Origin of the sequence: Hahella sp. CCB-MM4, assembly GCF_002260525.1 — a bacterium.
Lineage (GTDB): Bacteria > Pseudomonadota > Gammaproteobacteria > Pseudomonadales > Oleiphilaceae > Hahella.
Genome location: NZ_MRYI01000009.1, coordinates 1 through 57,671, shown reverse-complemented (window position 1 = coordinate 57,671; position 57,671 = coordinate 1). Strand labels below are relative to the sequence as shown.

At 49.9% G+C, this 57,671-nt stretch carries 50 protein-coding genes, 1 pseudogene and 1 riboswitch (1 of these 52 running past the window's edge); of the genes and pseudogenes, 22 read left to right on the top strand and 29 right to left on the bottom strand.

The features are described from left to right. A protein-coding gene (locus BTA51_RS16110) for a DUF3857 domain-containing protein (RefSeq protein ID WP_094709032.1) crosses the window boundary here: on the top strand, window positions 1–675 show its final stretch. The gene continues 1,350 nt to the left of window position 1, outside the view; 675 of the gene's 2,025 nt are visible here — the last part of the coding sequence; its start codon lies off the left edge, out of view; its stop codon occupies window positions 673–675. Continuing rightward, on the top strand, window positions 672–1,877 hold the full coding sequence (locus BTA51_RS16105; RefSeq protein ID WP_094709030.1) for a hypothetical protein: 1,206 nt from the start codon (window positions 672–674) through the stop codon (window positions 1,875–1,877). The genes BTA51_RS16110 and BTA51_RS16105 overlap by 4 nt, the downstream gene beginning before the upstream one ends. Window position 1,878: 1 nt before the next feature. On the opposite strand, the gene BTA51_RS16100 is transcribed toward BTA51_RS16105, so the two are convergent. The 3 genes from BTA51_RS16100 to BTA51_RS16090 form a co-directional block, all read right to left on the bottom strand. Then, window positions 1,879–2,790 carry a hypothetical protein gene (locus BTA51_RS16100; protein ID WP_141215617.1) on the bottom strand — a complete coding sequence of 304 codons (912 nt, stop codon included), beginning with the start codon at window positions 2,788–2,790 and terminating at the stop codon, window positions 1,879–1,881. 539 nt (window positions 2,791–3,329) lie between these two features. After that, complete coding sequence (locus tag BTA51_RS16095) at window positions 3,330–4,178, bottom strand: hypothetical protein (protein ID WP_094709026.1); 849 nt, start codon at window positions 4,176–4,178, stop codon at window positions 3,330–3,332. A 429-nt stretch (window positions 4,179–4,607) separates the two neighbouring features. Further along, window positions 4,608–5,228 carry a LysE family translocator gene (locus BTA51_RS16090; protein WP_210404848.1) on the bottom strand — a complete coding sequence of 207 codons (621 nt, stop codon included), beginning with the start codon at window positions 5,226–5,228 and terminating at the stop codon, window positions 4,608–4,610. A gap of 337 nt (window positions 5,229–5,565) precedes the next feature. Here BTA51_RS16090 and BTA51_RS16085 point away from each other — a divergent pair, with 337 nt between their 5' ends. Together BTA51_RS16085 and BTA51_RS16080 are read left to right on the top strand one after the other, a co-directional pair. Further along, entirely contained in the window at window positions 5,566–7,320 is a 1,755-nt protein-coding gene (locus BTA51_RS16085; protein ID WP_094709022.1) for a methyl-accepting chemotaxis protein, read from the top strand. 184 nt (window positions 7,321–7,504) lie between these two features. Beyond that, window positions 7,505–9,043, top strand: coding sequence for a type VI secretion system contractile sheath domain-containing protein (locus BTA51_RS16080; protein ID WP_094709020.1), 1,539 nt, complete (start codon window positions 7,505–7,507; stop codon window positions 9,041–9,043). A gap of 105 nt (window positions 9,044–9,148) precedes the next feature. On the opposite strand, the gene BTA51_RS16075 is transcribed toward BTA51_RS16080, so the two are convergent. After that, on the bottom strand, window positions 9,149–10,246 hold the full coding sequence (locus BTA51_RS16075; protein WP_094709018.1) for a GlxA family transcriptional regulator: 1,098 nt from the start codon (window positions 10,244–10,246) through the stop codon (window positions 9,149–9,151). 176 nt (window positions 10,247–10,422) lie between these two features. Between BTA51_RS16075 and BTA51_RS16070 the strand changes: the two genes are divergently transcribed. Then, window positions 10,423–11,316 (top strand): alpha/beta fold hydrolase, encoded by an 894-nt coding sequence (locus tag BTA51_RS16070; protein ID WP_094709016.1) that lies wholly within the window; start codon window positions 10,423–10,425, stop codon window positions 11,314–11,316. Window positions 11,317–11,381: 65 nt separating this feature from the next. On the opposite strand, the gene BTA51_RS16065 is transcribed toward BTA51_RS16070, so the two are convergent. The 4 genes from BTA51_RS16065 to BTA51_RS16050 all read right to left on the bottom strand — a co-directional run bounded on the left by BTA51_RS16065 (window position 11,382) and on the right by BTA51_RS16050 (window position 16,587). After that, window positions 11,382–14,123 (bottom strand): ABC transporter substrate-binding protein, encoded by a 2,742-nt coding sequence (locus BTA51_RS16065; RefSeq protein ID WP_094709014.1) that lies wholly within the window; start codon window positions 14,121–14,123, stop codon window positions 11,382–11,384. Between the two features lie 353 nt (window positions 14,124–14,476). After that, window positions 14,477–14,842, bottom strand: a complete 366-nt coding sequence (locus BTA51_RS29950; protein WP_141215615.1) for a hypothetical protein — start codon at window positions 14,840–14,842, stop codon at window positions 14,477–14,479. A gap of 120 nt (window positions 14,843–14,962) precedes the next feature. Further along, complete coding sequence (locus BTA51_RS16055; protein ID WP_094709010.1) at window positions 14,963–15,688, bottom strand: glutathione S-transferase family protein; 726 nt, start codon at window positions 15,686–15,688, stop codon at window positions 14,963–14,965. Window positions 15,689–15,735: 47 nt separating this feature from the next. Beyond that, a complete protein-coding gene (locus BTA51_RS16050; RefSeq protein WP_094709008.1) occupies window positions 15,736–16,587 on the bottom strand; it encodes a phosphotransferase in 852 nt (283 codons plus the stop codon). A 52-nt stretch (window positions 16,588–16,639) separates the two neighbouring features. Then, window positions 16,640–16,731: riboswitch (TPP riboswitch) on the top strand. Window positions 16,732–16,817: 86 nt separating this feature from the next. On the opposite strand from BTA51_RS16050, the gene thiB reads away from it, so the two are divergent. From thiB to BTA51_RS16035, 3 genes are read left to right on the top strand one after another with little or no spacing between them, the layout of a single operon-like run. Then, a complete protein-coding gene (gene thiB / locus BTA51_RS16045; protein ID WP_094709006.1) occupies window positions 16,818–17,849 on the top strand; it encodes a thiamine ABC transporter substrate binding subunit in 1,032 nt (343 codons plus the stop codon). Next, window positions 17,825–19,444: an ABC transporter permease subunit gene (locus tag BTA51_RS16040; RefSeq protein WP_246841064.1), complete on the top strand. Its 1,620-nt coding sequence runs from the start codon at window positions 17,825–17,827 to the stop codon at window positions 19,442–19,444. Before thiB ends, BTA51_RS16040 begins: the two co-directional genes overlap by 25 nt. Then, window positions 19,437–20,033: an ATP-binding cassette domain-containing protein gene (locus BTA51_RS16035; protein WP_094709004.1), complete on the top strand. Its 597-nt coding sequence runs from the start codon at window positions 19,437–19,439 to the stop codon at window positions 20,031–20,033. The genes BTA51_RS16040 and BTA51_RS16035 overlap by 8 nt, the downstream gene beginning before the upstream one ends. Before the next feature lie 18 nt (window positions 20,034–20,051). On the opposite strand, the gene BTA51_RS16030 is transcribed toward BTA51_RS16035, so the two are convergent. The 3 genes from BTA51_RS16030 to BTA51_RS16015 all read right to left on the bottom strand — a co-directional run bounded on the left by BTA51_RS16030 (window position 20,052) and on the right by BTA51_RS16015 (window position 23,159). After that, window positions 20,052–20,876 (bottom strand): serine protease, encoded by an 825-nt coding sequence (locus BTA51_RS16030; RefSeq protein ID WP_094709002.1) that lies wholly within the window; start codon window positions 20,874–20,876, stop codon window positions 20,052–20,054. Between the two features lie 386 nt (window positions 20,877–21,262). Then, window positions 21,263–22,348, bottom strand: a complete 1,086-nt coding sequence (locus BTA51_RS16020) for a DUF3524 domain-containing protein (RefSeq protein ID WP_094708998.1) — start codon at window positions 22,346–22,348, stop codon at window positions 21,263–21,265. Between the two features lie 73 nt (window positions 22,349–22,421). Further along, window positions 22,422–23,159 carry an ABC transporter substrate-binding protein gene (locus BTA51_RS16015; RefSeq protein WP_094708996.1) on the bottom strand — a complete coding sequence of 246 codons (738 nt, stop codon included), beginning with the start codon at window positions 23,157–23,159 and terminating at the stop codon, window positions 22,422–22,424. Between the two features lie 388 nt (window positions 23,160–23,547). On the opposite strand from BTA51_RS16015, the gene BTA51_RS16010 reads away from it, so the two are divergent. The 3 genes from BTA51_RS16010 to BTA51_RS16000 all read left to right on the top strand — a co-directional run bounded on the left by BTA51_RS16010 (window position 23,548) and on the right by BTA51_RS16000 (window position 25,596). Then, entirely contained in the window at window positions 23,548–24,318 is a 771-nt protein-coding gene (locus BTA51_RS16010) for a hypothetical protein (RefSeq protein ID WP_094708994.1), read from the top strand. Window positions 24,319–24,416: 98 nt separating this feature from the next. Beyond that, window positions 24,417–25,064: a bacteriohemerythrin gene (locus BTA51_RS16005; RefSeq protein WP_094708992.1), complete on the top strand. Its 648-nt coding sequence runs from the start codon at window positions 24,417–24,419 to the stop codon at window positions 25,062–25,064. A gap of 34 nt (window positions 25,065–25,098) precedes the next feature. After that, window positions 25,099–25,596, top strand: coding sequence for a gamma-glutamylcyclotransferase family protein (locus BTA51_RS16000; protein ID WP_094708990.1), 498 nt, complete (start codon window positions 25,099–25,101; stop codon window positions 25,594–25,596). Between the two features lie 85 nt (window positions 25,597–25,681). On the opposite strand, the gene BTA51_RS15995 is transcribed toward BTA51_RS16000, so the two are convergent. Together BTA51_RS15995 and BTA51_RS15990 are read right to left on the bottom strand one after the other, a co-directional pair. Then, window positions 25,682–26,467 carry an ABC transporter substrate-binding protein gene (locus BTA51_RS15995; protein ID WP_094708988.1) on the bottom strand — a complete coding sequence of 262 codons (786 nt, stop codon included), beginning with the start codon at window positions 26,465–26,467 and terminating at the stop codon, window positions 25,682–25,684. Window positions 26,468–26,726: 259 nt separating this feature from the next. After that, window positions 26,727–27,527 (bottom strand): ABC transporter substrate-binding protein, encoded by an 801-nt coding sequence (locus BTA51_RS15990; protein ID WP_094708986.1) that lies wholly within the window; start codon window positions 27,525–27,527, stop codon window positions 26,727–26,729. Between the two features lie 183 nt (window positions 27,528–27,710). On the opposite strand from BTA51_RS15990, the gene BTA51_RS15985 reads away from it, so the two are divergent. Both BTA51_RS15985 and BTA51_RS15980 read left to right on the top strand, forming a co-directional pair. Continuing rightward, window positions 27,711–28,379, top strand: coding sequence for an alpha/beta hydrolase (locus tag BTA51_RS15985; RefSeq protein WP_094708984.1), 669 nt, complete (start codon window positions 27,711–27,713; stop codon window positions 28,377–28,379). After that, the gene (locus BTA51_RS15980) at window positions 28,369–29,253 is read left to right on the top strand and encodes a hypothetical protein (RefSeq protein ID WP_094708982.1); all 885 of its coding nucleotides are present in this window, start codon (window positions 28,369–28,371) and stop codon (window positions 29,251–29,253) included. The genes BTA51_RS15985 and BTA51_RS15980 overlap by 11 nt, the downstream gene beginning before the upstream one ends. Before the next feature lie 178 nt (window positions 29,254–29,431). Here BTA51_RS15980 and BTA51_RS15975 read toward each other — a convergent pair whose 3' ends face one another. The 4 genes from BTA51_RS15975 to BTA51_RS15960 all read right to left on the bottom strand — a co-directional run bounded on the left by BTA51_RS15975 (window position 29,432) and on the right by BTA51_RS15960 (window position 36,363). Continuing rightward, complete coding sequence (locus BTA51_RS15975) at window positions 29,432–30,202, bottom strand: hypothetical protein (RefSeq protein ID WP_094708980.1); 771 nt, start codon at window positions 30,200–30,202, stop codon at window positions 29,432–29,434. Window positions 30,203–30,358: 156 nt separating this feature from the next. Beyond that, on the bottom strand, window positions 30,359–32,176 hold the full coding sequence (recQ, locus tag BTA51_RS15970) for a DNA helicase RecQ (protein WP_246841063.1): 1,818 nt from the start codon (window positions 32,174–32,176) through the stop codon (window positions 30,359–30,361). Between the two features lie 327 nt (window positions 32,177–32,503). Beyond that, entirely contained in the window at window positions 32,504–34,126 is a 1,623-nt protein-coding gene (locus tag BTA51_RS15965) for an alpha-amylase family glycosyl hydrolase (protein WP_246841062.1), read from the bottom strand. 440 nt (window positions 34,127–34,566) lie between these two features. Then, window positions 34,567–36,363, bottom strand: coding sequence for an acyl-CoA dehydrogenase (locus tag BTA51_RS15960; RefSeq protein WP_094708978.1), 1,797 nt, complete (start codon window positions 36,361–36,363; stop codon window positions 34,567–34,569). Between the two features lie 688 nt (window positions 36,364–37,051). Between BTA51_RS15960 and BTA51_RS15955 the strand changes: the two genes are divergently transcribed. After that, on the top strand, window positions 37,052–38,896 hold the full coding sequence (locus BTA51_RS15955; protein ID WP_141215614.1) for an Ig-like domain-containing protein: 1,845 nt from the start codon (window positions 37,052–37,054) through the stop codon (window positions 38,894–38,896). A 49-nt stretch (window positions 38,897–38,945) separates the two neighbouring features. Continuing rightward, window positions 38,946–39,644: a PEP-CTERM sorting domain-containing protein gene (locus BTA51_RS15950; protein ID WP_094708976.1), complete on the top strand. Its 699-nt coding sequence runs from the start codon at window positions 38,946–38,948 to the stop codon at window positions 39,642–39,644. A 115-nt stretch (window positions 39,645–39,759) separates the two neighbouring features. On the opposite strand, the gene BTA51_RS15945 is transcribed toward BTA51_RS15950, so the two are convergent. Beyond that, complete coding sequence (locus BTA51_RS15945; protein ID WP_094708974.1) at window positions 39,760–40,395, bottom strand: hypothetical protein; 636 nt, start codon at window positions 40,393–40,395, stop codon at window positions 39,760–39,762. Between the two features lie 109 nt (window positions 40,396–40,504). Continuing rightward, complete coding sequence (locus BTA51_RS15940; RefSeq protein WP_094708972.1) at window positions 40,505–41,383, bottom strand: AraC family transcriptional regulator; 879 nt, start codon at window positions 41,381–41,383, stop codon at window positions 40,505–40,507. A gap of 228 nt (window positions 41,384–41,611) precedes the next feature. Here BTA51_RS15940 and BTA51_RS15935 point away from each other — a divergent pair, with 228 nt between their 5' ends. Further along, window positions 41,612–42,667, top strand: coding sequence for an NAD(P)-dependent alcohol dehydrogenase (locus BTA51_RS15935; RefSeq protein ID WP_094708970.1), 1,056 nt, complete (start codon window positions 41,612–41,614; stop codon window positions 42,665–42,667). A gap of 71 nt (window positions 42,668–42,738) precedes the next feature. Here the strand turns inward: BTA51_RS15935 and BTA51_RS15930 are convergent, their stop codons facing one another. Next, window positions 42,739–44,256: an aldehyde dehydrogenase family protein gene (locus BTA51_RS15930; protein ID WP_094708968.1), complete on the bottom strand. Its 1,518-nt coding sequence runs from the start codon at window positions 44,254–44,256 to the stop codon at window positions 42,739–42,741. Between the two features lie 262 nt (window positions 44,257–44,518). On the opposite strand from BTA51_RS15930, the gene BTA51_RS15925 reads away from it, so the two are divergent. After that, window positions 44,519–45,421: a helix-turn-helix domain-containing protein gene (locus BTA51_RS15925; RefSeq protein ID WP_094708966.1), complete on the top strand. Its 903-nt coding sequence runs from the start codon at window positions 44,519–44,521 to the stop codon at window positions 45,419–45,421. Between the two features lie 111 nt (window positions 45,422–45,532). Here BTA51_RS15925 and BTA51_RS15920 read toward each other — a convergent pair whose 3' ends face one another. The 6 genes from BTA51_RS15920 to BTA51_RS15895 all read right to left on the bottom strand — a co-directional run bounded on the left by BTA51_RS15920 (window position 45,533) and on the right by BTA51_RS15895 (window position 50,666). Next, window positions 45,533–46,564, bottom strand: a complete 1,032-nt coding sequence (locus BTA51_RS15920) for a putative solute-binding protein (protein ID WP_094708964.1) — start codon at window positions 46,562–46,564, stop codon at window positions 45,533–45,535. 292 nt (window positions 46,565–46,856) lie between these two features. Continuing rightward, the gene (locus BTA51_RS15915; protein WP_094708962.1) at window positions 46,857–47,630 is read right to left on the bottom strand and encodes a pseudouridine synthase; all 774 of its coding nucleotides are present in this window, start codon (window positions 47,628–47,630) and stop codon (window positions 46,857–46,859) included. 3 nt (window positions 47,631–47,633) lie between these two features. After that, window positions 47,634–48,158 carry a DUF4234 domain-containing protein gene (locus BTA51_RS15910; RefSeq protein ID WP_141215613.1) on the bottom strand — a complete coding sequence of 175 codons (525 nt, stop codon included), beginning with the start codon at window positions 48,156–48,158 and terminating at the stop codon, window positions 47,634–47,636. 229 nt (window positions 48,159–48,387) lie between these two features. After that, complete coding sequence (locus BTA51_RS30200; protein WP_168188198.1) at window positions 48,388–49,278, bottom strand: transcriptional regulator; 891 nt, start codon at window positions 49,276–49,278, stop codon at window positions 48,388–48,390. Between the two features lie 393 nt (window positions 49,279–49,671). Continuing rightward, window positions 49,672–50,112: a PaaI family thioesterase gene (locus tag BTA51_RS15900; protein WP_094708956.1), complete on the bottom strand. Its 441-nt coding sequence runs from the start codon at window positions 50,110–50,112 to the stop codon at window positions 49,672–49,674. Window positions 50,113–50,177: 65 nt separating this feature from the next. Next, a complete protein-coding gene (locus tag BTA51_RS15895; protein WP_094708954.1) occupies window positions 50,178–50,666 on the bottom strand; it encodes a hotdog fold domain-containing protein in 489 nt (162 codons plus the stop codon). Window positions 50,667–50,717: 51 nt separating this feature from the next. On the opposite strand from BTA51_RS15895, the gene BTA51_RS15890 reads away from it, so the two are divergent. The 3 genes from BTA51_RS15890 (at window position 50,718) to BTA51_RS15880 (ending at window position 53,900) form a co-directional block, all read left to right on the top strand. After that, window positions 50,718–51,359 carry a TetR/AcrR family transcriptional regulator gene (locus BTA51_RS15890; RefSeq protein WP_094708952.1) on the top strand — a complete coding sequence of 214 codons (642 nt, stop codon included), beginning with the start codon at window positions 50,718–50,720 and terminating at the stop codon, window positions 51,357–51,359. Window positions 51,360–51,522: 163 nt separating this feature from the next. Then, complete coding sequence (locus tag BTA51_RS15885) at window positions 51,523–52,758, top strand: hypothetical protein (protein ID WP_094708950.1); 1,236 nt, start codon at window positions 51,523–51,525, stop codon at window positions 52,756–52,758. 155 nt (window positions 52,759–52,913) lie between these two features. After that, window positions 52,914–53,900: an alpha/beta fold hydrolase gene (locus BTA51_RS15880; protein ID WP_094708948.1), complete on the top strand. Its 987-nt coding sequence runs from the start codon at window positions 52,914–52,916 to the stop codon at window positions 53,898–53,900. 8 nt (window positions 53,901–53,908) lie between these two features. Here the strand turns inward: BTA51_RS15880 and BTA51_RS15875 are convergent, their stop codons facing one another. Further along, window positions 53,909–54,409 (bottom strand): hypothetical protein, encoded by a 501-nt coding sequence (locus BTA51_RS15875; RefSeq protein ID WP_141215612.1) that lies wholly within the window; start codon window positions 54,407–54,409, stop codon window positions 53,909–53,911. A gap of 255 nt (window positions 54,410–54,664) precedes the next feature. On the opposite strand from BTA51_RS15875, the gene BTA51_RS15870 reads away from it, so the two are divergent. Beyond that, complete coding sequence (locus BTA51_RS15870; protein ID WP_094708944.1) at window positions 54,665–55,156, top strand: GNAT family N-acetyltransferase; 492 nt, start codon at window positions 54,665–54,667, stop codon at window positions 55,154–55,156. 24 nt (window positions 55,157–55,180) lie between these two features. On the opposite strand, the gene BTA51_RS15865 is transcribed toward BTA51_RS15870, so the two are convergent. Beyond that, window positions 55,181–56,317 carry an acyl-CoA dehydrogenase family protein gene (locus tag BTA51_RS15865; RefSeq protein ID WP_094708942.1) on the bottom strand — a complete coding sequence of 379 codons (1,137 nt, stop codon included), beginning with the start codon at window positions 56,315–56,317 and terminating at the stop codon, window positions 55,181–55,183. 181 nt (window positions 56,318–56,498) lie between these two features. Between BTA51_RS15865 and BTA51_RS30665 the strand changes: the two genes are divergently transcribed. Further along, window positions 56,499–57,005 (top strand): HugZ family protein, encoded by a 507-nt coding sequence (locus BTA51_RS30665; protein ID WP_094708940.1) that lies wholly within the window; start codon window positions 56,499–56,501, stop codon window positions 57,003–57,005. A gap of 99 nt (window positions 57,006–57,104) precedes the next feature. On the opposite strand, the pseudogene BTA51_RS30800 reads toward BTA51_RS30665, so the two are convergent. Then, window positions 57,105–57,242: pseudogene (locus BTA51_RS30800) on the bottom strand (phage integrase N-terminal SAM-like domain-containing protein); the annotation flags it as partial. Between the last annotated feature and the right edge of the window lie 429 nt (window positions 57,243–57,671).

Below are 57,671 nucleotides of genomic sequence, written 5' to 3'. Positions count from 1 at the left end.
CCGGTCGAGCACGAAATCATCACCGTGTATTACGGCAGCGAAGCAGATTCCTCCCGCCGCAGGTTTGCCAACTCTTCGCTGGAGTCGATCTCCAATGACTATTACAACTATATGGTGCAAATCTACCCGGGCCTGACCGATGCGGGTCAAATCCAGACCTTTGATGATAAAGAACATAACAAGTTCACCACCATCGAGAAGTACCGTATTGCCAATTTCTTTGAAAGCAAAGACAACACTTTGCACTATGAAACCTACGCCTATTCACTGAACGACTATCTCTATCTACCGCAAACCACCAAACGTAAGGGACCTATTTATATGAAGGGCCCCATCGATATCCTGCACAAGGTCAATATCACCTACCCTGAGCATATCGATATGGCGATAGACAACCCGCGCATCAGTGAGAAAATGGATGAGCTGGAATACCAGCAGCAGACAGATTACCTGGATAAAACCCTCAGCATCAGCCATGAGCTGAAGGTCAACCGGGACGCGATTGCAGCTTCTGACGTGGACCAATACGTCAAAGCCAGGGAACATATACGTGATGAATTATGGCAACCCTACCTGCTGGACGATGACCCCAAACTCCAGAATACCGGCAATGCCCTCACCCGTATCCTGGACTCACTCAGGGCTCTTGCTGCACCAGAAGGGGAAGCCCTGTGATCGCTCCATGGATTAAGGCCGCCCTCAAAACACTGCTCTCATTACTGACAATATCCCTGGTGCTGACCGGCTGCACTCATACACCCCAAAAACCGGGCGAGACTCCCTCCCAAGCCGGGGAACAAGCCGCCGCAGCATCCATGCCGTCAGATCACCTTGAGCAGTTTGCCTTTGATCTGTTGAAGGATCTCAGAAACAAAGACTTTGACCAGATGTTGCAGCGATATGATCATGAAGGCTTTATGCTGCAGGTTGCCAAAGTTCAGGGGCTGAAAGCGGCACACAAAGTCGCGATCAACAAGGCTCTGAGCAAAAATCCCAAATTTATTTTCAGCTTTCTGGAAGAAGCCACGTCTCTGTATGAAAAGGCTGAAGACGTTCAACTTGTTGACATCGACGCTCAACAGCAGACGATTCTGTACAGAATATATTCTGAATCTGGTTTGGATTACCTGGAGATACACTACCGTGAAACCAGTGAAGATCAATATCAGTTTGTGGATGTAGAGGAATTCCTGTTGGGCTATCGAATGTCGACATTGACGGCATTGACCCTGAAAGAAGTCATCCAACTCAGCTCTGAGGGAAATGAGTCGGGAGCCAGGGAAGTTCTTGCTTACCTGAAAAACTTCAAAGAGATTAAAAACGGTCAGATAGAGAACTTTGATAACCGCCTTCCTACTTATGTCCAGGACAATGAACTCTTTCTCTACCTTCAGGCACTAGTGGAAGTTAACGCATCAGAAGACCTGTCGGGGTCCTACTACAGGGAGTTTTACCAGCGCTTCCCCGACTCGGCAAATCATCAATTGTTATTTGCCTATACTGAGCTGGCTCTTGATCGCCATGAGTCTGCACTGAAACACTTTTCCCGACTCCCGCGCTCCCTTGCACAGGATGCGGCGATTCTCAATTTGCAATGTCAGCAACATGCTGCCCTTGGCCAGTTCCAACAGGCGGCAGACTTCTGCTTCAGAGCCATCAAGGCTGAACCGACTTTCGATTCCACTTTCTTCACGCTGACAGACCTGTTTCTGCAAATAAACCAGCCTGAGCTTGCCTTCGATGCCTTGAAGGTATTGCGAGACCGTTTCTATTATCAGATTGATGAGGAATACCTGCGCAACAACCCACGTCTTGAGACATTAAGGTCGCTGCCCGGATTCGCGGACTGGATTACGGAAGGAGTGCAGACTTCCTGAGTTACAAATTGATGGCAGGAATCAATTGGAGCATCCGGTCATCCAGAATGGCCACTTCCTGCACACTGTGATCGGCATCTTCATGGTATTTGCGGAAATTGGCGTAACCCCTGACGATGGCGATCACCCTGTCTTCCGGTGAATCCTGCAACAGACTGTTGTGGGCCTTCACCGCATCGCAGAAATATCCATTACAGATATCAGACCGCATTTCCCGCGGCAACGCGCAGCCCGTAGAGGTATGATTGATACAGGAGCCTTCAATGGATTGCTCGGGCACCCTTGCCAGATAGGCCTCCATCACCTCAACCGGAGAGAGTTCAGAATGACTCAACATGAAGCGGCGAATTCCCCTGACATCAAGCAAGGCATCATTCCCGCCCGCTGTGCAGCACCCGCCTTTGCACAATCCACAAAACTTACCTGACTTGGCTGCAATCTCAGGCTGATGGTCCAGCTTAGCATCTGTACGGGAGGCTTTTTCTTCATTCTCCACCAGAAAAAGATCGTCAGCATCGTTGGTCACAATAGCGCCGGTAATCATCTTCTGTAGATGGGCTCGGTATTCGCTTAATTGATCTTCCCTTAAAGGGCTGACTTGCCGGCTTCCGGACGGGAGTGAGATCAGATGAGTTTCCGCAGACACCCTGTCAGGCAGGATGTTTCCATATTCTTTCAGAATCCGCTCAAACAAGACATGATTCTCAGACTTAATCCTGTCATCAACGGCGGTCCTGTGTGCCTCCTCCTGCTGCTCCCGGAGAATTCTGTCCTTGATAACCTGACGCTGAAACTGGAGGTGGTGCTGAAACATGGCAGGCGGCATCGAATCTTTCTTTTGCCAGACCTGTCGGCATTGAATGGACGAGCAAACGGCTTCACCAGAATCAGAGATGCTGGGAGGTGAACTCATTTCCTGGTCACAGACAGTACATTTTAGGGTATTTCTGGCTGTCTGGGACCAACTAGGATCACTCCACATATTCGCCTCTCTTTCAATTTGTCACGCTTATCGGTTGATGAAGATTTGGCTCAGGGCTTGCTGCCGTTTTATGCGGGCAACCTTAGTCTCTGGAAAGCTTAGCTTCATTTAAGAGTCCAATTAATCATCAACGCGATATTTCATGCTATTCCCCTTCACGAATTCTACCGTCAGGGGTTAATCGCCATAGGGTTGCTTTGGACAGCCGGAACGAACTATAGGTAGCGAGGGAGGAGTTATACCCGATAATTAGTTTAGCAGGTACGTCGCTGGATAAGGGGTAACGTAGAAGGAAGATCGATAAGAAAATACCTGATCATCACCCGATGAGGTAATGAGACACCTCATCGGGGCTTCGGTAGATTTCCGGGCTGACAACTATTCCCTATCCTTTAGATGAATTCATCCAATCAGGGACATATTGCTTCGGCTACCAGAAAAAAATGTCTCAGAGAGACCTGGAAAAAGTTCTATTGATTCTCAAATTTTCCGTAAAAACTCTCAAATGCATTCAGCTTGGTGCTGGATCCTTCATAACCCCACTTAGTTCTGATCAGATCCTGAGTCTCTATATGAGGACCTGTTGGGTTCCACACATTCTCCAGCCAATATTCGTAGACTGAAAACTTGTCACCCAACACCTTATAGAAGTCTTCAAAAGCTCTCAGTCTGGTGCTGGACCCTTCATAACCCCAATCGGTTCTAATCAGATCACGAGTCTCCGCATGAGGGTCTGTCGGGATCCATACATTTTCAAGCCAAATGTTATAAGTAACGAATTTGGAAACCTCGATTGCTTTTTGAGGTTCAACCTCAGTAACAGCATCATATGAGTTCACTGTCATATTACTGATCTGATTCAATAGATCTTGAAGCTTTAACGCTCCTTCGGAGGGTTCAGGAAGTGCTTTTCCATCTTCAGGTCTAGGTGCACAAAATGCAGTAATTGATAAGTCTTTTTCACCAACACTAATATCTACATCAGGAAGATCACATAAGAAATAATATCCATAATCTTTCCAGCCGTCCTGAGATGCAACATTATATATAGCAAGTTTAATATCCCCCAGTTTTTCAACAGGAAGAAACTTTATATAAGCAGTATTATCTCTTTTTACAATTGCTCGAAACTCGACAACTTTCCCTTCATCATTCTTTCTTTGAATAAGCGTGGTTGATGCCCCCGAGAAGTTAGGATAACTTGGACCAACACCAAACTCGGCTACGACGGATGTCTTCACTCCCGCACTAACAGGAGTTATAACACCGCCACCCAAAAGTAAACCAGATATTGCCACACCTAATGTAAGCTTCTTCATTTAAAACATATCCTTTTGTTTTCAATAATACACGAAGAAATTAATATTGTGCGTCACCAATCACCAGACATAGTATTACGATAATACTCCAACAAAAAAATCGATATATTTCCATTAAATATAAAAGAGACTTTTGCTAGTGAGTGGCTCAACGGGGCGCAAGAGTACAGAGAATCCATTCCCCTTTCAACACCAAAAACAATTAGAAACAAATTAATAACATTCAAATGATTTACGACAATTTATATGGCACAAAATTTATCTCATAAATCATTATTTACGTCACGCTTAATATAAGACAAAACATCATACATCGTGAGTATATGAGTATCTTGAGCAGCTTTTGACGCGGCACTGAGGCGCAGGTGTTTTTTCAAATTGACGGAGCAGGGAGGGCAAGAGCCCCCCTCAGGAACCTGTTTGCACTCATTACTGTAGTGCTAACCAGACTCCCACAGCCATCATCACCGATCCGGAAATACGATTGAGTAACCGCACATTGTCTCCGTTGAACAGAAACTGCCGTAAAGTGCGACCTCCTGCGGCATATAGCACCAGGCAGATGAATTCGATCACCAGTATAAAAACCAGCAAAAGAGCCAACTGCGGCAACAGGGGTTGATCAGTCACAATAAAAGGAGGCAGCAGAGATACCATAAATGCCCATCCTTTAGGATTTGCCACGGCGGTCACAAACCCCTGTGAAGCCAGCTTAAGCCGGGGTACATCCGCAACCTCTTCCATGTTATTCGGGATGGCCATTCGCCCTTTGGATAACCACATCTGTATACCCAGATAAAACAGATATGCTCCACCAAGATACTTGAACACCTCAAATACCCGTGGATACTGCAACATAATCGTGGCTACCCCTATCACAGCCGCCAGGGCCACCAGGCCGACGCCGATCAGTTCCCCCCACATCATGTGAAATGTCCGCCGCAGTCCGATACTTAACCCCATGGTCAGTGCCAAAGTCATGCACATACCAGGTGTCGCCGAGACCAGAAAGAATGTGGGAATAAACAACACCAGAACTGACCATTCCACGGATAACAATCCTCAATACCGTAAAAGAAAACAAAGATTCACTGTAATCACTTCACTCACACTGAATACTCGGGAAATTACGTATACGGATCATACTGGAGCCCAGCTGGCGGCGCTCCTCCTAACGTGCAGAATTCACATTTTCTGCTATAAACAAATAACGGGACACATGGGAGCCAGGGCGATGAATCCCGTCAGGCTTGGTTCTTGAGGCCTGTATTGTATACCACACATCTTCATGCCCCGCTTCTGCATGTCCCGAGCATCCATTCCCATTGGATACCACATTGGCGTCGCCCCGGGTCCGGATACCGATAAACCAGTTTAGGTGTAGCAAATGCAACTTCTTGGCCGAGATATCAATTTTCGTTTCACCATATTCCACAGGGCGCTATTGATGAGCCTCGTGTTCGTCCTGATTCTGGTGGGCGCCATGACTTATTTGCTGTCGGATGTGAACAGCATGGTCGAGTCGATCGCCGGTCAGAAGAACCTGGTGGAAAGCCAGGTACAGGCCATCGACCGGCAGACCGAACTGGTGAAGCAGCAGCAGGAAAACAGCAAGCTGGTAGCGCTGACCCAATCCGCTTATTCAGTCTATTCCGAATTTCTTTATTGGAGTCTGATATCTGCCACCACGGCTGACGACCAGGCCATTACCCAAAGTAAAGAAGCAGAAACCGAACTCAAAGGCTACCTGGATCAAATCGCAGCCATCAATGAGGACATGGCCGATATGGCGGATCTTGTCTCGGCCTATCTCAGCGACTTTAAGCGCGACATTGACGGCGCAATGAAATTAACCAAAGAGGAAGCCCCACAACGGGCTATCAGCTCCAAGATCAACTCCGCCCAAGGCGCCAGTATGACAATGAACTCCAGCTTTGAGGTCATATTGGAGGTGGCGACAACTGCCGCCACCGACGCCAACCAGCAAGTGGGAGAAGCCGGTATGGCTGTGGCTGAAGCAGCGGATAAAGTTCGTAGCACCGGACTTGAGGTTGAAGCCCTGGGTAAACAGCTGGCCAAACAGGTACTGATTATTCTTGCCATTTCGGTGGTAGGCACAATTCTGGTCGGTATTCTGCTTTCACGGTCCATTACCCGTCCGATTATCCGACTCAAAGAAGTCATCCACTCCATTGAACAAAACAATGATCTCACCCGCCGGGTCGCCTATCTCAAGCAGAATGAAATCGGCGATATCAGCCGGGCATTCAATGCCATGCTGGAGAAGTTCTCGGATATCGTCCGTAATATCAACCAGACCAGCCTGGAACTGCAGAAATCGTCCCAGGCCAGTGCTCAGGTCAGTCAGCATACCCGCGAAAGTGCAGACCGGCTCAGTCAGGAAACCGATATGGTTGCCACCGCTTCCAACGAAATGGCTGCGACGGTCAAAGGGATTAACGAAAACACCAATCATGCAACGGAAGTGGCCGGGCAAGCCAGACACGCGAGCGAATCAGGCCAGCAAAATATCGATGAAACCACCCGCCTGATCAACGAGCTATCTTCAGCCATCAATGATTCTGCGCAAAGTGTCGGCAGCCTGGAGAAAGACAGCCAATCCATCGGTGCAGTCCTGGATGTCATTCGCGGCATCGCAGAGCAGACGAACCTTCTGGCACTGAATGCAGCCATTGAAGCCGCCCGGGCAGGAGACCAGGGACGAGGATTTGCAGTGGTGGCTGATGAGGTCAGAACACTGGCACAGCGCACCGGTGATTCCACAGACGAAATCCAGGCAATGATTACCCAGTTGCAGAATAACGTTCGGGAAGCCGTACAAAAAATGGATGACAGTTGCGAACGGGCCAAAGGCACAGTTGATCAGGTCACCCAGGCCAGTGACTCCATTCAACAAACCCTGGAAGCCGTGACCTCGATGAACGAAGCCAACCACTATGTAAGTGAAGCCACTCAGGAGCAGACAGTCGCGGCAGAGAATATCGACCGGAGTATTGTCAGTATCAGTGAATTATCCCAATCCCTGCTGTCAGCGGCCGACCAGAACCTTGCCAGCAGTGAACAACTCAACGCCATGGTAGACCGGCTGCAGGAAATCGTGGTGCAGTTCAAATACACCTGAACGTCCGCTATATAGTGCCCATAAATAGTTACGGTATAACGATAGTTGACTGCTTTATGACCATAAAATGACCCAGGGCATCTATCGATAAAGATCTGTCGTCGATCCGGCGGCGGATCTGCTACCCTTATGGCATTCCAAGAACCATTTGTGTCAGTACGAGCCAGCAAAGGAGAAGCGCATCATGCCCGGCCCTACCATGTCCACCGGCGGGATATCACTGAATACCGGCCAAAACACCAAATCTGCCCCGACCCCTATTCCACGCACAGGCTCAGAACCTTTTCATGTACTGATCCTGGGTAACTTCAGTGGACAGTCCGGCTCGGAAGAAAGAGGCCCTATCGGCAGCCGCAAAATCCACGAAGTCGATCGTGATAATTTCGACGATGTCTTCGCTGCGTTGAATGTCACCCTGAACCTTCCCATCAGTGATTCACCGATCAGTTTCAGGGAACTGGATGATATGCATCCGGATTTCATCTACGACCGGATTCCCCTGTTTGATAAATTCAAAAGCCTTAAGCGGCGCTTAAAGAATACCGATACCTTTGCAGATGCAGCCAAAGAGATTGACCTGCCGGATCAGCCCGCTGCAGCGGGCCCGTCAGAACCGGTTGAGAGCAGCGCATCGGCAGCCCCGGCTGAGGAAGCCGAATCCTCCATGCTGGATGCCTTACTGGACAGCCGCAGCGGCACCACCAGTGCAACGATGTCAGGAGGCGCTATCGACGTATCCAGGCTGGTCAAAGATATTTTCGCTCCCTATGTCACCAAGCGGGCGGATCCCCGCCAAGACGAGTATCTGAACGCCGTAGACCAGGCGGCCAGCCACCTGATGCGTAAAATTCTACACAACTCGTCATTCCAACAATTGGAAGCCTGCTGGCAAGGCCTGTATCTTTTGATCAAACGGCTGGAAACTGACACTAATCTCAAAGTTTACATTGCCGATGTCTCGCAGGATGAGGTCATTACCGAGGCCGAAGGAAACGAAGATTTCACCCAGACCGGGCTCTACAAACTGGTGGTCGATCGTCGCACCAGCGCGGGAGGGACACCGTTTTCGCTCTTGATGGGTGATTTCATATTCCGCGACGAGCCGTCTCATGTCGGAGCGGCTCTGCTCTGCGCCCAGCTGGCAGCCCACCTTCAGGTGCCTTTCCTGGCCGGCGCTCATGAGCGTATTGCCGGTTGTGCGAGCCTTGCTGAAACACCGGACCCCGATGACTGGAGCCTGCCGGCCAACGATGAATTCCAGGCGCTGTGGCAAGCTCTGCGTGAATCTGAACCCGCCCCTTACCTGGGACTGACCTGTCCGCGTTTCATGCTGCGGCTGCCTTACGGCAAACGCACCTCGCCTACAGAACGCTTTACCTTTGAAGAACTGCCTGACGAGAAAGCCCATGAATTTTATTGCTGGGCCAACAGCGCGTGGCTGGCGACGCTCCTGGTCGCACAACACCGGGCAGAACTGGGACGGACCTTTACCCTGGGTCGCATTCAGGAGGTAGACCGCCTGCCACTGCATACCTACGACGATGACGGTGAGCCCACCATCAAGCCCTGCGCAGAAATATTGATGCTGGACCGCACCGCCGGCCGGTTACTTCAAGCCGGGCTGATGCCGGTGCGTTCCGTCGCCAACAAGAACTCCATCCTGATTCCTGGCTATGAATCCATGGCTGAAGGCAGTCCCTCAGTGATGGGTCCTTGGGGTTAGTGATGGGGCCTTGGGGTTAGCGCAGGGGCTTTAGGCTTAATAAGTTAACTCGCGGAACAAGAAGCCTCCCTATCTCCCTATAGAGGGAGGCTGTTCTGGCGTTATTTAATGTATTGCCGCCACTTCCGGCCGAACCAGACGCCCACTCTGGGGAGACGGCACCACATAGCTGAAACGCTTACGGTACTGTTCCATCGTGCATCCCGTTTCTCTCTTGAACAGTCGCCGGAATGAACTGATATCTTCGTAGCCGACTTCCCAGATAATCTCGTTAAATGATTTGATGGTGGTCTCCAGCAGGTTTTTTACCGCTTCAATCCTCACCTGTTGCAAATAGCTGATCGGTGTTTCTCCCGTGGCCTCTTTAAAACGGCGTTTAAAGGTTCGAGCTCCTAAGCCGACCCGGTCAGCAATATCATCCACAGAAAACTGGTCAGCATAGTTCTGCTCCATCCATTCCTGTGCCTGCTTGATACGCTCATCTTTATGGGACTTAAAGCCGGTAAACATCATGTAAGGGGCCTGTTGATCACGATGGATATCAAAAACATGCAATTTGGAACAGGCAGAAGCCAGTGATTGGCCCGCAAATCGCTCGATAAGGTGGAAACACATGTCGATATACGCGGTTGCCCCACCGGCACAGATCACATCACCGTTATCGATCAGAATCTTGTCAATCTGCAGATGAATATCCGGATAGCGATGGCGGAAATGTTCAGCCGCACGCCAGTGGGTCGTGACAGTTTTCCCTTCCAGTAAACCGGCTTCCGCCAGGAGGAAGTTTCCGGTACAGGCGGACGCCATCAGAGTGCCTTCAGCATACAGATGCCTAATCCATTCATAGATGTCTTTCAGCATGAGCAAATGCTTGTCCAGAAACACCGGAGTCGTCACAGCCTCCACAGCGGATGCAATGATCAGAATATCCGGACGGAGGCCTGCCATGGTCACCGTCGGCACAATCATCGCCCCATTATAAGCCCTGACCGGCTCATCATCCGGTGTCACTACCTGCAGATTAAACAAGGCAGGAGCCCCTCTGCCGACATTGAGGCTGTGGCAATAATTGGCGGTTGTCAGAATATCCAGAATTCCATGAACCGACGACGCCGCACAGTGAGGCAAAGCCAGCAGAACGACCTGAATCGGCTCTTCTTTTTTGGATTGACTATCGTGCAATCCATACCTTGTATCCAGCATCGCTATTTCCTCCGGTGGTTGAATGACAATATCGGCCGTATTACTCGTTTATCGCCCTATTAGCCATTATCAAAATGTCACTTTCAGCATTTAGAGAGTCAAATATGACACTACAGAGATGACATTTCAACCAGTAAAGTAGGCTCACATACCAAGCAACAATCGAGGAGCCGACAATGAATGCTCAAGCCCAATGGGTGGAAACTCCCCTTACCAAAGTTTCAACCAGGCCAACAAGAGAGCCTTTGGCTTTGCGGGCTCTAAAGAAAGCGATTCAGGTCTATAGCTATATCTCGAACGAGAGGGCCGGAAAATGGGTCAACAGCCTTTGGTTCACACCCCGCCGTACCGGGGCCGGATCACGCTATGAACATTTACTGGAGCATGCGGATACCCATACCCAACTGCGTTTTGGTGTGAATGAGATTCCGGTGTACAGCTGGGGAGACGGTCCGGTCATCCTGTTTGTGCATGGTTGGTCAGGCTCAGGACTACAATTCGGCGCCATGGTAGAACCCTTGATACGTCAGGGATATCGGGTCGTCACCTTTGATATGCCAGGCCACGGTCGGGCCCAGGGAGACCGGACCAATGTGTTCGAAATGTCTGAAGTTGTCCAACAGGTTGCCCACATGTTCGGCAACGTGCATGGCATTATCGCGCATTCATTAGGATCCGTAGCCTCAGTGTTGGCAGTATCTCAAGGACTGAGCGTAAACAAGCTGACACTGATCGCTCCCCCGGCAGATCTGAACTTCGTCGTGAAGATGTTCGGTCAGCAACTGGATATCCCGGAACAAACGCTGGCGGTACATCGCCGCCTATTGGAGGAAGAGTTCGGAAAAGAGGTCTGGAATAAGCTGGATCTTACACTCCACTCCCCTTCTCTGGAGTTGGACGGGTTGGTCATCAGCGACCTGAATGACGATGAAATCCCGTTTGATCATGGCGAGCTGATCGCACGGCACTGGCACAATGCCCGCTTTCTGAAAACCCACTCCCTTGGGCATTACAGAATTCTCAAAGATGCAGACGTTCTAAAGGAAGTATCCGGATTTCTTGCCGAATAATGCCAGATAGAAGACGAATAACGGATAGAAGAGCCATCATAGAGGGCGTACCCTAAAGCACGCCCTTATTCGTTGTGCAGATGGAAGGGTTCAAACTCCCCGCTGGCATTCAGACGTGTCCCCCAGACCCGGTCACTGGCCTGATGATCAGTGCTGTCAAAGTAGATCTTTTCTCCAATCCCCACATCCACATCCTTGAGGGATTCCAGAGTATCCACCAGGGATTCCGTCGTGAAATAGCGGCCGGCCCGGTCCAATGAGTCGGCAAACAGGGACGCCACAATGTAGCCTTCAAGGGACACGAAATCGGGAGATTCACTGGGATAATATTTCTGTAGTGCTTCCCGGTAGCGCAGCACCCAGGTAGCGAAGGAATCCACGGGGGGCACCACTTGTGTCACGATAATACCATCAGCGTACTTCAAACCCAGTTCGCGAAACTGTTCCGCCAGAGCCTTCGCGCCGACGAAACTGACATTGGCGATCAGGCCGTTAAAGCCCGCATCACGAAGGCGCTTGGTAATGCGACTGCTGGCATTGTAGGTGCCTATGACCACCAGAGCATCAATCGCATCCAGGTTATTGATCATTTCGCGTGCCGCACCCTCAATCTGAACGCTGTTGCGTTGATAGGTGTAACGGGGAATATTCTGGGGCACAATTTTATAGTCGACCAGAGCATCCTCAACGCCTTCCATACCGCTACGCCCATAGCCATCATCCTGATAGAACACGGCAATCTTTTCCGGCGCTACCCCTTGCTCGATAAAGTACTGGATGATAGCCTCGGTTTCCTGGTCATAACTTGCCCGGTAATTAAATATATATCGCTCCGGCGGATTCTTGCGCAGCATTTCCGCGCCGGAGAATGTGCCGAAAACAATCGTGCGGTTTTCCAGGGCAATTGGCACAATCGCTTCTGCGGTTGGAGTTCCCACATTACCAATCAACGCAAAAACCGGCTCTTCCCCTTCCAGCAGTTTTGCCATATTGGCCCGCGCCGCCACCGGCTCATATCCATCATCCAGCGCACGCAGCTCGAGCTGGCGACCATGGATGCCACCAGACTCATTGATTTCCCGGAACCGGGCATCTATACCCAACTGCATAGAACGCCCCAGCTCCCGGGCACCGCCACTGAACGCAGCGCTCATGCCGAGCCGGATCTGATTTTTACTGACACCCGATGGAGTCTGCCAACCATGCATCTCGGCATAAGTATCGAAGATTGCATAACGACTTTGTGGTAGGGCAAGAGTCAACAATACTGCCAGTGCAACCACCCCCAGGGTGGCCAACCAACGTTTATAGCGGAAACGGGATCCCTTTGAATTGCCGTTAGCAACTTCCGTGGCAGCACCAGGCGCTCCCTCAACCACTCGGGTTTGCATACTGGATTCGGTAAACCCATTGCGCCCGCCCAACGAACCATTACTGGCTCCCTGCCCCATCCCATATTGGCCAGGGAAAGATGGGGAAGGCATCGAAGGTTGCGTCTTGATCGCCACTTCTTTGGCAATTGTCGCAGAGACCAGGATCGGTTGGCTTAAGGACCTCTCATCGGTATGTATCGCCGGGTCAATACGCGTGGCAGTATCCATTTCCTCGATCTGCCCCATCGCTCCCGCTGCGCGAAAAGCCGCATCGAATTTCTTGGCTTTCTCCAGGCTGATATTTTTCTTTACCACCACCCGGCGATGGCTGAATAATTTGGACACTCCCTGTTCATCCAGATGCAGACTGGCTTTCAGCCTCTGCCTGACTTCGTCTTCATCGCAGCCGGATTCAAGCTCACTGTAAAACACAAACTGGAAGGAATCGGGGTTGTCTGTGGGAACCTCCATTTCCTTGGAATATTGTCTTATGGCCTTCTGACCAATGATCTGGATATCTTTTAGCAGGCTCTGGGTATCTCCATAACGGTCCTGGGGATCGATTGCCATAGCCTTCTGGATAACCGGCTCAAACACCATGTTACGTGCGTCCAGCAGGCGCTCCTTGACCATGGGTGACGGACCGGAAACGCGCTGCTTGGCCATGATTGCCTGCGGGTTCTCTCCCCGAAACGGCTTTTCCCCGGTGATGCAGAAATACAGAATGGCGCCCAGGGCATAAATATCAGCGCGATGATCGATATTACGGGAACCTTCAATCTGCTCTGGAGCCAGATATCCGGGAGTCCCCATAATCATCCCCAGCTGGGTGTATTTCAGATCCTGCTCTCCCAGTGGTTTACTGATGCCGAAATCCAGGAGTTTTGCCACAGAGTGGTCGCCGGATACTCTGGCCACCAGGATATTCCCCGGCTTCAGATCCCGATGCACGATATTCAGTTGGTGAGCCGCCTGCAGACCGTTGCAGATCTGCTCCATTAACCAGACAACATTTTCCAGCGGCAGTCCCTGGCGATGCTCGACCAGATCCGACAGATTTTCCCCCCGCAGATATTCGACCACCAGGAACATCATGCCTTCGTCGGTATTGCCGAAGTCATGTACATGCATGACATTGGGATGATTCAACTGACTGGCAATGCGCGCTTCACGAAAAAACAGCTGCACGAAATCCCGGTCATCCATACCGGCTTTCAATACCTTCACGACGACCAGCCGGTCCAACGACAACTGGCGCGCAACATAGACCAGACTCATGCCACCTTCGGCCAGCCTGGATTCGATTCGATACATGCCCTTGAGTATCTGCCCGATCAGAGGGTCCGGCTTCTCTGCTGCGACCAGGGTAGCGCCGTCATCGGGGCAAACTCCCCCCTCTGCATATTGTTTGGAGCATATTGGGCAAATTTTCATGCAAATCCTGTTTACTTGGTATTCGATCGCCTCAGGGGATCAGCTCTGAAGATGGTATGCGGATGCCGTATCCCATGGCTGGTTGACGAAGCCGAGGAGTCAACTGACCTAAGTATAGACAGAAATATCCCTGCCAACTGTTATCTCGCGTAACAGAACACGTTGTTTTTTATGCAAACAGGCTTACAACAGAAACGGGAAAGTGGAAAGACGGAAAGGTGAAAGGGGGATAAATTTCTCAGCAGTGAGTCAGAGAAACTTCCCCCGGTTCTTTAACGACGACCTTAAGGCACCAGGACGGCTGCAATGCTATAAACCAGTCCAAATACTATGGACCAGTCCAGGTGACACCTCTATGGATAGGTCCAGATTACATCAAACCGCCATTGTCCATCAGAATGGTAGGGTCTGGTCTGATAATAATGGCGGTCACCATGATGGTATCTGCGATTCCAGTACTTCCAATGAGGATATCCATGTCCATGACGCCATTTCGGGTAGCTTCGATTACGTTGGTTATGGTGATATTTACCGTGGTTGTGATGCCTGTTATCCCAGTTTTTCTCCCACTTTCTTGAGCCATGCCCAGACCAGTGGCCATCATTATGAGCAACCTGATAAGAAGTATCAGACACCGCATATCTGCCGGAGTTGTCACTTGCCCAGGTATATCCGGTCATACCCAGGCTAAGGATGATCAGTGTTAACAGTTTCTTCATTGCCAGCTCCTTTTCGTCTTTTAATGGTGCTAATTTACCCCCGGCGACCTGAACTCAGGATGAATGCACGGGGCCCATTAAAAAAGACGCGAGCTGGCGTTTTGGAAGGCCACTCAATGGCTAGCGGTAGCTGTCATACCAGCGGTATAACCACTGCACCTGCGGTTGAATGCGATTGTTCAGTTCAGCAATCTCGGTTGGAACACTACGGTTCAGGGATATCGGATATTTTGCCGGCATACACAACGGCGCCAGCAGAGCAGCGGCGGTCAAATCGGCACGGCTGAAGCTGCTTCCGACCAGGAAGGGCTGCTTTTCCAGCTGATGATTAACCCGCTCCAGAGCAGCCAGAATATGCTGCCTGGATTCTTCTGCGGTTTCCTGGCTGATGTTCATACTCTTACGCATGATCTTCGACAGCTTTCCAAAAGCCAGACGAAGAACGATCCCCGCATACCACGGCCCCTTGTGGGCCAGCAGCGGCACAGCGGTTCCCGGACTCTGCAAAATCCAGTGATAGCAGAACCTTCTTACATGAATACCAAATTCACCATTGAGGTAACGCTCCCACTCCAATGCGGCAGCTTTCTCGGCAGGGTTCACCGGCGTCAGCGAACGCTCGGGATATTTCTCATCCAGATAAGTGAGGATGGCGGCGGAATCCTGGATGACTTTGTCGTCATCGACCAGCACGGGAACACAGCTCTTTGGTGCAAGGCCCTTGATGACAGAGATATGCCGACCCGGCATCAGGTTTACCTGCTCGTATGGAACACCTTTATATTCCAATGCCCAGCGAACCTTTTCACAAAAGTGGGAAATGGGAAATTGATATAGTTTGATCATCCGAAGTTAAGTCCGTGTAGGTTTTTATTCATGACATTAATACATCATCATGCAGATTTTCGTGCGGCAATCCACAACGATTCCAGGCTGAGGTTCACCCTGGCAGCCAAAGCCAGATAGTGACGAATGCGATCCCCGGGCATACCCTGACATAAAGGTAAGCGGCTTATCTCTTCTATACTGACCCGGTGGTATCGCACCAAAGCGGCCATATCCAGCCAGGGATTTCCACGACCGGCATATTCCCAATCCAGGATTACCAGACGTCCCTGGTCCAGGCAGAAGTTACCCTGATGTAAATCGTGATGCACCAGGCAATTGGGGGTCTGCGGTAAATGAAAGAAGTCATCTATCAGCTCTTCCAGCTGCATCAGATGTTGATGATCCTGCTGGTGCTGAAATCGCTGCCGGTAATATCGAAACAAACTGTGATAGTCGAATTCAGGTACCGCCAGAATCTTCTGCATATCGTTCACGGCAGACAACAGCTGTGAATCATAGCCGGAAATCTTGTGAGAAGACTCTTCATCCCCAAATTGATCCAGGCTCAGTCCGTGATGCTCCATCAGACACCATCCTTCGTCCAGCTCGTAATGCAGAATATCGGGGGACCAGGAATAGGATTTTATCGCTTTGAGCACTTCCCACTCCATGCTGCGGTTTGCCCCAAAGGCGCTTTGGGCATCGGCATTCAGCCTCAACACCAGAGTCCGGCGATCACACTCACCCCATAAAACCGGATTGGCATCGCCCTGGGAGTGTAGTGGTCGCCAGTTGACTTCCCGACCAAGAAAGCGGGCAACCAGAGCCAGTCGCGAATCATCATGAAAGTCCCGGATGTCGGCGTCAGCCACACTGCCAAGCTGGGATGGTTGAGGGACTTGATCCTTGTCGATCATAGGGATTCCTGCACTTATCTTGGCGTCTTCATGACGAAAAAGTTACAATGGGGCCGTCTCATCGGGGTGTCTCCAGAGGACTGAGAAAAACCCGTAGAACCTGATCCAGTTAATACTGGCGTAGGGAATGGGGCTGACTGAGCTGCTGGTACTATCCACACGCCTACCTTTCAAGATCTGATTCTTGCACTCGTCGCCATCTCCACGCCTCAGATTATGAGGAAACCTTCATGATGTCCATGTTGAAAGTTCACCGGCTGTCGCCGCTAAGCCTGGCAGCCCCGCTTCTATTTGCTTCCACCATCGCCCTGGCGGACGACACCGGGAGCAAAGAGTCGCCACCAATACTGACTGTTTACACCTATGACTCCTTTGTCAGCGAATGGGGTCCCGGCCCTCAGCTGGAAAAACTTTTTGAGGCTCAATGCCAATGCGATCTTCAGTATGTCGGCGCGGAAGACGGTGTCAGCGTCTTGAACCGCTTAAGATTGGAAGGTTCAAACTCCAAAGCCGATGTAATCCTCGGCATTGACAACGGACTGATGGAGGAAGCCCGTGAGACCGGTCTGTTCCAGCCTCACTCCGTCAATGCGTCCGGCATCAGCCCGGCTCTGCACTGGTCAGACGGCACTTTCGTTCCCTTCGACTATGGATACTTCGCCTTCATCTATGATGCCGACAAAATCAAGGAGCCCGCTGATTCCATGCAGGCGCTACTGGACTCCGACGCCAGCATCATTTATCAGGACCCACGCACCAGCACCCCCGGCCAGGGTCTGATGATGTGGATGAATTCAGTGTACGGCGATAACGTAGCAAAGGCCTGGGAGCAGCTTGCCCAACAGACAGTGACCGTCACCAAAGGTTGGTGGGAAGCCTACTCCATGTTCCTGGAAGGTGGTTCCGACTATGTACTCAGCTACAGTACCAGCCCGGCCTATCATGTGGTGGCGGAAGGGAAATCCCAGTATAAAGCAGCGCTTTTCAAGGAAGGACACATCCCCCAGATTGAGGTGGCGGCTGTCGTCAAAACCACTGATCACGCTGAATTGGCAAACCAGTTTCTGGCTTTCCTGATTTCAAACGACGCCCAGCAGGTCATTCCGGTGACCAATTGGATGCTGCCGGTGATTGATAATGTCGAACTCCCCGAGGCATTTGATCATTTGATACAACCGAAAGACATTGGCTTTACTCCGGACTTTATTGCCAACAACCGTAAAAGCTGGATTAAAGAGTGGCGATCAGTAGTAACTCAATAGCCAGCCTTCCCCACGCCGGCACAGCGCAAAAACCAACCTCCAGTTCGCCCCAATGGGCGGGCTGGACGGTTCTTATGCTGATGGCCAGCGCTACTCTGCTGGCGTTTTACGGCTTGCTGAGTTTCTCGGGGGATTCGTTTCAATGGGATGTCCTGAAGGATCCTTACCTGCTCAGCATCTTGCGCTTTACCCTGTTGCAGTCCTGTCTCAGTGCATTACTGTCCGTGCTGCTGGCCTGGCCAGTCGCACTGGCCTTACTCCATCTACCCGACAGTCGACAAAAACTCTGGTTCCTCAGCCTTTGTGTCCTGTGCTTTGTATTACCCACTCTGGTCTTGATAACCGGCATCGTTGCCCTGCTGGGCCAGTCAGGCGTACTGACTCCCTTAATGGGCGAACAATGGAATATTTATGGCTTAAGCGGCATCCTGCTGGCACACGTGTACCTCAATATGCCATTTGCGGCCCGGTCTATTTATCTGCGACTGGCAGCGATACCCGCCGGGAACTGGCGTCTGCTGCAACAATTGAAACTCAGTCGCTGGCAACAGTTCCGCTACCTGGAGTGGCCGGCCGCCAGAAGTGCCACATGGATTACCCTGGGGTTTGTCATGGTGTTGTGCTTCAACAGCTTTGCCGTCGTATTGGCGCTTGGCGGCGGTCCCAAATCCACGACTTTTGAAGTCGCTATTTATCAGGCATTAAAGTATGACTTCAACATTCCGGAAGCCCTGGTGTTGTCCTGGATTCAATTAATCGTCGCCGGGGGCCTCTATCTTGTGGTCAGCGCCTGTGGACAGGTCTCCTGGCTCGGTCAGGAAATCAAAAGTCGCCTGTACCTTCCCAAGCCAGACCGGAAAAATAGTATCTTCTATCGCGCGACATACGGGCTGGCCTGGCTGTTTCTGTTAGCCCCATTGCTGGCATTGATACCCAAAACCCAAGGGGTATGGTCGAACGGCGCTTACTGGCTCAAGTTAATACCTCCCCTTGCCACTTCCCTGCTACTGGCATTAATGTCTACGCTGCTCTCGGTGACGATGGCTTATGCGGTTCTGCAACCTTATCGGCGGGCTCTGAGAACCCGATCCAATGCGGCAATTTGGTTGGACGGACTGGCATCGCACACCCTGGTCGTTCCTGCCATGGTCCTTTCTGTCGGCTTGTTCGTGTTTTGTCTGCCTCGAATCGACATCGATTACTGGGGCTTCACTCTGGTGTTTCTGGTCAATGCCCTGGTCAGTGTCCCCTATGCCCTGACCCAGTTGAAGCCAGCGCTGGCCAGCTATGACCAGCAATACTGGCCGATTATCCAGACCCTCAAACTGGGCTTCCGGCAAAGAGCATATGCCGAGTGGAAATTCATCCGGCCGGTACTTCTGACTGCGGCGTCTTTTGTATCGGTATTGGTGATGGGTGACGTGGCAATCTACTCGATATTCGGAAATCAGGACTTTGTTACCCTTCCCTGGCTGATTTATGGATACGCCAGCACTTATCGGATTGCCGAAGCGGCGGTTGCCTCACTGTTGCTGCTGGGGATCAGTATTATTCTCGTTCTGACACTGGAAAGACAAAGAGCCCGTTATGCTTAGAGTTTCCGAACTCAAAATCCAACGCCCACCACAGAATTTCCATTACGATTTCCAGATTAATTCTGGAGAAATCGCGGCCATTCAAGGAGTCAGCGGCGTTGGAAAATCCACTCTGCTGGAATGCCTGGCCGGTTTTATCCAGCCTGTCGCCGGTGAAATTTACTGGAATGATCTGGATCTTCTATCTTTGGAACCCAGACAACGACCTGTGTCCATGCTGTTTCAGGAACACAATCTGTTCGAACATTTATCAGTGTACGACAACCTCAGATTAGCATTGGGCAAGAATGCTGATCGCGATATTCAGATAGCGGCCAAGGCACTGAACGTTCAAGAACACCTGGCCAAACTGCCGGTGGCATTGTCAGGCGGACAACGACAGAGGATTGCCTTGATTCGAACACTGTTACGTCCGGAGCCATTGATACTGCTTGACGAACCGTTCTCTGAACTGGACGACAGTACCCGCTTTACCGCCACGGCCTGGACCCGGGAACAAGCCAGAAGCCGTCATAAGACTATGCTGGTGGTCACCCACCAAGCGGAAGATGTCACCCGCCTGACGGATCGGGTGATCAACATAATTTAGCCAACGCCAGAGAAACAGTCAGTGTTCGAATATGCGCTTGATTAAATTGCTCTGCTTAAAGGGCGAATAATTTAAAGTAAGATATTTCCCAAAGGAGTCTTTCTTCATCTTATCCCTGTCAACCGACCCGTCCTTTTTGAGATCAAATGAATGAGTGACAACTCCCTCCAGGGAATTAATCTTCATTTGACCATTCTCATACTGGGTTTGAAATATTGGTCCACCCGAACTCCCCCAAAATGCCAGGCAATTGGTATCCAACAAGGTTCCATCATAACCAGGAGATTTGGCTAAAGGAGGATTAGTGCCGATCTTCCTTTGTCTGATGCAGTTTATTGAGGCAATCCTCATGACTTTCCGGCTTTTAGTTATGGGATAGCTAACCAAAAGAAGCGAGTCGCCCTCTTTCGCCAGGGTATCGACATTGACAGAGATATCCTGGAGTTTGACTCTCCCTTCCGTATATTTTTTCTGATAATACAAGACTGCAATGTCATTAACTTCGTCTCCCGGACCATCATACCGTATAGCCGTGATTGGAATCCTCAGGTCGTCATCGTCAATCATTGCATCCGTGGAGTACACGAAATAAAAATCATCCGGATCGTCATTCTCGTAAAAACAGTGCTTTGCCGTTAGTAACATTCCATGTCGAATGATGGTCGCACTGCATACCAAATTATCGTCATCATTAAACAGTGGAACCACAAAGCTAAAGTCATCCATGAGTATTCTTTTGGGAGCGCTGTTGACCTTCTTCGGTTGAGCATCCACTTCCGTCATTCCAATAAGAGTTCCGACAACAAGCAGAGCCAGCAAACATTTGGGAGCTAAATGATCCATCAGTTATACAATCCCTTTAATATGGACGACATCGCATGGAACAGGGGATCTGGCACCGATTGGCTCGCCAGGCCATATCCCAGTCATACGACCGAACAGTATGCAAATAATAAATCGCCGTCTTCAATGGCGAGCATTGGCAAGACACTGGGTAGTGGCTTCCGCGACATGTTGAATATTGACGAATGACTGTGTAAGAGCACGCAGGCCAGAGTCAAACTCGCAGGTCAAAAGCTAGCAAAACCAATAGACCGAAGCAGACTCAAAGTGGAATGGCGTTATCCTTCACTTAGATGTAACAATCCATCTCATATCGACATACTAACGGCTTTCCTAACCGATTTTATGTTAAACATTTGTAAATGTGATATCTCTTAAACCTTATTTTACGAGCCGTTTATGAGATCGCCATTTACGAGATCACGGTATAGGGGAATCATGGAACTCCAGCTGAAGCGCTGCATACTGATGACTGGCCGCTCAAAAGCCGTGCGTATCAGCTCCACTGCCTGAGACACAGAATCATACCGGCATGAGGCAGGAAACATTTCCGGATAGCTCAACCTGTCAGGAACGACCGGCCTGCAGCCCAATGCAACGGCTTCCATGACAGACAATCCCTGGAACTCATGCAGGGCCGTCGACAATACAACATCACTGCGTTGCAACCAGGACAAATACTCCCGGCGGGAGCCGGCATATGCGTTGACAACAATATGCTCATGAAACTCGTCTGCGATCCGCTGAAATACCTCAGGGTGCTGCCGAAACCGTTTTCCCAGCAACAGCAACCTGAATTCCCGTGTCTGATATCGAAGTTCCGCCAATATGGCGTATAACTCATCCAGCCCCTTGTCGTATTCCACCCGATGGTTCCAGACGATGGTTGGCAATTGCCGGCTCGCAACAGTGCCTTCCTGCTGATGATTGAATTCGTCTTGAAAGAGATCATCCTGCAGGGGCACGGGGATGACAGAGCTCTTGCCTGCGACTGCTTCAGACAGCGTCTTGTCGACAAAATCCGGCAGGCGGTCGATAAGCCCCTCCAGGCCACTTATAAAACTATGCCGATTATGTTGGGAATTAAACACCACATGATCACAGGCCATTGCGCTGTATACATTGACGACTGCCGGATCAATACTGGAATGTTGTTCATCAGAGACTGGATAAGCCAACTGGTTTTCATGGAAATAAACAACCCAGCGACTTCGAATGAGGTTTGGGAAGAGTCCTCTTAAAGTGGCACAGTCGACCATAGAAGTCGCAATGACCAGATCATAGGAACGGGACAAGTCATCTTTCCTGGTCATCCACCAGTTGATGGGATTACCACGAATACGCCAGCGAAAATGTCTGGCTGGCAGAGTCAGCACTGTCCATTCATGCTCCCCCAGATGTTCAACCAACCCTTCCCGCCAACTGCGGTGGCTGTCTATGTCATAGGCAGAGAGTAGAAGTATTCGCGCCAAAATGTGATTGCCTTGATGCTGTGCGTTCAGACCATGGCATGGCGGAGGATGCTTCAGCGGTTCCTACTGACGGTCACTCATCCACCAAACCATATTTTCTCAGTATCTCCTGGTATTCAGAAGATTTCTTGAAATCGGAAAGAGCCTTGCTGAATGAAGTGGGCAGAGACATTAACCGAGGTTGTCTTGAGAACAGAAGGTACACGGGTGACGGTTCCGCCACATGCCCTTGCATCACTTTCACACCGTCAATCCCCAATTGTTTAAGCGCATGCAGCCCCACATATCGATTCACGATGTAATAGTCGGCTCTGCCGGCATTCAGGGCAGCAAATCCCTGCTCAAAAGAGTCGACGGGGAGTTGTTCGATATCAGGATCTTCTTCCAGAGTACCGACATAGTTATATCCCCGGTTAACGATAAGCCGTTTACCTTTCAGCAGCTCATTGGTAATTGGTCGGGAAGTGTCACAGGACTGGCAAAATAACGTAGAAACACTGTAGCTCATAGGCTCTTGGGGGATATAAAAAGTCCTGCTTCTTTCTTCATTCGGACTGGCATCCAGTAATCCGTCGGCAAGCCCCTTCTCCACCATCTTCATTGCGCGCTTCCAGGGCACCAGTTTAAATGTGACGTCATACCCCATGGACTGCAAAACCTGGGTGGCTGCCTCAACATCAAAACCAGGCCGCACAGGATTTCCGGTAACGTAAGGAGGCCAGGTGTCCGAAACGATCAACAAACGCTGTGGAGATTCAGCTCCTGCGAGCGTTGCCAAGCCCAGCAGGTAAATACATACCCATTTCTTCATTCCTGATATTCTCCGGGGAAAATACGGCTTCCGGCGATGTGTATCTGATTTTGTCCAAAATACCCTGTTTGACACTGTTTACCCCGATTTGACACTTTCTACCCCGAAAATGGCTTATCACCTGCTTAGCTGCTATTGTCCCTTCATATAGCGACTTTCATATCGTTGCTTTCGATTAGTTGCTTTCAATTAGTCGTATTCAAATAGTTGCTTTCACAAAAATGACGTTCAAAACCCTCGAATGCTTCTTTCACTTCACCGTGTCAATCCGGTTCTTATGGCAGCAGCTAGGGTGATCGCTAAGGCAGCTATAAGTACTTACCCTGACACAAGTTGGAATTAACCGTCTACTATCGTCATGCAACAAAAAGTTAACACAGTGCTTTCAATGGTGGTCTTACTGTCCATATCCATCATGAGTGGATGTGCCATCAATAGCCCACGTGAAGCCCCTGCCAACCTTATGGGCAGGACAAATATCGAGAATTCCGACCAGCTGCCGGCCAGGCAATGGTATCAGGCCTGCTTCCGGATGCCTCTGAATGAGAATGGCGAACCGGACTTTACCATTGATTACATTCTCGCGGACAAGGTTGTCGCTCCAACGCTGCAGCGACATGTTGCCCGGATATCACTCTGGCGGTTTCATCGCCGTTCTGCCCGGGACGTCACCGGACATCAATTCAGCTTTCTCTACTATACCGACGAAGACACGCATTCTGAGATGGCCGGGGAACTGCAAAACAACCCGTTTCTCAGAAAGCTGATGGAAAAGGAACAGGTAATACGATTCATACCCCAGTGCCGTGGCGGCAAAAACCGTCAACAGATCAGCTCCACCAGCGACCCTCACTGGGATCCTATGCTGCAAAAATCCTGGCCCTATTTCATCATGGGGGTCAGCGCCAGCTGGCTGAGCCTCATCCATCAGGCCGATATCGCAATCGAAGGTGGAGAGAATAACATTGAAGCAGGTGACTCTGACAGTCGTACGACAATAATTAACAACGAGAAATCAGACCTTTATGCACGTTATGAACAGATAGAGGCCAAGGTCACAGAGATCTGGCAGGAAGAGGGCCAGCATGCCTATCTGCACCACCTGAACGCTCTGTTTGGCTATGAACCACTCAAGATTCAGAAATGGTTGAGCTTTTGACTTGTCCGGCATCAATCATCGGAGCCCGACTCCCCCCTATAATAACGATAAGATTAGCGTGGCGGCCTTAGCTGCCTACCGGTTAACCGGAAGAGAAGATGGCGATATTTGTCTGGAAGGAAAGTTACTGTGTCGGCATCAAGATTATTGATGACCAACACAAAGTGCTTGTACGCATCATTAACGAGCTGGATCTTCTATTGCAGTCAGACTTCTCCGTGCAGCAGGCACGAGCCTTGTTCGGAGAATTGCTGGATTACACAAAATACCATTTCGCCACCGAAGAACGGCTAATGAAAATCGGCGGCTATAAAAAGTCAGCGCTTGATGCCCATCTTAAGCAGCACTATCAGTTTATAGACGAGATTCACTCACTCAATAACGAGAGTATTCCAGTATCAGCAGACGAAGCCCAATTGGTCATGAGCTACCTGACCAATTGGCTGAAGAACCATATTCTCAAAGTAGACCGTCAGCTGGCCAACTATTTGCTCCGACAGGAGAAACCACTACCGGAAGGCGGCCCCGTATTTGTTCCCATGGACGAACTGGAAGCTTTATACCAGTCACTGGGTCAGGCGGTAATGTTGTTGAGACAGCAATACGACAGTGGCCAGGAGTCTTCTTCACGTCAGGATTCAGCATCCGTGATTGATTGCCTGAACCAGGCTCGATCCCTGTTGCAGGAATCCACATCTTTAATTGAACAAGCCAGCAGAAACCTGTCAAAATCGGAGGAGAACTAGGGCCTGTTCAAACTAAGAGAGCTCCCCTTTTAACATGCTTTACTTCGCATACGGCTCCAATCTCTACAGTCAGAGACTGGCAAACCGGCTGACCAATATCACCCGCATCGGCCACCGCTTGTTGCCGGGCTTTCAATTACGCTTTCACAAAGTCGGATGGCGGGACCAATCCGCCAAGTGTGATGCCTTCAGAACCGATCAGGAGTCCGATTGGCTACACGGAGTCCTCTACAATATCCCGGATAATCAGCTATCGGTGCTGGACCATATCGAAGGCCTTGGACATGGGTATGAAAGGGAAACCGTACAGCTCTTCGATCATACTTCCCGCCAGGCGGAAATGGCATTTACCTATATTGCGACACTGATCGATCCATCATTAAAACCCTATGACTGGTACCGACACCACGTTGTCCAGGGCGCTATAGAAGCGGGATTTCCAGAAGCCTATGTACAACAGATTTTGCAGATCGAGGTTATCGAGGACTGTGATCTGGAGCGGGCTGAGAGAGAGTGGTCCATTCACCGCTGAAGTGGCTTATTCACCATTAAGGTCTGACCGGCTTTCATATCTGGCCAATTTTCATGTCAGCCCCACTCATTTATCTGATCAAAGCTCAACGCATGTATTTGTTCAGAATCGTCTGATATGTGGATATACCATCACCGTTATCATCCGTCTTCAGGGAATCAAGAGCCTTCTGGAATGCGTTAATCACCGCATCCGGCGTATCCTTGTGGAACGCATAGTAGTTGTCCCCGGCTGAACCAAAATCCCAGACTACTTCAAACTCGTCGGTTTTCGCCCCTTCCTGCTTCAACAACCAAAGCGCCGCAAGATGGCCATAAGACCACATATCAATTCGACGGGAATTAAGCATACGGGCAGCAATATCGGGATAGGGAACAACCTGTCTGTTCTTTGCGGGGATGTTATGGTCGTCCAGCACCAGATCTGCAATATCACTCTTGATGGCCACCACCGAATATTCGGCAACGTCAGCCAATGAGTTGACTTTAAGGTGTCGGTCCTTGCGGGCCAGCAGCACGATAGGAGAAGCCGCCACCGGGCCAACCCAGCGCACCAGCCCTTCTCTTTTCGGGTTTCGCGTCATCACAAACAAAACGGTGTTGGGAACGGTCATGATCGTGTGATATCCGCGGGCCCACGGATGAACCATCACATCCTCACGGGTTTTGGTAGACCCCAGTTTGGCAAAAATCTGCTCCAGCAGGTCAACCGAAATACCGGTGAGTCTTCCGTGATCCACATAATTGAACGGAGGATAGTCTTCCGTCATAAAACGAAGACCATGAGTGGGATCTGTCGCTGCCTGTATCTGTGGTGCCAGCAACAGGGCACAGAACAACGCGAATAACCATCCATTTAATCTGCTACGCATTTGAATTCCCCACTACCACGCCCCCCGACGGATAACACATTCCATTGATATATTGAGGAGCGTTTACCGCTGATATCACCCTGGTATTCAAAACCATCTTTCAGGATGATCGGATGGGTACTGTCATATCATTTTGATATGCCTTCAATTTTAGTTTTAACCGACTTTACACTGCCGTCAACTATCGTAAGGAACTATCGATGTCTGCATCGGAGTGCAGATTACTCTATACAGGGATCTGTCGGAGCCCAGATTACTCTTACTCTACATAGGACCGAAGAATGCTTTCGTAGATGGACAGACCATCCTCACGCTTTTCGACTTTTAATTCATCCAGCGCTTTCTGGAAAATCTGCAGCGTGCTGTCCGGTGTATCCCGGTGGAATGCGAAATAAAGATCTCCGGCAGAGCCAAAGCTCCATACAGGTTCAAAATCCTGGGGTTGGGCACCCTGCTGTTTCAACAGCCATAGCGCGGTTCGCTGACCGTAAGACCACATATCAATTCTGCCGAAGATCAACATTCTGGCAGCGATATCAGGATGCGACACGGTTTGACGGATGTTCTTGGGTATTTTGTAGGTATCCAACATCAGCTCACCCATATCACTGCCAACGGCAACGACAGACAGTCCGTGAAGATCGGATAACTGTTGTATCTCGAAGTTACGCTTCTTACGGGCCATCAGAACCACTGGAGCGGTTGCAATCGGGCCGACCCAGCGGAACAACTCTTCACGATCGGCACTGCGCCGGGTACTGAACAACATGGTATTGGGTTCATTCAGCACCATTCGATAGCCACGCGCCCAGGGGTGCAGTTCAATATCTTTTCTGGTTTTATGTGAGCCGATACGGCGAAAGATTTCGTCCAGGATATCCACCGAGCTTCCAGTCAGCCGATTATCCACAACGAAGTTATAAGGGGGGGAGCTTTCGGTGATAAATTTAATTCTGGCCGCCGGGTCCGCAGCTCTAGCCTGACCGCCAGCCATCAGTAGTGACAATACCAGACTAAGCCCCCATACCGGGACAGTTAATCGACTACATACCTGAACCATCTATCAACCAAGAGCAACCAGGGCAACAAGCTTCCGCATTAATAACTTAAGTATTGTGCCACCCTCAAATAGCGTCAACCATAAGAATATTCCTCCGGTCTGTTGCGTTGTGCGTCCGCCCGGTTAGACTATTTGACATAAATCCCGGGCTGGTGCCCCCGAATACTGGACTTTTCTACACCCATGAAGCTTTTACCCCATATTGAAGTTAACCCAGCAGACCCCGTCCGCAGTACTGTCATCTGGCTACACGGTCTGGGGGCCGACGGTAACGATTTTGCCCCCGTCGTCCCAGAACTCCAATTACCTGATGAGCTGGCCGTACGATTTATTTTTCCTCATGCCCCCAGCCTGCCCGTGACCGTAAATGGCGGCTATATCATGCCTGCCTGGTACGACATTCTGGAAATGAGCATTGATCGTAAAATAGATACCCCACAACTGCTTCAGTCAGCGCAAGCCATAGAAGCATTCATTGACAGGGAAATTGAACGGGGAATCCCCTCCGAGCGTATCGTGTTGGCAGGCTTTTCCCAGGGCGGCGCAGTGGCTTATCAGGTAGCCTTCGGAGGACGCCACATGCTGGCAGGCGTCATGGGGCTATCTACCTATTTTGCCACCTCAGAAACTATCCACTTTACCCGCCAGGATCCGGACTTCCCGATTCTGGTCTGTCACGGAACACTCGATCCGGTAGTTCCGGAAGTTCTCGGGCAGAACGCCTGTCAGCAATTTAGCGGCCGGGGATTTCACCCAAGGTACCTGACCTACCCGATGGAACATCAAGTGTGTCTGGAAGAAATCAAAGATATCGGGTTGTGGCTGCGGGAGGTACTATCGTTTGAGATATAACCTCCAGTTGAGATATAGCCTTCGGTACATTGCGGCAGGCCTCGCAACAATCAGTCTTATCCTGATGGCCCAAACCGGTATCGCAGCCACCGACAAATGCACACCATTGGCGAGAACACCAATGGAACGTCTCTACTGCGAGGTCACCAATAAGGGTGAGGGCAAGTCACTTCCACCATTTGATGACTTCCGCCGTAACACCCCTCAAATCCAGGCATTGCTGCTAAAGCGACCTGCTGAAAAACTTGGCCTGAAGATTCCGGCGGATACTCAAGCCACAACGACCGCCACGGCAACAGACTCTCATTCGGCCTCCCGGACACAAGCGGCCAAACCTCAAGCGAGTCGGAAAGCTGATGTGGACACATCCCAGGCAAAAAGGACTCAAAGAGAACCGGGTACCCCGGAGTCTGATAGTTGCCAGTTGCATAAACAATCCATCACCTGTAGCGGACGACAGTTCCAGCTGGTAGAAAACCTGCCGAATAAATCGATCTCTCCAACCGCTTTGCAGGCCACTAATCGCTTACAGCTACCGGATTGGAATACCCAGGAACAGCCTTCAGAGCATCTCTATCTGACATCCGCCTACCAGGTCTATATCGACAAGATGATGGAAATCGGTCTGGGCGCAGCCACCATGAGCTTCACTCGTTTCCATCACAATTTTCAGGAAGCCAAAGAACAGAACCGGGACTTCCAGCAACGCTTTGCCGATATGTACGAATACCTCAAAGAAGACAAACGGACCATGTCGACGCCAAAACGCCTGGTGAGCAATGGACCGGAAGGAATTGAGTATTGCGATTATCTGAAGAAGAACCTAATCGTATGCGATAACGGTTTTCATAACTGGCTGTATCTGGCGAAATAGTTGAGGATGGGCACAGACGGAAAATGAAAGCAAAGCAGGGAAAGCAAGGCAGAGGAAGTAAGGAGAATAAGGAAAGCTAGGAAAGAAGCGGCCGGCATTGGGGGACCTGGGCTGGCCACTTTGCCTTTAGGGGGCGAGTATGCCTACCCGCAGCCCCCCATCCCGACCTGGTTATTGACTATACTGTTTCAGGAGTATTTATCAACCCTTGTTTGCGCTGCAAAGTCTCAGCGTGGGTGGGTTTCAGTTCAATCCAGGTCGCCTTGGCTGCTCCGCATAACCTTCCCTGACTATCATACAAAGCCGTTCCGGCATAATTCTTTCTGCCGTCTATACCAAGGCTCCATCCCAGTACCACACATTCCTCCCCCGCTTTGGGCAAGTGATTCACTTTGCCATTAAAGGAACCCAGCAAGAGCACTTTCTCCGGACCAAAATCCAGCGCATATGCACCGGTACAATCCAGTGCAGCCCAGAGCATTTCGGTTGGTATATCCCCTTGATCGTCCGTCAGTGTCTGGTCAGGAATCCAACTCGCTGCCACCAAATCGTGACGGCTATCCCGGCCAGGGAAAATTCTCAGGCCATCTCCGGGAAGACGTGCCGTACCACACACAAAGCAGTCAGGGAATGGATGCTTGTAATGGCCAATGAACCGTTCAGAAGCCGCTAGAGCTTCCGCATACGGAATGACGCTAGGCACTTCAAGCTCCAATCCCGCAGCAGGTTGTCCTGTGGCAATGACCTGCTCTCCGTTCCTGAGCTGGACAGCACCATCTTCACTTTGCCAAACCTCCAGTTCTAGATCCAACGGAGGTGGTGCCATTAGCCTGATTTCAGCGGCATCACCGCAATAGCGCGACAACAGTCCACTGACGTAACCGCCGTTACCTGACCCCGGGGGACCGCAAAATCGTTGTTTTACTGTGACTGCATCCAGATACTTCATTATCAGACTACTTCTACTTCTTACACCTAATTCTTACTTCTACTTTTCAGTACAAAAGACCTAATACCCCCTGAGAAACATTACCGAGGCTGTCAGCTTTTGACGCGGTAACGACAACGAAAGAGGTCTTTCAGAGGCACCCCAAAGGGTGACTATCTATGAATCCATGGACATCAACATTTGTTCAATGACATCGATAAAAGCCTGTCCATAACGGTCCAGCTTTGCCTGCCCCACTCCAGAAATCATCGCCATTTCATCCTTGCTGGTGGGCTTTTGATCCACCATTTGCAGCAACGTCGCGTCATGGAAAATGACGTAAGGTGGCACGCTTTGCTCTGTCGCAAGCCGTTTTCGGCAGTCTCTCAGAGCCTCCCAAAGAGGTTCGTCATTGACAGAAAGCTCAATATTGCGGCGAGGTGAAGCCTTATCCTTGCGGGCAACTTTTTCCACCACATCTTCACGCAGCTCAAGATTCATTTCCCCTCTCAGCAAGGGTCGGCTGGCTTCTGTCAGGCGTATAGCTCCGTAACGCTCCGAATCAGAAAATACATGCCCCTGCACCAACAATTGACGCAATACCGATTGCCACTGCGAAGCAGACCTATCCTGACCAATGCCAAAGGTGCTGAGTGTTTCGTGCCCATATTGGCGGACTTTTTCAGTGTCCTTGCCCAACAACACGTCAATCACATGTCCGGCACCAAATCTCTGTCCGGTGCGATACACAGCAGACAGAAGCTTCCTCGCCGCATCCGTACCATCCCATGTCGGAGGCGGATTCAGGCAGATATCACAATTTCCGCAGTGATCCGGTGCCTCCTGATCAAAGTAAGCCAATAACGCCTGACGGCGACAACGGGTCACTTCACACCACCCCAACAAGCGGTTGAGTTTCTGGCGCTCGAATCGCTTCATCTCATCACTGAGATTAGAGCCGTCGACCATCTGTCCCAGTCGAACAACATCCTGCAGGCCATATACCATCCAGGCTTCTGAGGGCTCACCGTCACGGCCTGCCCTGCCGGTTTCCTGATAGTAGGATTCAATACTTTTGGGAAGATCCAGATGCGCGACAAAGCGAACATCCGGCTTATCGATCCCCATACCAAAAGCGATGGTTGCCACCATGATGACAGCCTCTTCCCGTAGGAACCGCTGCTGATGATGTGCTCGCAGGTCCGCAGGTAAGCCGGCATGGTATGGTAATGCGAGAAATCCCTGTTTGCACAACCATTCAGCCGTACTTTCAGTCTTGTTTCGCGACATGCAGTAAACCACCCCCGCTTCCCCCGGATGCTGTTGCAAGAAACGCAACAACTGTCTTCTGGCATCTTGCTTGAGGGATACGGTGTAACGAATATTGGGCCGGTCAAAACCACCAATAAAAATCTCGGGCTGCTGCAGTTGCAGCCGCTCCACAATTTCCACCCGGGTACGACTATCGGCTGTGGCCGTCAGTGCGATCAGAGGAACATCGGGAAAACGTTGTTTGAGCAGCCCCAACCCCAGGTAATCCTGACGAAAATCGTGTCCCCATTGGGAAACGCAATGGGCTTCATCAACCGCAAACAGGGCGATGTCCAGGGCTTCCAGCAGTTGCAGAGTTGATTCCTGCAGCAAACGTTCAGGGGCCACATACAACAACTTGACGTCCCCCGCCTGCAGGCGGTAGGTAATGTCAGCCTGTTGCCCAGGGGACAGAGTGGAATTTAGAAATTCAGCCTCCACGCCCAACTGCTGTAACGCTGAGACCTGGTCTTCCATCAGAGCTATCAGAGGGGAAACGACAATGCCGATCCCCTCCCGTACCAGAGACGGGATCTGGTAGCACAGGGATTTGCCTCCACCGGTTGGCATGATCACCAGCGCATCCCGGCTATCAAGAACGGCTGAAATAGCGGCGGTCTGTTCACCGCGAAAGTCATTATATCCATATAAATTGCGCAGTACTGCGCGAGCTTCGTCCATCATTGCTCGACTCACGTGTGTTGTTGAATTGGAACTCATATCTGGCTGCGATTTGAACATGGCGGCCATTCTACCTTGTTCAAAACACAATTGCCGAGAATATCCATTGGGTCATACAAGTTGACCTTGCTACTCGTGAACGGGAGCACTATGTCTCTAGTGAATTAGAACCCTAAGCCTCCTGATACGCGGTGGTAATCAAAAGGACGAATGCCTGGAGAAGAGAGACAACCTGCCGCGGCAGACATAAAAAAAGGTGGGACATGCCCACCAGGAGGATGCGAGGAGTAGGTCTCGCAGGTCAAAGCAAACTGGAACAGGTCTCCAGTATCATAAATGTCGGGTAAAAATAGCGATGGAATAAGGCGGCATCACCATCTCACCATTGGAAGCATTAACAGCGTCTACGTTATGGGTAAACGCAGGCGTCCAGATCTTATTATCCAAAGATTGATAACGTGCAGTTGCCTCTTTGCGTCCCAAGTTAACCATTATCAGTGCTTCAGCGTCCTCTGCCTTGCGCAGGAAGGTCAGAAGGCTGGCCGCATCCTGCTTGATGTTCTCAAAATCACCGGTCTGTAGCGCGGGAATATTGTTACGGGCATTGATCAGGCTTCGATAAAAGCTCAGCAGGCTTTCCGGATCTTTGAGTTCATCCTCTACGTTGTACGTCGCCCGGTTTTCGGCGGGTAACCGAAACATGCGTTTCGCGGTAGTAAACCCGGCAGTATCAGGATCGCTATTCCAACTCATAGGTGCACGTAGCGCATGATCGCCAAATGCCTTTTCGCCATGCCCCATTCCAATCTCTTCGCCATAATAGACAAAGGGAATACCCGGGAGCGTCAACAACAGCGTGGCAGCCATTTTGTAGCTGGTTTCATCTCCGCCCACCTGCTTGATCACCCGGTTGCCGGCAAAGGAGTCATGATTGGCCAGCATGATCGCCATATCATTATGTGGCGCACGCTTGACGGCCCCAATCAGGTCACGGCTCGGCCAGCCATAGGTCGCACTGGCGATGAGTTCCTTATGCATCCCAAAATAGAACGCGCTTCCACAGGATTCCTTTTTCCCAACCCGCAGAGATCCGGTGGGGTCTTCACACACCATGTACCGATTATCAAACTCGCCCAATGTTTGCTGAAGCTCTTGCAGAATCTGATCGTTCTCGGGCTGGCTGAACATGGCTCCGTTGCCGTTTTCCACGAGTGAACCTACAGCATCAAATCTGAAACCGTCGACTCCGAGATTCATCCAGAAACGCAGATTGTTTTTATGAAACTCCAGTACTTCCGGATTTTTCATATTGAAATCCGGCATCTGGCTCCAGAACACGCCGTAGTAATACCCGTGTTTGCCTTCATGCCAGGTATTTTCATAGTCCCAACGTGGCCAAAACTGTTTATCCTCAGACCAGATATACCAGTCACGCTTATCACTCAGTGGGTGCTGGCTGTCCTTGAACAACGGATTCAAAGCGGCACTGTGGTTAATGACATAATCCACGATGACCCCGATACCCCGTTTATGGGCCTCATCAAGCAGTCGTTTGAAATCTTCCAGCGTACCGTAGTCCTTTTCAGTAGCACGATAGTCCACCACAGCATATCCGTGGTCGTTGTCCTGGCTCTTCATCATCGGCATTAACCAGATTCCGCCAATGCCGAGCTCCTTGAGGTAGTCCAGTTTTTCGATAATGCCGTTAAAGTCACCTACCCCGTTGCCATCACTGTCTTTGAATCCCCGGACATAAATTTCCATAAAAACCGCTTTGCGGTACCAGTCTTCCGGCAACGTAGACTGCCTGTTCTCAGCCATCACAGGAGATAAATCCAATGAATCACTAAAGTGCGTGAGTGGGCCCGGCTCAGCCACCTGCTTTGAGGCACAACCGGCCATCAGACCGATAATCAACAGACAAATCAGTAAAAGACTATTTGGAAACTTCATAACCATGTCCGGTTTCTCATCATCATTCTGATACGATCATCATTACACTGATGGTGTTTTGAAAGAGGCTTGATGGGAAAAGTGTGCAGGGATATGAAGCAAGAAAAATCCTCCCCCGGTAAAAAAAAGAGGAGTAGCTTCAGGGAGGGTGAGCAGAATGAAGAGCTGATACACGTGAGAAAACAGTATTAGAACCACCAGAAACACACCGGCGAGTCGCTAAAGCCAACTACTCACACTGCAAGGCAACCTAGATGTTTTTCAAAGGCTCCTTAACACCAGAGCACTTTGCCGTCACCACTAAGTGGATAAGACTGTGGATAAGACTTTAGCGTGTCCCTTCATCAGGGCTTCTTATCCGGTTCCCGTTATAGAGTCCTGCACAATGGGACGGCAAAGTGCTCTGGTGTCGTATTCCATGAGAAATATGCCTGACTCCATCAGAACCAATCAGGATTCATCGCCAAACAAGTGTCATCAAGGTTCTGCAATAATCGAGCATCCCGTTCCGTGAGAGGAAGTTCCCAACGATAGAAGTACTGGGCCGCTTGCAATTTACCCTGATAGAAATTCACGTCGCTGCCCTGAGCCTGGTCAATTTTCCCAGCCGCTGTATTGGCCATTCGCAACCACATCCAGGCAACCACGGCATGGCCGAACAGGTTCAGAAAACAGCTGGCGTTGGCCAGGGCGACATCGGGTCCTTTCGATTTCATGGCATCCGCCAGAACCATAAAGGTTTTGCTGATGACACCCAGGGTGGCTTCCAGTTGATTCGCCATGGGTCGTGTACGTTCACCGGAGGCCGATATATCTGCCGCTATTTCTTTCTGCAGCAACAGCAGGGCCTGGCTGTTATTCAGCCAGATTTTTCGCCCCAGCAGATCCAGAGCCTGAATTCCATTGGTGCCTTCGTGAATAGGGTTTAAGCGGTTGTCGCGCCAGTATTGCTCTACCGGGTATTCCCGTGTGTAACCCGCACCACCCAACACCTGAATCGCCAGATCATTGGCCTTGGTGCAATATTCAGAGGGCCAGGCTTTGATTACCGGTGTCAGCAGGTCAAGCAACACCGCTGCCTTCTGTCGTCCAGCCTCATCTTCCAGTGTGTGCAGATCATCGATCAGTGAAGCGCCATACATACAAAGGGCATATCCACCTTCCACATAGGCTTTCTGCGCCAGCAGCATCCGTTTTACATCAGAGTGCTGAATGATCGATACCGGAGGTTTGGACGGATCGGCATTGGATGGCAGACGTCCCTGAGTACGCTCTTTGGCATACTGTAAAGAGTACTGATAGCCTTGATAGCCGATAACCGTCGCGCCGAACCCCACCCCCAAACGTGCTTCATTCATCATCTGGAACATATATTTGAGTCCCTGGTGAGGTTCCCCCACCAGATAGCCGACACATTCGCTATCCCCTCCAAAGCTCAATGCAGTGGACGTGGTACCACGGTACCCCAGCTTATGAATCAGCCCTGCCAGATTGACGCCGTTGGCCTCTCCAACGCTGCCGTCAGCTCCGACTTTTTTCTTTGGCACAATAAACAGCGAAATGCCTTTCACACCAGCCGGAGCACCTTTAATCCTGGCCAGCATAAGATGGATGATGTTTTCCGTGAGTTCGTGTTCGCCCCCGGAAATAAATAATTTACTGCCTTTGATGCTGTAGGTTCCGTCGTCTTTCGGGATGGCAGTGGAAAGAATATCTGCCAGCGAGGAACCTGCATGGGGTTCGGTCAATGCCATGGTGCCGGAGAAACGCCCCGTCAGCATGGGTTCCAAAAAGCGGGCTTTAAGTTCGTCGTTGGCAAAGGTCCGAATGAGGTTGGCTGCTGCCATGGTTAGAAATGGGTATCCGGCTGTCGAGGGATTAGCTGCGGTAAAATATCCCATTGCGGCAGTCATAACGGTTTCCGGGAGCTGCATTCCGCCTTCTTCAAACGGTAACCGTCCCCTGATGAAGCCGGCTTCGGCAAATGCCTCAAACGCCAGTTTCACCTCAGGCATCATACTGACTTTGACACCATCAAATACCGGCTCGTTTTTGTCCGCCAGAGAGTTATGGGGGGCAAACAGGTTTGTTGAAAGTTTTTCCGCGGTATCCAGAGTCGCCGCAAATGTCTCCTCGGAGTGTTCGCTGTAATGCTCTCTCTTTACCAGCGATTGTGTTTCCAGAACTTCAAATAACTGGAAGTCGACCTCACGTCGGTTTAATACCGGATGAGACATAGGACACCTCTGCGAATCATTTTTCTTCTACGGAAGCCTAGTCTGACATGGAGAGGCTAGAGGTGATATTGGCGACTATGACACAAACTAGGCGAATCCCGTCGATCGATGGCTATGACATATGGAGACTGACAAGTTGAGCCAAACCTCGACAAAACGAGCTCAATGGGAGAGAGGTTCGACTGTAAAGTTTTACAACAGTTAAATAGACTTTTCATTCGGGAAGTTCAGAGTATCAGCAGAGTAAATGAGCCAAGGAGGTAACAGAGTCGCCTCTCAAAAGGTACAGAGCATCATCTTTACTTCATCAATTTATCTGAGTATTTGCGCCTCATAATAAGTGTAAAAAATTTCTACAGTTCACCATTCAACAGGAAACCTGTAACCCACTGTTTTTAAATGATTTTCAATAATCACCAGTGAATATAGCCATAACACCCGAGACCGCACCATAACAAACGACCAACATAACCAGCTGATATATATAGCTTTTAAATTTAATTAACAAAACTTAATAAGCAAGGAATAATAATTGCAGGACTCCATTCGCTTAGTTGTCTGGGACTGAGGAAAAAATATGTCTGTAATCAAGCAAATAAAAACCAGACTTTTTCCTGTGTAAGTTGTATTCGGTAGGTACCCAAGAAGCAAACTCAATCATTTTGCGTAAAATTTTGGGAGTCAAACAATGACAACGACACAACAGCGAGGATGCTGTGGCATGCGCCCATGGAATATCTTCGACCTGAGGGGAGTAAAAGGTGCTGGCACCGCATTAGCCTCAAAAATCACGGCTATTATATTTCTATTCTTTATCAGCCTTTCAGGCATTGCCAATGCCGTACAGCCCGATAGCAAGGGTACAGACTTCTGGTTGATGTTTAACGGTAACCTTCCTGGCAGCGGCGAAGTCGTCAACCTTTACATCACAGGTGATATTGCCACTAACGGAACGGTCTCTATTCCCGGTCTGGCATTTTCCTCTCCTTTTGCTGTCGTACCCGGCACAGTCACCACCGTCAATCTTCCACTCAGTGTCAGAATGGACACCAGCGACTTTATTGAGTCCAAAGGGGTTCATGTGGTCGCTAATGATGAGGTCACTGTTTACGGCCTTAACCGCCGGACTGCCACCACAGACGCGTTCCTGGGGCTTCCTACTGATATTCTGGGAACGGAATACATCAACCAGGGCTATGCCAACGTCAATATTGTTAACGCCACCCAATTCGGTATCGTTGCCAGTCAAGACACAACCACTGTGACGATTACGCCAACCGCAACGACCGGACCCAGAACTGCCGGAGTTCCATACAATATCGTTCTCAATCAGGGGCAAACCTATCAGCTCCGTAATGGTAATGCTGCACCTGCGGACCTGTCAGGCACGATCATCACCTCAGACAAGCCAATTGCCGTTTTCGGTAGTCACCAGTGTGCCAACATTCCGCAAGGATTCATTGCCTGCGACCATATTGTTGAACAGCTTCCACCGACCAGCACCTGGGGTCAGGCATTCGTTACTTATCCTTTGGCCACTCGCACTAACGGCGACACCATCAGGGTATTGGCATCTAACGATGTGACCTCCGTCAGCATCAATGGCGCGCCTGTTGCCGTGCTCAACAGAGGCGACATTTACGAAACAGTTCTGGCGATTCCTGCCAGAATTACAGCCGACAAAGCTGTCCTGGTAACTCAATACTCAAACAGCTCTTCCTACGACAACGTCACTTCAGATCCTTTTGAAGTGGTGGTTCCACCGTTTGAGCAGTTCCTGTCCGGGTATACCATCACAACGCCGGCTTCAGGATTCTCCCTGAACTTTGTTAACGTCGTTGTTCCAAATGCAGCGGTAGGTGCAGTCACACTTGATGGCGTCCCTATTCCTGCAGGCAGCTACACCGCCATTGGGGCCAGCGGTTTCTCTGGTGCGTCGGTAGCAGTAGCACTGGGTAGCCACAACCTGACCGGTCCACTGCCGTTCGGTTTGACCAGCTATGGTTTCGACAGCTTCGATTCCTATGGTTATCCAGGAGGTCTGGCTCTGGCAGCAGTCGCTGAACTGACCAACCTGACGCTAACCCCTCCAACCGCCACCAACCCAGTGAATACCGAACATTGCGTCGTTGCCACAACAACCGACCAAAATGATGACCCTCTGGTCGGTATCCGGGTAGATTTCAACGTTTCCGGTGCCAATACCGCTAGCGGATTCATATTCACCGATACAAATGGTGAAGCTGAATTCTGCTATACCGGAACCAATGTCGGTTTTGACAGCATCGTAGCCACTGTAGGTAACCTGTCTGCGACAGCACGCAAGGAATGGGTTGACGCACAGAATGAACCCTGCGATGTAGATGGAGATGGAGATATCGACCGCATGGATCTCAGAGAAATTTCTCTGGCTCGCGGACAAATAGCTGAGCCGGGCGATCCTCGTGATGCCAACGGCGATGGTGTTATTACTCCTTCTGATGTCAAAGTATGCATACCGCTGTGTACTCGGCCAAGCTGCGCCGTTCAATAATGATAAAAACAGCCATGAGACAAATTATCTCAACAATAGGGAGTGAATAATGAAGAAAGTACTAATCGCCTTGAGCCTGGCAGCAGCAACCAGCTCTGCCCAGGCAGTGCTTCTCACCGACCTTTTGGGAGGTGAAAGCATAACGGCAGGAGACAAGCTCTTTGATCAGTGGGAGATTATCTTCAGCGATTCGTCAGACGGCCGTGTCTACGATACCGACAATATCGATGTTACGGCACTGAATGACGGAGGTCTCGATCCCGGCCCCGGGCTTCGCTATGACATTAGCAATGGCGAACTGGGCATTGAAGGTGATGGCTTTTACAGCTATCTGGACTTCCAGATCGGGTTTCGCGTGACGGTGTTGGATCCGGAGCTGCGGATTAAGGACAATTCACTGGAATTGACCAGCTTTGAGCTCGCCAATCCTTCGTTCCTGACCAGCGTCTTTATCGAGGAAAAGGTGTTTCAGGACGATTCACTGGGGGATATTTTCGGAACCAAAAATGTGTTTGCCGATAATCTGCAGAACGAACAGCTCTATGATTCGGTGGATTTCAGCCCGGTAAATTCAATTTACGTGACCACCAACATCCTGATCGAAGCGGGAGATTTAGGCGAATCTGCCAGCTTGCTTGGATTTGATCAGCGTTTCTCGCAGGTGAAAGTTCCGGAGCCCGGTGTTCTGGCATTGTTCGGAACCGGCCTTGCTGCCTTCGGCTTCTTCCGTCGCCGCAAGTCCTCCTGATCAAAAATCCTTTCCCAACGTCGGTGTTCCTCCCGGAGCACCGACGCTTTTCTCTGTGTAGCCCAGGATGTTCCCGGCTAAGCACTGTCAATCCATGACGACCATTTGATGCTGATTATGACCAGAAAGCTCCAGGGGTTTTCATTACTTTTGGCGGGAAATTGGTCCCTTCCCTTATGATCTCGATCGTGGCGATGTGGGTCTTTCCTTTGTACAAATCCTCTATACCCAATCCGGAATTCAGCTTAACCAGTTTATCCAACAGATCAGGCTTGTACATCGCCTGTCCGGTACTAACGCAATAACCGTCCCCAATGCTTAAAACCACGTGGTTCATCGGGCTCAATTCACCCCCACCAAAGAAAATTGCACTGCCGGGAGGAGCAACATTACCGGTTCCCACAGGCACCGCTTTCTCATACCCCATAAACTTGGGTGTGACTTTTTGTCGGTAGTCCTTGGTGACGCCGTATGATTCGATAGCCGTTTTGTATTTGAGCAACCAGCTGTGGTTGATGGCTCCGCCCTGAAATGCCCAGAACAGACAAGCGGTCCAACAGTTTATTCCGCCTGTCGTGGATTTCACATCAGCAGAACGTTGTTTCCAGTTGTGGAATTCCGGGATATCCGTCTTGGTCCACTGCAACATTCCCACTGTAGCCAGAGCAGCATTACATACGGCCTTAACCGTACTGTCTGCACCTGATGAGTTGATACGTTGCATGTGTTCCGATGCTTTGGACGATGGCATAGAGACTCCTTAAATTACATCTATGTTGTTCGGTTTTTGCACACTTCTAAACGTAAGCGGCAACAGCAACCAACACCCGTCATAGAAATAAAATGGAACCTGAAAACGATTAGGCCACCTCCCCCCTCCTCTCATTTGTCGGGCTGAGTCCAAAATAACGTTTATAGTCCCGGCTGAACTGGTTAACACTGCGATACCCGACAGCTGTGGCCGTTTGTGTAACATTCAGCTCGTCCTGATTGAGAAGAAGCTGCGCCTTGAGCAAGCGAAGCCGCTTAAGATACTGCAGCGGCGATGAACGGGTTACCTGCTTGAAATGCTGATGAAAGGTGGACACACTCATGTTGGCCTTACGCGCCAGTTGATCCACACTGATCTCATCAGTCAGCTCAGAATGCATCTGGTTCAGTACCTGGACAATTCTTGAGTAATTTCCCTGGTTAAAGACCAGTGCCCGCATGGCCTTCCCCTGCTCACCCAGTAAAGCCTCGTAGATGACTTCCCTTACCCGTCCGCTCCCCATCAGTTTGGCGGTCTGGGGATCGTGCAGTGCTCTTAGCAGTCGAATCACGGCTTCACTCATGCTTTTCGTCATTGCAACAGAGTCCATCGGCTTAGGGCAGCTTTTTTCATCCTCTGTGTAAGACAGCCCGTCCGTCTCCATCACCAACTCTGCCAGCACCGGTGCTTCAAGCTTAACGGCGATGCCAAAAAGTGGATTTTCTTCGGAGGCATAGGTTTCACATTCGAATGGAAGAGGTAAGGTTTGTACCAGATAGTGGCCGGAGTTGTAGGGGATAACCCGATCTCCCAGAAACCCTACTTTGCGCCCCTGAGCAATAATACAGATACTCGGCTCATACATGATTGGTGTTCTGGGGCGGGGCTGCCGGGAGGAAAAGAGGCAAACCGACGGCACCAGGGTTTCGTAGAATCCGTCAACTTTCGCCAAGGGCTCCAGTAATTCCAGCATTTCCGGACAATTCATAATCAGGCTCCGTATCCTTTATTATTAGGGGTATTGCAGCACAACTACATTATGCCCGCCTGCGCTCCGTTTCCCTAGTCACTCTCTCTGATCTCGTAGGATTTGGCAAAAATGCCGGAGTTTTGTGAATGGCATAAACGACAGAATAAATCACAATGAATCTGTCCCAGGGGCCGACATCCAGAAGTCACTTCCTCCCCGCCCATTCAAAAAAGGATCACAGTAATCATGACCAAAGCAAAAGCGTATGCGGCCCAGTCCGCCACTTCCGGTATGGCACCTTTCAGCCTTGAGCGCCGCCAGCTCAGGGCAGATGATGTAGCAATCGAAATTGACTATTGCGGTGTCTGTCATACAGACATTCATTTTGCCGAGAATGATTGGGGATTCACCATCTATCCGGTTGTTCCCGGTCACGAAATTATCGGACACGTTACCCACGTCGGAGACAACGTAACGAAATTCAAGGAAGGGGATATTGTCGGGGTAGGCTGTATGGTGGACTCATGTCGCACCTGTCCTGCTTGTGAGTCCGGTCTGGAGCAGTATTGCCTGGAAGGTATGGTTGCCACCTATAACGGTCAGGACCGTGTGGACCAGAGCGTTACCTACGGCGGCTATTCGGACAGCATTGTGGTAAAAGAAGAGTTTGTGCTTTCCATTCCGGAAAAACTCGATGCGGCGAAAGCAGCCCCCATCCTTTGCGCCGGAATCACGACCTATTCGCCTTTAATACATTATGGCGTCAAACCCGGCGATAAGGTCGGTATCCTCGGCATGGGAGGCCTCGGCCATATGGGCGTTAAGTTTGCCAAGGCCTTGGGTGCTGAAGTCACCATTTTCACCCGTTCAGAAAGCAAAGTGGAGGAGGCCAAGAAGCAAGGGGCGGATCACGTCATTATTTCCACCGATCCAGAACAGATGGCAGCAGCTGCGGATTCCTTTGACCTATTGCTCGACACCATCCCGGTACAACATGATCTCAACCCCTACCTGAGCTGCCTGAAATACGACGGCAAACATATCCTGGTTGGATTACTGCTTCCTGTTGAACCGGCATTGCAGGCAGGTGAACTGGTCATGAAGCGCCGAGTGTTAGCTGGTTCATTGATTGGCGGTATTCCAGAGACCCAGGAAGTTTTGAATTTCTGCGCAGAACATGACATTCAATGTGATGTGGAAATGCTGGATATCCGCAATATCAATGAAGCTTACGAACGTATGAAAAGAGGCGATGTGAAATACCGCTTTGTCATCGATATGGCGACCCTTAAAAACAGCTGATATTTACGGACTCTGCTTTATTCGACAAAAGGGGGCCTGATGGCCCCCGAAAAGATTAGCAATATTGCGCCCTAGAAAAAGCCCAGAGGATTGGTATCGTAGCTCACCAGCAGGTTCTTGGTTTGCTGGTAGTGTTCCAGCGCCACTTTATGAGTCTCCCGGCCAACACCTGATTTCTTATAGCCGCCAAATGCCGCATGGGCGGGATAGTGGTGATAACAGTTTGTCCACACCCGACCAGCCTTAATTCCCCGTCCCATGCGATACGCCAGATTCATATCACGGGTCCAGACACCGGCACCGAGACCATATTCCGTCGCATTAGCAATTTCCAAAGCCTCTTCGGGAGTTTTAAAGGTGGTCACACCGACCACCGGGCCGAATATTTCTTCCTGGAACACGCGCATGCTGTTGTTTCCTTTAAGCAGGGTCGGCTGGATATAAAAGCCGTTTTCAAACCCGCTCAGACTCTCAATGCCGCCCCCGGTCAGCACTTCAACGCCTTCCTGTTTGCCGATCTCGATATAGCTCAGAATCTTATCGAACTGTTCCTGGGAAGCCTGCGCTCCCACCTGGGTATCCGTGTCCAGCGGGTTTCCTCGCTTGATGGCACGAGTACGATCAATGACCTTCTGCATGAAATCGTCGTAGATCGATTCCTGAATGAGCGCCCGGGAAGGACAGGTACATACTTCACCCTGGTTAAAGAAAGCCAACACCAGACCTTCCACACACTTGCTGACGAACTCGTCCTCCTGATTCATCACATCCGCAAAATAGATGTTGGGTGACTTACCACCCAGCTCGACTGTCGAAGGAATAATATTTTCAGCAGCGCATTTGAGGATATGGGAACCGATGGGCGTCGATCCGGTAAAAGCTATTTTGGCAATACGCTTACTGCTCGCCAGAGCCTGACCTGCCTCTTCTCCGAATCCGTTCACAATGTTAACGACTCCAGCAGGCAGCAGATCTTTGATCAGATCAATCAGAACCAGAATGGAAGTTGGGGTCTGTTCTGCCGGTTTCAGCACGACACAGTTACCGGCGGCCAGCGCCGGAGCCAGCTTCCAGGCCGCCATCAGAATGGGAAAATTCCAGGGAATGATCTGGCCCACCACACCCAGGGGTTCGTGTATATGGTAGGACACGGTATTCGCATCGATTTCAGCGACACTGCCTTCCTGTGCACGGAGGCAGCCGGCAAAATAGCGGAAATGATCCGCAGACAATGGAATATCAGCGGCCAGTGTCTCGCGCACAGCCTTTCCATTATCCCAGGTTTCGGCAACCGCCAGCATTTCCAGATTCTGTTCGATACGGTCGGCTATTTTCAACAAAGTGTTGGAACGTTCCGTCACGGAGATTTTGCCCCAGGCATCCGCGGCCCGGTGAGCTGCATCCAGCGCCAGATCAATATCGTCTGCACTTGAGCGGGGAACTTCGCAGAATGAAAGACCATTAACCGGCGAGGCATTTTCAAAGTAGCGTCCGAGAACCGGCGCTACCCACTCGCCACCAATGAAGTTTTCATATCGGGATTTGAAGGAAACGACGGCACCATCTTGGCCAGGTTGAGCATAGATCATATTCAGAACCTCATTTTGTTGTTATTCAGAGACCAGGGGTCGTGATGCTTCGGGATCATCTGATGGGCCGCTGTCTCCGCCAGGATGCCGGCCCAAAGAACGTTTTCCCCGAATATCTACACTCTAAATGCGCGACTAAAGTATGACTGCTCCACCAGTACAGATCACTTGACTGAGAGTCCAGATCGCCGCACTCTCAACTAGGGACTGTTAACAGGCCCCTATAAAAACAATTAAAAGCAGGTAACGTGGAGGTGGCACAATGATGAACATCTGCCGTGAACCCCGTGAATTAGTAGAAAATCGGGTATCGTTTGCAGGTCCAAACGCAGAACTGAGTATCTATGACACCTACCTTCCGGCACAGGATGTCAATCTTGCAGCAGGTGAATTGCTGTATTGCGGAATGATCTCAGGAAAAAAAATCCTGCATGCGGCAGGTAACTACACTACTGAATTTCTCCCCCAGGAATCGTTTGTCATGGCCCCTGGTGAGAAAATCCAGATTGATTTCCCAGAGGCCGCCCTGGACAGTCCGACGTCCTGCCTCACCATCGAAATTTCCAGAACAAGAATGGACCAGGTTTGTTCTCACATGAACAAGGTTTCCTCATTGCACAGGGATTTTGAAGAATGGCGGTACCGCCCGGAAACCAAACTACATACCGCCCACACCCCGGCCACCCAGGCGCTCCTCGAACGGTTGGTTCACACTTTCACTGAAGATCTGCTGGATCGAGATCTATTGATCGATTTTGGCATCAGTGAATTGATTGTGCGTATGCTACGCCACCAGACCCGGGATTTTTTGCTCAGTGCCTGTTCCGCCGCTCCAGATGCCAACGGCCTGAGTGCAGCGATCCAGCATATACGCAATGAGCTGTCCGAACCTCTGGATATTGATCAGTTATGCAAAATTGCCTGCATGAGTCGTAGCCGGTTCTTCAACGAATTTAAAAAACACCTGGGCTGTACTCCTATGGAATTCCAGCACCAACTGCGGATGCAGGAAGCCAGAGAAAGACTGGCCCGCGGAGAGCCCGTTACTCGGGTATGTTTCGATACCGGCTATTGTAATCTCAGTCATTTCAGCCGTCGTTTCCAACGACAATACGGAGAGAGTCCGAGGCAACTACAGTCACGATTACTGTCGAAAACCGCCTGAACTCCCTCGTCTTTTACGCCCCTCCCGACGACCGGAGGCAGGCTTAAGCTCTACCTTGGCAGACTGTCTGTCTTGTAGATAGAGAGCGCTGAACAGATAGAGAGTGCTAAGTTATTTTTCCGGACTTGAAGTACACTCACCCGCCGTGGGAGTGTGATGGCAGCGGACTTTGCGCATCAGTTTCAGTGCTCGCGCATCATACAAGCCTTCATTCATCAGACTGATGCGTGATTCCCTCATAAAATCATCATACTCAGCCTGCTTCTCTGTCGGAATAGACACCCAATACTGCTGTGGTATGGCCGCCTCCGCACTTTGTACCATCTTTACCATTTCATCAAACCGGCTCTGTACATAACTTCTCATTTGCTGTCCAAAGCCCTCGGGAAACTGTTCCCAGGCAATCAAAATCTGCATGGAAGTGTGTAGTAACGGATAGGTCAGAATTCCCCCTTTCTCCCCCACTCCCTTATATAGCTCCAGAGTTTCGTATGCGACCGCCGGCGCAAAAATAATATCCACCCCACCGTTATTAAAATATCCGGCAAAGTTACTCAGGCTGGCACCGACCACCGAACCACCGACCCGACGCACCATATTGACCGCAACCGGATCGTTATCCAGAACAGCCATCTTCTTGCCCTGGAATTTTTCGATATTGTCGATGGCCCGATCACGTACAAAAATGAAAACCGAACCAACTGGAAGAATCCCCGCCACTTCAAAACGCCCTTCTCGCATTAAGCTGGCCGCTTTAGGTGCCGCCAGGGTGGACAGGATGGTTTTCAATTCCGGCTGACCCGGTATTGCACCTACGGCTCCCAGGGTCCCGGTAAATGAATTGAACTGGCGGGCAGTGACTTCCGTCACCAGAACAGCATCACATTTACCGGCCTTGAAGTCGTTGGCGGCGATTTTATCGTCCGTATAAGCTTCCAGTTGAAAATTCACCCCCCAGGACAGTGACTTCGGCTGGGCGTCCTTCATCATGGTCACCACAGGGCCACCAGCTCCAACAGGATCCCAGACACAAAAGTGCCTGACCGGCAGCTCCGCAAACGCAACGGTAGTATTCAAAAGGCATAACAGCGATACGACAGAAGTGAAAACAACAGGTGATAACAGACGGTTCAACCTGCTCATGGGAGTATCCTTTGAGGTTAATTATTATTGGACAATTCAGACATCATTCTGCCAAAAGCCTTCAAGGGAAAACGTGACCTGTACCTCCCGCTGTCAAATATGCAGCGATGAACCACGAGATCCCGCTGGCTTATGAGGCTTTACGCACGCCTAGACGCCGACTATGGGCGTACCTGGGGATAAAGAGCATGAAAACTACAAATGTGCATCGAGAGAAGCAGCAAATGTGCTTGGAGGAAATGCAGACGTGTCTGGATAAAAGCAGCAGGCGTTTTTTGATAAAAAGGCGTGCTCAGATATCAACAGAAGGAAGCGCTTCCAGCCAGTTTAACTGTTCCAGTACCGAATAGAACGATCCACTGACAGGAGCATGAATCGTGATCGGATTCTGATGGATTGGATGTGCCAAGGTCAGACTGTAGGCATGCAACAACAAACGATGATTACCGAAATGATCGGCAAACAACTGATTGTGTCGAGCCTTTCCGTATGTAGTATCGCCAATGATTGGATGGGAAAAGGATTTACAATGTCGACGGATCTGGTGGCGACGTCCCTGATCCAATGTAAATTCCACCAATGAATACCGGGATGTAGGATAACGATCTACAGTGTAGGGTAATTCGCAGGTCGCCAGACGCCGAAACCGGGTAACCGCGCTTTGCGGCTCCTTATCAGGATTAACCATTTTGTCGCCGTACTTATCCCAGGGCTCTTTCAGGGCCTTATCATAGACTCCGTTCTCTTCAATAATCCCCCTGACTACTCCCAGGTAACACTTGACCGCCCCCGCCCAACCGGCGGTTACCTGTTGTGCAACTTCTTTGCTGAGCGCAAAACAGAGCACGCCGGAGGTGGGTTTATCCAAACGGTGAACTGGATACACATAGCGACCGATCTGATCCCTGAGGATCTGCATGGCAAAGCGGGTTTCGTGCCGGTCAATTTCACTGCGATGCACCAACAGGCCACTGGGTTTATCGATGATAACCAACCACTCATCCTGATACAGGATGTTCAATTCCTCGCGCGGCTGGGAGTCCGCAGATAAAAGCTCAGTCTCCATGACTTATAGCTCCCGGGTATAGCGTTGCACCACTTGATCCGTTTCACCGTCAATCATCTGGTTGATCTTGTATTGAATATAAAATGCATTGAACAGAAAGGTCAGAAATGCATTGCACCAATACTTGTGTCCACGACTTACTCCCAATAGAAGATGCAATCGATTCCTGATTTTGAATATCCATACCAAAAACAGAATATTGCAGATGAGTGCGAACATGTCATACAGCATTAACATATCCACACGCTCGGGATTCGACTGTGCAAAGAGAGCAACGCCTACATAGACCAGAAAAGCGGAAACTGAAAAGTTCATCAACCCCATCGAGATACCCGATGCCCCGAGCTGCCGGTTCAGCATCTGCGATCGGCTATACATCCAATAGGCAAAATACAGTCCGAAAGACAGCATGGACAACGCGACAAACAGCACCACACTCAAGCGCGGAAAATCTGCGATTCCCGGTGATTCCTTACCGTTTTCTTCTGGAGGTCTTTCTTGATGTTCTGAGGGGTCGTTGTTTTGCATAAAGTTCTGTAAAAATTCTGTGAGAGTAAGCAGTTCTATTACTGCTCTATAAGCGAAGCGGGCATCATTGAATACTGCCGGTTCATTCCGATGAAAATCGTAGTTCAGCGGAACTCGGCAGTTTAACGAAAAAAAACGCGGCAGCCTACTTGGCTGACGCGTTTTCGTTACCAGCACCTCTTGTCCCGCATCTCCTGACGGCGTCAGTATTCGGGAAAGAATTCTCTTGCTAGCTGGTAGTAGCGCCTGTCGCAGTCGATGCAGCCGTTGTAGAGGCGCCGGTATCTGCCGCTGGTGCTGATGCAGCTGATGCCGAAGCCGCACTGGCTTTCTTGGCTGCGGGCTTCCTCGCTGCGGGTTTCTTCGCGGCGGGCTTCCTGGCAGCAGGCTTTTTCGCTGCCGTAGCTTTAGCGGCAGGTTTAGCAGCCGAAGCTGTTGCAGCCTTTTTAGCGGCGGCAGGCTTACGTGCTGCCGGCTTCTTCGCTGCTGGTTTGGCTGCCGCGGCTTTGGTTGTGGACCTCTTAGCTGCAGCAGTTTTAGCAGCAGGTTTGGCTGCTGAAGTTTTCCTGGCTGTTGTTGCCTTGGATGCAGCCGCTTTGGTTGCAGCAGGCTTCTTAGCCGCGGTCTTTCTTGCAGTGGTCGTTTTCTTCGCTGCAGCTGTTGTCTTCTTGGCTGCTGCAGTTGTTTTCTTCGCTGCCGTTGTCTTTTTAGCTGCAGTCGTCGTTCTTTTCGCAGCAGTGGTTGTTTTCTTCGCTGCTGGCTTTCTGGTAGCAGTGGTTTTAGCTGCCGTTTTAGCCGCTGCGGTTTTCGCTGCCGATGTCTTGGATCCGGGCATTACCGCATCCAGCATTTGCTTCTGGAAATCCAGAACCGCACCAAAACGTTTTTCAACATCCTGCTGCCATTTCTGCATACTTTGAAGTTGCTTCTGCTGAAGCTCTTCCATTCGTTTAAAAACTTTCTGCATGGACTCTTCCACATGAAGCTCAGCCTCAGCTTTGGAGATCCAATGATTGACTTGTTTATTCAGTTTATCCTGAGTACTCCGCATTTCGGTGATTACCTTATCAAAGATATTCTCGAAACCGAGTTTGCTTTTCTTACTTTTAGCGGTTGGCATAATTCCACCCCATTTTGTTCGCCCCTTCGATAGAAGTCACATAAGAAGTGATTCATCTTCCCTATTTAAATGTAACCCGTATCGCGAAATTGTCTAGATATTGAGCATGAATATTTGCACTTAAGTGCTTGCCAGACACTGATTTTGGCTTTTTTAGTCCAAAAATATGATGTGCAAAATCCTCTTTGGGTGAATAAAAACAATTGAGGGATAAAATTTTCCGGAAAATTGAGGGGAATTATCGACCAATGAAACCGGGCAAAATCATCGATTTCACATGCTCGGTATTCAATGGTCTGATTATAAGAAGGAATTTTTGGGAGAAATCAATAAATCTAAATAATTCATCACATTACAGACATACAAATAACGCCGAATTAAGCGGCAAACAAATCATCCACTTCGATTTCTACCCATTATCGTTCCCTGGGCAATGGCACATAACCTCTCCTCGCCGTCATCCAGAACCCAGATATCACATCGGCAGACAACACTTCTGCTGCCTTTATTCAGAGCATCGGCCCGAGCAATTAATCGGCTGCCCTTCGCCGGGGCGATATAATTGATTTTAAACTCCATGGTCAGAGCATCTCCGAACAAACTTCCTCCTGCAAAGGTAAGAGCATTATCCGCCAGATAGCTGATTGCGCCACCATGAACATACCCATGCTGTTGCAGTAGTTGTTCTGTAATCGGTAGTTCCAGACAGACAGAACCCGGCGTCAGTGACATCAGCTCAGCCCCCATCAGCTGACTAAAAGGCTGGTTGTTCAGAACCGTCTCTGCGAGTTGAAATATGTCTCCCGCGCGTTGGTGATCGGTGACTGTTTCCATCGCTCTCTCCTACTTTTTCCTACTTCCCTTACTTTTTCCACTTCCCTTACCTTTTTTACCTTCTCCTACTTTTTTTCGCTCAACCACATATTGATATCCGCCCGAACAACCATTTCCCCATCGGTGTTTTTAATTTCAACGATGACATGGCACTCGCCAGGAGAGAATTCAGCCTGGCGAAGATCACATATGCCGGTGAGATCTGTCGTGGCTTTCTTCAAATACTCAATATTCATTCCCTTGGGTATCCAGCGCAGGTGCGGTGGCAAACTCACTTCCATGGCGGTCCCCGCACAAAGCTCAGCCAGATTTCCCATGGCCAAGGCATGAACAGTTCCCAAGTGATTATGGACGCCACGTCGATTCTTGATTTTCCATATCACCCTCCCGGGTTCCAATGTATCAATCGACGGCTTAATAGAACTGAAATATGGCGCCTTAAAACACAGGGCGCGGGCAAAAAGTTTCGCACCAAACGGCAACCTGCTCATTCGGGTAAATAGCTGGATCAATGGTGGAATAAATTCTTGAGAATAGACTGCCGCCTGTGACATGATGCAAACCTTCTTAGTTGTTAGAATTAAATTCTAGAATATTATTCCAAAATGACAAAGACAAGCCCAAAATCCGACGCGACTTCACAAAAAAAGATGCCTAAAACTGAGCGTTCTAAAACCCGTGTACGTAAAGATCAGATCCTGGAAGCCGCATTAAGATGCTTCATCGATCATGGTATCGCAGCGACAACCATCGATATGATCCGCCTCGAATCGGGTGCCAGTGTCGGCAGTCTGTATCATCACTTCGGCAGCAAAGAAGCCATTGCATCCGCACTCTACATCCAGGGCATGGAAGATCATTTCCATCTTCTGCGCGAATCCCTGGAAGAATGCCGTTCGGCAGAACAGGGAGTGAAAACCATCGTCAGAACCTACTGCGAATGGATCAGTGATCATCCTGATTGGGCACGCTTTATTTTCGGCTCACGCGGAGAAGCACTCTCCGAAGAACAGGAACAAAAGTTACGCGAAGACAACAAAGCACATATGAATTTTTTGCAGGAATGGTTTCGTCCGTATCTTGAGGCAGGCGAACTCCAGGATTATCCATTTTCCGTCTATCACTCATTGCTGGTCGGCCCGGCTCAAGACTATGCCAAGCACTGGCTCTCAGGAAGATTGAAAAAACCGTTGCAGGATTATACGGAACTCTTCTGCAACGCCGCCTGGGAAACCGTATCCCCCTGATCGACTTTCCCTCACCGGCATTGTGTATTTATGTCGCTCTCCTGGTTTTGCTGTACACGGAAGAATTCCGAAGTTTGGCTACACTTGTTCTTAAAGCAATCAATTTCAAGAGCAAGAGTATTCAATTTTATGAACCATATGAATTGATCCAGGAGTTTACCGAATGCCACCCTTTGACGATAAGAGTGCCGATCGCCAGCAGCGCGCATTGGATATGCGTGAGCAGTCACTCAAACGCAAGGAGCAAAACCTGGTTCGCCAGGAAGAACAGGTAAAGCAAAAACTCAAAGCCAGTGATGACAAGCACCAAACGCTCAGGGAAAAAGAGCAGGATTTACGCCGCCAGGAAACCGATCTCCAGCGTCAGCAGAGAGATATCGAACAACGCCTAAGAGACCTTGAAACCCAACAGGCGGCTCAAAAGGCTGCCGATGAAGCAAGCAAAAAAGGCCGGGGATTTCACGTCACTCTGATTGTCACCACATTATTTGTCATTGGCCTGGCAGGCTACTTTTACTACGCCACGAATCAGCACCAGGAAAAGATCCGTGAAGAATTATCCGACATGCTGGACCGGGCCAAACAACTGTCGTCTGCTTTGGAGACTTCCAGTCAGAAGAACCAGCGATTGATGGAACAATTGGATACCAGTGAACAACGGGCAACGGATACCGGTGCAGAATTGAAGCGCATTGAACAACAGAATTCGACTCTCAATACTTCACTTGCTGATACCCAGGGGCAACTTGATAAGGCACTATCCACGCTTAACGAAACACGCAATGAACTAGCCCAGTCTCATCAGAAAATTACCGACCTGGAAGGCCAGGTCAGTCAGATGACATCACAACAATCCACGTTGGACCAACAACTTTCTGATGCAAAAAGCGAAGTCACGAACACCCAGGCACAGCTCGATGAGCAAAGTGCAAAAATGGAATCACTGACGACCCAAATAGACTCGCTCACCAGCAGTATTGAACAAAGTAGTCAAACTCTGTCTGAGCAAAAGGACACTATCTCCGAGCAGGCTGCAACGATTTCCAGCCTGGAAGCAGTAAGGGATGAATTAAGGGGGGAAGTTGCCACAAAAACAGAGAACCTGGCGACACTTCAGGAGCAGCTCGACGAAGCACAGCAGTCACTGTCCACAAGCATGCAGTCAACCGAGGGATTAAATACCGACCTGGCGAACCGGGATGCACGTATTGAAGCACTCAGTACAGAGCTTAATGCTCTGAAAAGCAAGACGGCGGATCTTGAAAAACAAAAAGCTGCCCTCACAGACCAAGTGGCGGGAAAACAACAGGAAATCAATCAAAAACAGAAGCAGTTGGATACCCTCAACCAGGAACTTGAGTCCCTGAAACAACCAAGTCCTCCTCCCACCCAACCATAGGGCACCTCCGGCTAGGACCCGTTAAGGGTCCATTTTGCCTGAATGCCGAATAGATCAATCTTTGCAAACGGGAATTGAGCTAGTCTAACCATTCAGGTGCGTTCCAGTACGACCTGACAACAACCTCAAAAAACCAACAAGAAAGAGGCGTGGACATGCCCTCACTAAACTGCAGCTTCAAGGCAGCACTTGTGTTTGCCCTGGGCCTAACTTCGCTCGCATTTTCCTACACCAGCCTGGCTGATTCTCCCATCGACCACAAAGTACTGAAATCAGTTCCAAAGGCTCCGGTTGCAGAGGTTCAATATATCAGTGCCTCCGATAGCTCCAAGCTGGCTTTCAGGCAATATCTGCCACATTCCCCCAGAGCAGTATTACTGTTCTATCACAGTGCAGGTCTTCACAGTGGTATTGGATACCCGAACCTGGCATTTGAACTCGCCCGGGATTACAACATTGCCGTGTATACCGCAGATCTTCGCGGACATGGTGAATCCGCAGGTGACCGGGGAGATATCCCTTCAGTAGACATGCTCTGGAAGGATATCGATGCCATGGTGGAATACCTGCACTTTGAATATCAGGATCTACCGATTTATCTGGGTGGACACGGATCCGGTGCAGCCCTGGTTCTGAACTACATCAGCGAAGAACCTCGTTCGCCTGTGGAAGGGCTGGTGTTCCTGTCGCCTAATTTTGGCGATGACGCCAAGCTGAATCGCAAGACAGAACCGGTATTCATGGAAGAAGATGCCGCCACCAACCTGTACAGCAAGGCCACACTAGGACTCATCTGCAAGCATTGCTCGGGCTATTCCCTTAACTACCCTCATCCACTGAAGGTCAACTACCCCGGTGTGGTGACCGAACTAAGCCTGGCAACCGTGAGTGCAATGACGCCGGATAAGCCGGCACTGCAGGTCAAAAAGATCCGCAAACCATTTGTTGTCTTCACTGGATCGAAAGATGAGCTGGTCCAGGGCGGAAGGACCAAGATGTTCTTCAAACAAAATGGCCGCGAGCCCTGGTTGGAGAAAAATGAGTTGTTGAAAGGCGAGACTCACTTATCGGTCTTATTGAAAGCAGCACCGGAAATTGGTGAGTGGCTAAACGGACACAGCGAGCAACTGGCTCAGAACTGATCCGGGGCTCAGCGTACTGACCAGTATCCCATCGCACTGACCAGTGCCAAAGCCGGAGAATAAAGTTCGTTTGGTTGTTTGAGTTCGTTTGGTTGTTTGAGTTCGTTTGGTTGTTTGAGTTCGTTTGGTTGATTGAGATAGTAACCGGAAACGGCATTCATCGTATCAAACATCAAATCTCTTTGCTCCGGCGACAACATCGGCTCAGATGCCTGCTCTACATCCATATAGTCAGAGCATAATTGACTACCGGCACCAGACTTTTCGCAGTTATTCAAAAAAAGCGTCGCTGTTCTTTGGGCACCATTGATATCAATGGAAAAAGTCACGGCGTTGGCAGAAACCAGATCGCTTTGGAATGTCACCATGTTGCCGTCAACAAGATAACTTCCGGCAAATGAATTGGCGGTATTCATTTCCACCGATAATTGTTCCTGGGCAAAGGCTTCGAATGACAAAAATACTGCCAACAAAATTCCAATGATGATCATCCAGCGTAGTTCCACCACTTTGCCCCCTCGATTTACGACATTTTCTGCATCGCAGCTCCTCAGGAGAACCCTGCAACAGCCACATTTGAAACGAGAGTTTAATACACGCGTTTCAAACAGTCGTTTTATTTTTTGCAAAAAATCGTAAAACCATGAACAGGAATCGCTGTTTAACCGCCATCAGCAACTAGTCTGAATGAGCTTTTCGGTGCAATGATCTACACTTAAATACATCAAAATATCACCTTGAAAACTAACCATCGACGCGAGCATATGGAAGTCAAAATCCGCACAGCCAAAGAAGAAGACCTACCTGCCATTGTGGACATTTACAATTCGACCGTCAGTTCCAGAAAAGTGACGGCAGACATAGAACCAGTATCGGTAGAGAGCCGTCGGAACTGGTATCGGCGTCATAGCGAGAAGCGACCGCTGTTCATCATGGAGCAGGACAGTCAAATTATTGGCTGGCTAAGCTTTGAGGACTTCTATGGTCGCCCTGCCTACGACGGCACAGCCGAAATCAGCATATACATGCACGAAAAAAGCAGAGGCGCAGGACATGGGGACAGCTTCCTGCGACATGCAGTCAATAGTGCATTGGATATCGGACTGAGTCGTCTGGTGGCTTTTATTTTTTCCCACAACGAGCCCAGCATCAGCCTGTTCCAAAAATATGGCTTTGTGAAATGGGGTGAGTTGCCGGAGGTGGCTGAAATGGACGGCCAGAAATATAGCCTGTTGATTCTGGGACTGGTGCTCTAACCAGTCCCATTTAGCACAAATGAATTAGAGTGACCGCGCCACTATTTCCTTCATGATTTCATTGGTACCGGCATAGATGCGCTGCACCCTGGAATCAGCCCAGGCTCTGGCAATCGGGTATTCCCACATATATCCATAACCACCGTGCAACTGAACACATTCATCCATGACCTTGCACTGCAGATCCGTCGACCATTGCTTTAGCATGGCTGCCGTTGGAATATCCAGCTTACGCTCCATGTGCAGCTCCAGACATCTATCCAGAAAACAGCGGCCGGCTGTTATTTCAGCCTTCAGTTCAGCGAGTTTAAAACGGGTGTTCTGAAACGCCATCACCGGCTTGCCAAAGGCTTTGCGATCCTTGCAGTAATTGATCGTCCACTCAAGTGCACTTTCGCAGCCTGCAATCGCAGAAATTCCAACCAGCAATCGTTCCTGAGGCAGCTCATTCATTAGCGCCACAAACCCGGTATTCTCTGCTCCCAAAAGATTTTCAGCCGGAACTTTCACGTCCTGGAAAAACAGCTCTGAAGTATCCTGGGCCTTCATTCCAACCTTTTCCAGGTTCTTCCCTTTACTGAACCCCTCCCAGGCGGTTTCAACCAAAAACAGACTGGTTCCCTTGGCCCCTTCTTTGGGATCGGTTTTCGCCACGACAATCACCAGATCAGCGAGCTGTCCGTTAGTGATAAAGGTCTTGGAACCGTTCAAGACATAGTGATCTCCCTGCTTGATCGCAGAAGTCTTAACACCCTGCAGATCGGAACCGGCACCGGGCTCAGTCATGGCAATCGCGCCGATCATTTCACCGCTGACCAGCTTCGGCAGATATTTCTTTTTCTGGGCTTCAGAACCGTAATGCAGGATATAGGGAGCCACGATATCTGAGTGAAGACTGAAACCGATTCCGCTCAATCCAAACTTGGCAATTTCTTCAGCCACGACCGTATTAAATCTGAAATCCGTATTAGCGCCGCCGTACTCCTCCGGTAAATCGGGGCATAAAAATCCCATCTCACCGGCTTTGGTCCAGAGTGCACGATCCACCTGCCCGTTTTTTTCCCATTCACTGTGGTGCGGCACCGCTTCCTGTTCCAGGAACTTACGGAACGCATCGCGAAAACCTTCTGTATCCGAATCAAATAATGGCCGTGGCATCATAAAGTGCACCTCTCTGTTTTTATAATCCAGTTAGTGTCTCCTTAACACTCTATTTTAGCCAATGGTTAAAACATTCATTACGACTGACGAAAACAGTCACTTGAGGAAAACAGCCACTTGAGAACAAGGGAATGAATCGCTAACGTATCAAGCCAGTCAAAGATCACTGCCGAGATATCCAATGCCCCCCAACGCCTCTCCACCCACGACACCAGAGCTAAAGTCAGAGATTCTGTCTCTGATAGAAAAATTGAGAAGTTTGCAACTGGCCACACTGAATGAGAGTGGCCAGCCGGAAGCGAGTTACACCCCCTTTCTTTATCAGGCACCGGATTTCTATATTTTTGTGAGCGCACTTGCAGCACATACCCGCAATTTGATTGAACAAAGACAGTGCGGAATCATGTTGATCGAAGATGAGACACAGGCCCGAAATCTGTTTGCACGCACCCGACTGATGTTTGATATGCAAGTGGAACCCGTGGCAAAAGATTCAGAGGACTATGAGTCAATACTGGATGCCATGGAGAACAGACTTGGCAACACGGTAGGCATGCTACGGAGCCTGCCTGACTTCAGCTTGCTCCGGCTGAAATTTCAATCCGGAAGATTTGTAAAAGGTTTTGGTGCTGCTTACGCAATCAGGAATCCCGAGTTTAGTGACATTGAACAGATCACGGGCAAGTAGAGGCCAGCCTGAAACAAATAGCATTCGCGTGTAAAAAGTAGGTGCCTGACTCAAAAAACAGAGAGACAACCTATAGGTCTGCCAGCATTGATAAAAGGCCTTCACCTCAACAGCTCCAACCTCTTTTGGGTGGCGTTTATCTATGAAATAAATAAATTGCCGAATCCAGGCTAAGTAGGCTTTCTCAGTTCTGATGCTGTATCCGCGAAGACGAATTTCTCTACGTACCGATTCCAGGAATGGGCTCGCTATATCGTCACTTTCCCTGTGAGATTAAAAGCTGGTTATATCCACAGCATATCGTCGAGTTGTCAAGAATCGTGCTCGTTTTGTCAGTACCACTGGCACGGTTTGTCATCTTCCTAATTTAGAAAAATTAGGGAATTCAATAAACTGGACGTAGATCCATTTAAATAACGGGACCAAGTGGGCAAGATATATGCGCATGCTCGTTTTTCCAGCGAGCCGCAAGAGTCGACTTCAGTAATTATCCAATGGAATCATGGGGCTGGAGGATGTATCTTCAGGAACTAAAATTGGAAAAACGCGCATGCGCGATATACAAATAATGATATGGACGCTCCCTTTCTATACTGAACAGGCCGAGAAGCTGGTTAAATCTGGAGGGAGATATTATGAAAGGTATATCCGTTATTGGTATTGATT

Bases quoted from the DNA above. Each gene is read 5' to 3' on its own strand.
- BTA51_RS16100 (WP_141215617.1), bottom strand. From the start codon at position 2,790: ATGAGTTCACCTCCCAGCATCTCTGATTCTGGTGAAGCCGTTTGCTCG.
- BTA51_RS16095 (WP_094709026.1), bottom strand. From the start codon at position 4,178: ATGAAGAAGCTTACATTAGGTGTGGCAATATCTGGTTTACTTTTGGGT.
- BTA51_RS16085 (WP_094709022.1), top strand. From the start codon at position 5,566: ATGCAACTTCTTGGCCGAGATATCAATTTTCGTTTCACCATATTCCAC.
- BTA51_RS16080 (WP_094709020.1), top strand. From the start codon at position 7,505: ATGCCCGGCCCTACCATGTCCACCGGCGGGATATCACTGAATACCGGC.
- BTA51_RS16075 (WP_094709018.1), bottom strand. From the start codon at position 10,246: ATGCTGGATACAAGGTATGGATTGCACGATAGTCAATCCAAAAAAGAA.
- BTA51_RS16070 (WP_094709016.1), top strand. From the start codon at position 10,423: ATGAATGCTCAAGCCCAATGGGTGGAAACTCCCCTTACCAAAGTTTCA.
- BTA51_RS16065 (WP_094709014.1), bottom strand. From the start codon at position 14,123: ATGAAAATTTGCCCAATATGCTCCAAACAATATGCAGAGGGGGGAGTT.
- BTA51_RS29950 (WP_141215615.1), bottom strand. From the start codon at position 14,842: ATGAAGAAACTGTTAACACTGATCATCCTTAGCCTGGGTATGACCGGA.
- BTA51_RS16055 (WP_094709010.1), bottom strand. From the start codon at position 15,688: ATGATCAAACTATATCAATTTCCCATTTCCCACTTTTGTGAAAAGGTT.
- BTA51_RS16050 (WP_094709008.1), bottom strand. From the start codon at position 16,587: ATGATCGACAAGGATCAAGTCCCTCAACCATCCCAGCTTGGCAGTGTG.
- thiB (WP_094709006.1), top strand. From the start codon at position 16,818: ATGATGTCCATGTTGAAAGTTCACCGGCTGTCGCCGCTAAGCCTGGCA.
- BTA51_RS16035 (WP_094709004.1), top strand. From the start codon at position 19,437: ATGCTTAGAGTTTCCGAACTCAAAATCCAACGCCCACCACAGAATTTC.
- BTA51_RS16030 (WP_094709002.1), bottom strand. From the start codon at position 20,876: ATGGATCATTTAGCTCCCAAATGTTTGCTGGCTCTGCTTGTTGTCGGA.
- BTA51_RS16015 (WP_094708996.1), bottom strand. From the start codon at position 23,159: ATGAAGAAATGGGTATGTATTTACCTGCTGGGCTTGGCAACGCTCGCA.
- BTA51_RS16010 (WP_094708994.1), top strand. From the start codon at position 23,548: ATGGTGGTCTTACTGTCCATATCCATCATGAGTGGATGTGCCATCAAT.
- BTA51_RS16005 (WP_094708992.1), top strand. From the start codon at position 24,417: ATGGCGATATTTGTCTGGAAGGAAAGTTACTGTGTCGGCATCAAGATT.
- BTA51_RS16000 (WP_094708990.1), top strand. From the start codon at position 25,099: ATGCTTTACTTCGCATACGGCTCCAATCTCTACAGTCAGAGACTGGCA.
- BTA51_RS15995 (WP_094708988.1), bottom strand. From the start codon at position 26,467: ATGCGTAGCAGATTAAATGGATGGTTATTCGCGTTGTTCTGTGCCCTG.
- BTA51_RS15990 (WP_094708986.1), bottom strand. From the start codon at position 27,527: ATGGTTCAGGTATGTAGTCGATTAACTGTCCCGGTATGGGGGCTTAGT.
- BTA51_RS15985 (WP_094708984.1), top strand. From the start codon at position 27,711: ATGAAGCTTTTACCCCATATTGAAGTTAACCCAGCAGACCCCGTCCGC.
- BTA51_RS15975 (WP_094708980.1), bottom strand. From the start codon at position 30,202: ATGAAGTATCTGGATGCAGTCACAGTAAAACAACGATTTTGCGGTCCC.
- recQ (WP_246841063.1), bottom strand. From the start codon at position 32,176: ATGATGGACGAAGCTCGCGCAGTACTGCGCAATTTATATGGATATAAT.
- BTA51_RS15965 (WP_246841062.1), bottom strand. From the start codon at position 34,126: ATGAAGTTTCCAAATAGTCTTTTACTGATTTGTCTGTTGATTATCGGT.
- BTA51_RS15960 (WP_094708978.1), bottom strand. From the start codon at position 36,363: ATGTCTCATCCGGTATTAAACCGACGTGAGGTCGACTTCCAGTTATTT.
- BTA51_RS15955 (WP_141215614.1), top strand. From the start codon at position 37,052: ATGACAACGACACAACAGCGAGGATGCTGTGGCATGCGCCCATGGAAT.
- BTA51_RS15950 (WP_094708976.1), top strand. From the start codon at position 38,946: ATGAAGAAAGTACTAATCGCCTTGAGCCTGGCAGCAGCAACCAGCTCT.
- BTA51_RS15945 (WP_094708974.1), bottom strand. From the start codon at position 40,395: ATGCCATCGTCCAAAGCATCGGAACACATGCAACGTATCAACTCATCA.
- BTA51_RS15940 (WP_094708972.1), bottom strand. From the start codon at position 41,383: ATGAATTGTCCGGAAATGCTGGAATTACTGGAGCCCTTGGCGAAAGTT.
- BTA51_RS15935 (WP_094708970.1), top strand. From the start codon at position 41,612: ATGACCAAAGCAAAAGCGTATGCGGCCCAGTCCGCCACTTCCGGTATG.
- BTA51_RS15930 (WP_094708968.1), bottom strand. From the start codon at position 44,256: ATGATCTATGCTCAACCTGGCCAAGATGGTGCCGTCGTTTCCTTCAAA.
- BTA51_RS15925 (WP_094708966.1), top strand. From the start codon at position 44,519: ATGATGAACATCTGCCGTGAACCCCGTGAATTAGTAGAAAATCGGGTA.
- BTA51_RS15920 (WP_094708964.1), bottom strand. From the start codon at position 46,564: ATGAGCAGGTTGAACCGTCTGTTATCACCTGTTGTTTTCACTTCTGTC.
- BTA51_RS15915 (WP_094708962.1), bottom strand. From the start codon at position 47,630: ATGGAGACTGAGCTTTTATCTGCGGACTCCCAGCCGCGCGAGGAATTG.
- BTA51_RS15910 (WP_141215613.1), bottom strand. From the start codon at position 48,158: ATGCAAAACAACGACCCCTCAGAACATCAAGAAAGACCTCCAGAAGAA.
- BTA51_RS30200 (WP_168188198.1), bottom strand. From the start codon at position 49,278: ATGCCAACCGCTAAAAGTAAGAAAAGCAAACTCGGTTTCGAGAATATC.
- BTA51_RS15900 (WP_094708956.1), bottom strand. From the start codon at position 50,112: ATGGAAACAGTCACCGATCACCAACGCGCGGGAGACATATTTCAACTC.
- BTA51_RS15895 (WP_094708954.1), bottom strand. From the start codon at position 50,666: ATGTCACAGGCGGCAGTCTATTCTCAAGAATTTATTCCACCATTGATC.
- BTA51_RS15890 (WP_094708952.1), top strand. From the start codon at position 50,718: ATGACAAAGACAAGCCCAAAATCCGACGCGACTTCACAAAAAAAGATG.
- BTA51_RS15885 (WP_094708950.1), top strand. From the start codon at position 51,523: ATGCCACCCTTTGACGATAAGAGTGCCGATCGCCAGCAGCGCGCATTG.
- BTA51_RS15880 (WP_094708948.1), top strand. From the start codon at position 52,914: ATGCCCTCACTAAACTGCAGCTTCAAGGCAGCACTTGTGTTTGCCCTG.
- BTA51_RS15870 (WP_094708944.1), top strand. From the start codon at position 54,665: ATGGAAGTCAAAATCCGCACAGCCAAAGAAGAAGACCTACCTGCCATT.
- BTA51_RS15865 (WP_094708942.1), bottom strand. From the start codon at position 56,317: ATGATGCCACGGCCATTATTTGATTCGGATACAGAAGGTTTTCGCGAT.
- BTA51_RS30665 (WP_094708940.1), top strand. From the start codon at position 56,499: ATGCCCCCCAACGCCTCTCCACCCACGACACCAGAGCTAAAGTCAGAG.